Annotated in this window: 48 protein-coding genes; 11 read left to right on the top strand and 37 right to left on the bottom strand. The window is 70.3% G+C overall.

Going from position 1 to position 57,671, the window contains the following annotated elements; genetic code table 11:
- Positions 1-134: 134 nt before the first annotated feature.
- The 3 genes from AB0J02_RS34595 to AB0J02_RS34585 all read right to left on the bottom strand — a co-directional run bounded on the left by AB0J02_RS34595 (position 135) and on the right by AB0J02_RS34585 (position 4,941).
- Positions 135-896 (bottom strand): NUDIX hydrolase, encoded by a 762-nt coding sequence (locus AB0J02_RS34595; protein ID WP_363197800.1) that lies wholly within the window; start codon positions 894-896, stop codon positions 135-137.
- A 107-nt stretch (positions 897-1,003) separates the two neighbouring features.
- Positions 1,004-2,872 (bottom strand): glycogen debranching N-terminal domain-containing protein, encoded by a 1,869-nt coding sequence (locus AB0J02_RS34590; RefSeq protein ID WP_363197834.1) that lies wholly within the window; start codon positions 2,870-2,872, stop codon positions 1,004-1,006.
- 647 nt (positions 2,873-3,519) lie between these two features.
- On the bottom strand, positions 3,520-4,941 hold the full coding sequence (locus AB0J02_RS34585; protein ID WP_363197799.1) for a DUF4192 domain-containing protein: 1,422 nt from the start codon (positions 4,939-4,941) through the stop codon (positions 3,520-3,522).
- A gap of 133 nt (positions 4,942-5,074) precedes the next feature.
- Between AB0J02_RS34585 and AB0J02_RS34580 the strand changes: the two genes are divergently transcribed.
- Together AB0J02_RS34580 and AB0J02_RS34575 are read left to right on the top strand one after the other, a co-directional pair.
- On the top strand, positions 5,075-7,237 hold the full coding sequence (locus AB0J02_RS34580) for a RecQ family ATP-dependent DNA helicase (protein WP_363197798.1): 2,163 nt from the start codon (positions 5,075-5,077) through the stop codon (positions 7,235-7,237).
- A gap of 216 nt (positions 7,238-7,453) precedes the next feature.
- Entirely contained in the window at positions 7,454-8,065 is a 612-nt protein-coding gene (locus tag AB0J02_RS34575) for a hypothetical protein (protein ID WP_363197797.1), read from the top strand.
- An 81-nt stretch (positions 8,066-8,146) separates the two neighbouring features.
- On the opposite strand, the gene AB0J02_RS34570 is transcribed toward AB0J02_RS34575, so the two are convergent.
- The 3 genes from AB0J02_RS34570 to AB0J02_RS34560 form a co-directional block, all read right to left on the bottom strand.
- Entirely contained in the window at positions 8,147-8,761 is a 615-nt protein-coding gene (locus AB0J02_RS34570) for a hypothetical protein (protein ID WP_363197796.1), read from the bottom strand.
- A 68-nt stretch (positions 8,762-8,829) separates the two neighbouring features.
- On the bottom strand, positions 8,830-9,531 hold the full coding sequence (locus AB0J02_RS34565; protein WP_363197795.1) for a ribonuclease HII: 702 nt from the start codon (positions 9,529-9,531) through the stop codon (positions 8,830-8,832).
- Between the two features lie 51 nt (positions 9,532-9,582).
- Entirely contained in the window at positions 9,583-10,209 is a 627-nt protein-coding gene (locus tag AB0J02_RS34560; protein WP_363197833.1) for a TetR/AcrR family transcriptional regulator, read from the bottom strand.
- Between the two features lie 156 nt (positions 10,210-10,365).
- Between AB0J02_RS34560 and AB0J02_RS34555 the strand changes: the two genes are divergently transcribed.
- The gene (locus AB0J02_RS34555; RefSeq protein WP_363197794.1) at positions 10,366-11,922 is read left to right on the top strand and encodes an MFS transporter; all 1,557 of its coding nucleotides are present in this window, start codon (positions 10,366-10,368) and stop codon (positions 11,920-11,922) included.
- 107 nt (positions 11,923-12,029) lie between these two features.
- On the opposite strand, the gene AB0J02_RS34550 is transcribed toward AB0J02_RS34555, so the two are convergent.
- The 4 genes from AB0J02_RS34550 to AB0J02_RS34535 all read right to left on the bottom strand — a co-directional run bounded on the left by AB0J02_RS34550 (position 12,030) and on the right by AB0J02_RS34535 (position 15,194).
- Positions 12,030-12,938, bottom strand: a complete 909-nt coding sequence (locus AB0J02_RS34550) for an ADP-ribosylglycohydrolase family protein (RefSeq protein WP_363197793.1) — start codon at positions 12,936-12,938, stop codon at positions 12,030-12,032.
- 12 nt (positions 12,939-12,950) lie between these two features.
- Complete coding sequence (locus AB0J02_RS34545; protein ID WP_363197792.1) at positions 12,951-13,610, bottom strand: histidine phosphatase family protein; 660 nt, start codon at positions 13,608-13,610, stop codon at positions 12,951-12,953.
- A gap of 122 nt (positions 13,611-13,732) precedes the next feature.
- Positions 13,733-14,338 carry a YdbC family protein gene (locus tag AB0J02_RS34540; RefSeq protein ID WP_363197791.1) on the bottom strand — a complete coding sequence of 202 codons (606 nt, stop codon included), beginning with the start codon at positions 14,336-14,338 and terminating at the stop codon, positions 13,733-13,735.
- Positions 14,339-14,378: 40 nt separating this feature from the next.
- Positions 14,379-15,194: an arylamine N-acetyltransferase gene (locus AB0J02_RS34535; RefSeq protein ID WP_363197790.1), complete on the bottom strand. Its 816-nt coding sequence runs from the start codon at positions 15,192-15,194 to the stop codon at positions 14,379-14,381.
- A 15-nt stretch (positions 15,195-15,209) separates the two neighbouring features.
- Between AB0J02_RS34535 and AB0J02_RS34530 the strand changes: the two genes are divergently transcribed.
- Both AB0J02_RS34530 and AB0J02_RS34525 read left to right on the top strand, forming a co-directional pair.
- Positions 15,210-16,166: a DUF1152 domain-containing protein gene (locus tag AB0J02_RS34530; protein WP_363197789.1), complete on the top strand. Its 957-nt coding sequence runs from the start codon at positions 15,210-15,212 to the stop codon at positions 16,164-16,166.
- A gap of 79 nt (positions 16,167-16,245) precedes the next feature.
- Positions 16,246-16,782, top strand: a complete 537-nt coding sequence (locus tag AB0J02_RS34525) for a TerD family protein (protein ID WP_363197788.1) — start codon at positions 16,246-16,248, stop codon at positions 16,780-16,782.
- Positions 16,783-16,861: 79 nt separating this feature from the next.
- Here AB0J02_RS34525 and AB0J02_RS34520 read toward each other — a convergent pair whose 3' ends face one another.
- Positions 16,862-19,768 (bottom strand): vitamin B12-dependent ribonucleotide reductase, encoded by a 2,907-nt coding sequence (locus AB0J02_RS34520; RefSeq protein WP_363197787.1) that lies wholly within the window; start codon positions 19,766-19,768, stop codon positions 16,862-16,864.
- Positions 19,769-19,905: 137 nt separating this feature from the next.
- The gene (gene nrdR, locus AB0J02_RS34515; protein ID WP_363197786.1) at positions 19,906-20,448 is read right to left on the bottom strand and encodes a transcriptional regulator NrdR; all 543 of its coding nucleotides are present in this window, start codon (positions 20,446-20,448) and stop codon (positions 19,906-19,908) included.
- A 517-nt stretch (positions 20,449-20,965) separates the two neighbouring features.
- Here nrdR and lexA point away from each other — a divergent pair.
- Entirely contained in the window at positions 20,966-21,751 is a 786-nt protein-coding gene (gene lexA, locus AB0J02_RS34510; protein ID WP_363197785.1) for a transcriptional repressor LexA, read from the top strand.
- A 96-nt stretch (positions 21,752-21,847) separates the two neighbouring features.
- Here the strand turns inward: lexA and AB0J02_RS34505 are convergent, their stop codons facing one another.
- From AB0J02_RS34505 to AB0J02_RS34485, 5 genes are all read right to left on the bottom strand, one after another.
- A complete protein-coding gene (locus tag AB0J02_RS34505; RefSeq protein WP_363197784.1) occupies positions 21,848-23,845 on the bottom strand; it encodes an ATP-dependent DNA helicase in 1,998 nt (665 codons plus the stop codon).
- Between the two features lie 40 nt (positions 23,846-23,885).
- Entirely contained in the window at positions 23,886-25,778 is a 1,893-nt protein-coding gene (locus tag AB0J02_RS34500) for an IucA/IucC family siderophore biosynthesis protein (protein WP_363197783.1), read from the bottom strand.
- 57 nt (positions 25,779-25,835) lie between these two features.
- Positions 25,836-26,639, bottom strand: a complete 804-nt coding sequence (locus tag AB0J02_RS34495; protein ID WP_363197782.1) for a GNAT family N-acetyltransferase — start codon at positions 26,637-26,639, stop codon at positions 25,836-25,838.
- Positions 26,640-26,692: 53 nt separating this feature from the next.
- Complete coding sequence (locus AB0J02_RS34490) at positions 26,693-28,924, bottom strand: IucA/IucC family protein (protein WP_363197781.1); 2,232 nt, start codon at positions 28,922-28,924, stop codon at positions 26,693-26,695.
- Positions 28,925-29,228: 304 nt separating this feature from the next.
- Complete coding sequence (locus AB0J02_RS34485; RefSeq protein ID WP_363197832.1) at positions 29,229-30,644, bottom strand: diaminobutyrate--2-oxoglutarate transaminase family protein; 1,416 nt, start codon at positions 30,642-30,644, stop codon at positions 29,229-29,231.
- Between the two features lie 680 nt (positions 30,645-31,324).
- On the opposite strand from AB0J02_RS34485, the gene AB0J02_RS34480 reads away from it, so the two are divergent.
- Complete coding sequence (locus AB0J02_RS34480; protein WP_363197780.1) at positions 31,325-32,548, top strand: hypothetical protein; 1,224 nt, start codon at positions 31,325-31,327, stop codon at positions 32,546-32,548.
- A gap of 332 nt (positions 32,549-32,880) precedes the next feature.
- Positions 32,881-34,098, top strand: a complete 1,218-nt coding sequence (locus AB0J02_RS34475; protein WP_363197779.1) for a hypothetical protein — start codon at positions 32,881-32,883, stop codon at positions 34,096-34,098.
- 73 nt (positions 34,099-34,171) lie between these two features.
- Here the strand turns inward: AB0J02_RS34475 and hflX are convergent, their stop codons facing one another.
- From hflX to miaA, 6 genes are all read right to left on the bottom strand, one after another.
- Positions 34,172-35,680 carry a GTPase HflX gene (hflX, locus tag AB0J02_RS34470; RefSeq protein WP_363197778.1) on the bottom strand — a complete coding sequence of 503 codons (1,509 nt, stop codon included), beginning with the start codon at positions 35,678-35,680 and terminating at the stop codon, positions 34,172-34,174.
- Positions 35,681-35,928: 248 nt separating this feature from the next.
- On the bottom strand, positions 35,929-37,422 hold the full coding sequence (locus AB0J02_RS34465; RefSeq protein ID WP_363197777.1) for a M1 family metallopeptidase: 1,494 nt from the start codon (positions 37,420-37,422) through the stop codon (positions 35,929-35,931).
- 78 nt (positions 37,423-37,500) lie between these two features.
- Positions 37,501-39,624, bottom strand: coding sequence for an HD domain-containing protein (locus AB0J02_RS34460; protein ID WP_363197776.1), 2,124 nt, complete (start codon positions 39,622-39,624; stop codon positions 37,501-37,503).
- Between the two features lie 139 nt (positions 39,625-39,763).
- Positions 39,764-40,633: a diaminopimelate epimerase gene (gene dapF / locus AB0J02_RS34455; RefSeq protein WP_363197775.1), complete on the bottom strand. Its 870-nt coding sequence runs from the start codon at positions 40,631-40,633 to the stop codon at positions 39,764-39,766.
- Between the two features lie 80 nt (positions 40,634-40,713).
- Entirely contained in the window at positions 40,714-41,181 is a 468-nt protein-coding gene (locus tag AB0J02_RS34450) for a hypothetical protein (protein WP_363197831.1), read from the bottom strand.
- Positions 41,182-41,288: 107 nt separating this feature from the next.
- Positions 41,289-42,227, bottom strand: a complete 939-nt coding sequence (gene miaA / locus AB0J02_RS34445) for a tRNA (adenosine(37)-N6)-dimethylallyltransferase MiaA (protein WP_363197774.1) — start codon at positions 42,225-42,227, stop codon at positions 41,289-41,291.
- Between the two features lie 197 nt (positions 42,228-42,424).
- Here miaA and AB0J02_RS34440 point away from each other — a divergent pair, with 197 nt between their 5' ends.
- Positions 42,425-42,718 carry a hypothetical protein gene (locus AB0J02_RS34440; RefSeq protein WP_363197773.1) on the top strand — a complete coding sequence of 98 codons (294 nt, stop codon included), beginning with the start codon at positions 42,425-42,427 and terminating at the stop codon, positions 42,716-42,718.
- Positions 42,719-42,792: 74 nt separating this feature from the next.
- Complete coding sequence (locus AB0J02_RS34435; protein ID WP_363197772.1) at positions 42,793-43,047, top strand: antitoxin; 255 nt, start codon at positions 42,793-42,795, stop codon at positions 43,045-43,047.
- Between the two features lie 75 nt (positions 43,048-43,122).
- Here AB0J02_RS34435 and AB0J02_RS34430 read toward each other — a convergent pair whose 3' ends face one another.
- The 7 genes from AB0J02_RS34430 to AB0J02_RS34400 all read right to left on the bottom strand — a co-directional run bounded on the left by AB0J02_RS34430 (position 43,123) and on the right by AB0J02_RS34400 (position 52,046).
- Entirely contained in the window at positions 43,123-43,854 is a 732-nt protein-coding gene (locus AB0J02_RS34430) for a class III extradiol dioxygenase subunit B-like domain-containing protein (RefSeq protein ID WP_363197771.1), read from the bottom strand.
- 63 nt (positions 43,855-43,917) lie between these two features.
- The gene (gene miaB, locus AB0J02_RS34425; protein WP_363197770.1) at positions 43,918-45,450 is read right to left on the bottom strand and encodes a tRNA (N6-isopentenyl adenosine(37)-C2)-methylthiotransferase MiaB; all 1,533 of its coding nucleotides are present in this window, start codon (positions 45,448-45,450) and stop codon (positions 43,918-43,920) included.
- Positions 45,451-45,484: 34 nt separating this feature from the next.
- Entirely contained in the window at positions 45,485-46,552 is a 1,068-nt protein-coding gene (locus AB0J02_RS34420; RefSeq protein WP_363197769.1) for an Ldh family oxidoreductase, read from the bottom strand.
- 29 nt (positions 46,553-46,581) lie between these two features.
- Entirely contained in the window at positions 46,582-48,309 is a 1,728-nt protein-coding gene (locus AB0J02_RS34415; protein WP_363197768.1) for a thiamine pyrophosphate-dependent enzyme, read from the bottom strand.
- 13 nt (positions 48,310-48,322) lie between these two features.
- Complete coding sequence (locus tag AB0J02_RS34410) at positions 48,323-49,183, bottom strand: amidohydrolase family protein (protein ID WP_363197767.1); 861 nt, start codon at positions 49,181-49,183, stop codon at positions 48,323-48,325.
- 145 nt (positions 49,184-49,328) lie between these two features.
- A complete protein-coding gene (lhgO, locus tag AB0J02_RS34405) occupies positions 49,329-50,528 on the bottom strand; it encodes an L-2-hydroxyglutarate oxidase (protein ID WP_363197766.1) in 1,200 nt (399 codons plus the stop codon).
- 66 nt (positions 50,529-50,594) lie between these two features.
- Positions 50,595-52,046, bottom strand: coding sequence for an aldehyde dehydrogenase family protein (locus tag AB0J02_RS34400; RefSeq protein ID WP_363197765.1), 1,452 nt, complete (start codon positions 52,044-52,046; stop codon positions 50,595-50,597).
- Between the two features lie 178 nt (positions 52,047-52,224).
- Between AB0J02_RS34400 and AB0J02_RS34395 the strand changes: the two genes are divergently transcribed.
- A complete protein-coding gene (locus AB0J02_RS34395; protein ID WP_363197764.1) occupies positions 52,225-52,512 on the top strand; it encodes an antibiotic biosynthesis monooxygenase in 288 nt (95 codons plus the stop codon).
- 63 nt (positions 52,513-52,575) lie between these two features.
- Here the strand turns inward: AB0J02_RS34395 and AB0J02_RS34390 are convergent, their stop codons facing one another.
- The 7 genes from AB0J02_RS34390 to AB0J02_RS34360 all read right to left on the bottom strand — a co-directional run.
- Positions 52,576-53,571, bottom strand: a complete 996-nt coding sequence (locus tag AB0J02_RS34390) for a methionine synthase II (cobalamin-independent)-like protein (protein WP_363197763.1) — start codon at positions 53,569-53,571, stop codon at positions 52,576-52,578.
- Positions 53,572-53,573: 2 nt separating this feature from the next.
- The gene (locus tag AB0J02_RS34385; RefSeq protein ID WP_363197762.1) at positions 53,574-54,056 is read right to left on the bottom strand and encodes a heme-binding protein; all 483 of its coding nucleotides are present in this window, start codon (positions 54,054-54,056) and stop codon (positions 53,574-53,576) included.
- Positions 54,053-54,841 carry an alpha/beta hydrolase gene (locus AB0J02_RS34380; RefSeq protein WP_363197761.1) on the bottom strand — a complete coding sequence of 263 codons (789 nt, stop codon included), beginning with the start codon at positions 54,839-54,841 and terminating at the stop codon, positions 54,053-54,055. Before AB0J02_RS34380 ends, AB0J02_RS34385 begins: the two co-directional genes overlap by 4 nt.
- Before the next feature lie 25 nt (positions 54,842-54,866).
- Positions 54,867-55,238, bottom strand: coding sequence for a VOC family protein (locus tag AB0J02_RS34375; protein ID WP_363197760.1), 372 nt, complete (start codon positions 55,236-55,238; stop codon positions 54,867-54,869).
- Positions 55,235-56,017, bottom strand: a complete 783-nt coding sequence (locus AB0J02_RS34370; RefSeq protein WP_363197759.1) for a fumarylacetoacetate hydrolase family protein — start codon at positions 56,015-56,017, stop codon at positions 55,235-55,237. Before AB0J02_RS34370 ends, AB0J02_RS34375 begins: the two co-directional genes overlap by 4 nt.
- Positions 56,018-56,022: 5 nt before the next feature.
- Entirely contained in the window at positions 56,023-57,471 is a 1,449-nt protein-coding gene (locus AB0J02_RS34365; RefSeq protein WP_363197758.1) for an NAD-dependent succinate-semialdehyde dehydrogenase, read from the bottom strand.
- On the bottom strand, positions 57,468-57,671 hold a 204-nt coding region (locus AB0J02_RS34360), incomplete at its 5' end, for a hypothetical protein (RefSeq protein ID WP_363197757.1). The genes AB0J02_RS34360 and AB0J02_RS34365, both read right to left, overlap by 4 nt.

The following is a 57,671-nucleotide window of genomic DNA, read 5'->3' as shown; positions in this document are numbered from 1 at the left end:
AGATAACGCGATATTTCCGGCTTTTCGGGCAGGGGGCGGCCGTAAGTGTTGGCGAGTACGGAGTCGGAACGCGCAGATGACACACCCCGCCGCACGGGTTCTCGCGGAACAGCCTCGCCCTATCGGCGGGTCGGTCAGACTTCCGGTCGCAGCATCGGGGGATTGAGCAGCGTCGCGCCACCCGCGCGGAAGAGCTGAGCGGGCCGACCGCCCTGGCGCGTGGTGGTGCCCCCCGTCGGCACCAGGAAGCCGGGCGTCCCGGTCACCTTGCGGTGAAAGTTGCGTGGGTCCAGGGCGACGCCCCAGACCGCCTCGTACACCCGGCGCAGCTCACCGACGGTGAACTCCGGCGGGCAGAACGCCGTGGCGAGCGACGAGTACTCGATCTTCGACCGGGCTCGCTCGACGCCGTCCGCCAGGATCTGCGCGTGGTCGAAGGCGAGGGGTGCGGCCAGCTCGCCCTCCCGCTCGTACCCGCCCTCGTTGAGCAGTACCTCGATCGGGGCCCAGCGGGCGCTGTGCGCGTCGCCGCCCGCGCGCGGTGCGGGCAGGTCGGGCGCCAGCGCGAGGTGCGCGACGCTCACCACGCGCATCCGAGGGTCCCGCTTCGGATCACCGTAGGTACCCAGCTGCTCCAGGTGCGCGCCGTTGTCCTGAGCGGGCGAGGTTCCGTCATGGGCACACAGCCCCGTCTCCTCGACCAGCTCACGCGCGGCCGCCGCGGTCAGGTCCTCGTCATCCCGTACGAACCCACCCGGCAGAGCCCAACGCCCCTGGAACGGCGGTTCACCGCGGCGCACCGCCAGCGCGCACAACGCGTGGCGGCGCACGGTGAGCACGACCAGGTCGACGGTGACAGCGAAGGGCGGGAAGGCCGACGGGTCGTAGGGCGACATGGAACGATCATAGTCGTCTGCCTGACGATAAACAGTCCCTTCACTCGTTGCTTCCGCCGGTTCCTGGAGCCGTACGCACATGCTCCGGCCTGCCCCGGTCAAGCCGGTCACACCCCCAACTGCAAGTCGTCCGCGGCCTCCTCGACCATGGCGAGGCCGAGCCGGCTGACGCGCACGGAGAAGGCGTGCCCGGCCACGCGCAGCCCTGTCAGCCCGATCTCGCCCAGCGGGGCGCAGCGCACCGGGGACAGCGTCACCGTCCCGGCGGGCGCGTCCGGCCGGATGCCCGCCAGAGTCGCCAGCAGGTGCACGCCGGCGGCTGCGGCGACGGCGGCCGGTCTGCACGCGGCGGGATGCGGTAGCGGGGCGCCACCCTCGACACGCTGCTCCCCCGCGTACATCTCCGGCAGCCGGTACGCGAAGTGCTCCGCGGCGCTGAGGACACCCCCGAGCAGGGATGCCGCCTCCTTCTCGTATCCGGCGGCGGCCAGGCCAGCGACGGCGACCGCCGTCTCCTGCACACGCACCGCTCCCGCGCGATGGCCGAAGGGGTTGTACGCCACCCCCTTTACCTCCAAGGTCCGCAGCCCCCAGCCGGAATCCAGACTCGGCCCGCCGAACAGGCGCGCGAGCTGCTCGGTCTGCATCTTGTTCAGCAGGCCCGGCGCGTATGAGCCGGCTCCGAGCAACCCGGTATCCAGGAGATGGGCGGCGCTGCTGCCCAGGTGCGGCATCGGGCGCCCGTCCGCGGTGCGCGCCGCGGCCGGTCTGCCGCCACCCAGGTCCTCGATCCAGAAGTCCTGCCGGAACCGCAGCCGCAGCTCCTCCGCCCAGTGCCGCAGCTCCGCGCCCCCGGGTCTGCCATACGCGTCGAGCAGGTCGGCGCCGAGGACCGCTGCTCGGTGGGCGTGGGCCTGGGTCTCGCTGCGCGACGGGCCGCCAGGTGCGGGGTCCGGGAGATACGGACCCGCGCGAGTGGCGGCGCGCAACCACTGCAGGCACCGCTCCGCCGCAGGGAGCAGCTCCGTCACCTCCTGCTCGGCAAGGCCCCAGCGTGTCGCTTCAGCCAGCAGCACGGGGAACAGGAGCGTCGCCTCGATGCCGGTGCAGCTCGGAGGCATGCGTGTGCCCGCGTGCCGGAGTGGTCCCGGCAGTCGCCCGAACTCACCGCTCGGTTCGCCCAGTTGAGTGCGGGCAAGGGCTCGCAGCGTGCTGCCGGCCAGGCGGGTCCCCAGAGGCAGCACCATCCTGGCCGCGGTCAGAGCCTCGGCGGGTGCCGGACCGCAGCGCCAGGGCGCACCCGCCGCCAGGTAGACGTCTGTCGGCTGCGTGGGGTCGCGCACCACGAGTGCGTGCAGATCATCGATACTGGTCCGCAGCAGGGGACCCACGCGTGGGTCGTCCCCGTGCGCCTGAGCCGCGGCGAGGGGGCGGACAGCGCCGTGTCCCGCGGCTCTGCCGATGCCCGTACCGTCCGCCCGCACCCGCAGCTCGACGGTCCTCGTACCGCCGGGCGGCAGGTCGAACTCCCAGCGCAGCAGGCCTGCGGAGGCCAGGGCGTCGGTGGGCGGGGGTGACGCCGTGACCACTGTGTGGCCGATCGGGGACGTCCACCGCAGGCCCGAGTCATGGACTGTCGCAGGCAACTCGCGGCCCGGATTTCCGGCGGCCACCGCACCGAGTTCGGCCAGGTCCGTACCGAGTGCCACCTCCAGGGGCAGCCGAAGGGGCCGCGCCGCGGAGCTGTGCAGCGTGATGCGTTCCGTGCCGTCGGCGTGCCGGATCCGTTCAACAACCACATCCGGATCCGGCCCCCCGTGGGGCGCTGCCCGCACCGTCCCCACGAAGCGGGCGCGATCGGCCGAGACCATGCGCGCCTGAACAGCGAGCGGCTCTCGGCCCGCCACACGAATGAGACACCGCGCCAGAAGCCGTCGGCCACCGCGATAGAAGCCTTCGAGCCCCTGGGCCGTCATCTGCCCGTCGTCGGAGGAGATCGCGAGTCCCGGCAGAGCCACGCAGATCAAGGCCCCGTGCGTGGGCGGGAGTTCGGACGAACGCCGGGGCGCCGCGGCCGATGCTGTCGAAGCCGGCTGGAGGGCGGGGCGGCCGGAGAACGCATGGGGCCGCTGATGCGAGGGCTCCGGCGGCCCGACCTCCCGCCCCGCGGCAAGCCCACGGTCGGGCGACGACACCGCAGGGCGCCGTGCCGCGTTCGCCGTCACGACTGCCCCTTGCGTGAGGACGCCGTGAGCGTGCCGCCCGCACTGTCCGCCGACGCCACTACGCGATCCCCTACGGCTGGGGTTTCGTGGGGGGTCCACCCCGCACGGGCCCGATGCGTCCGGCGGCCGTGCCCGGGACGCTGCCCGTGCCCGCAGACCAGCTCGGGACCCGTGCTTCGGTCCACGCTCGGCCTCGATCTCAACGCCCGCATGGGGCGCCTCCTTTCGCGCACGGTCGCGCGAGGCGCCGGCATCCTGCCGGGCTGGTGGACGCGCCGACGGCACGGCCCGGCCGCCGCTACCGACACCCAAAGGAACGGAGCCGCCCCACCTCAAGTAACGCCACAGCGCGGTGAACCACCGACTCACTCGCCGGCGGGCCGGCGCCATGGCCTTGTTCATCCGTCGTCCCTGGTGCGCTGGCGTCCCGCCCGACGGTGTCCGGTAGGCCGCCGTGGCGCACGCCCGCCTGCCCGTGCAGGCCGGGTCCCCGCCCGATGGCGGCCCTCACCGCGACGCCGCAGCGCGGCCTCCAGACCGCGAGCCGCCCTGGACACTCCCGGGTCCACGGCTCCTGGGGGCACGACGGCCGCGAGCCCCGGGCCGCCGACGGAGACCCCGTCAGCCGAGGCCTCCTCGGCGTCCATGTTTTCGGCCGCCTCGGTGTCCTCCACGGCCGCCTCCTGACCCGCCCGACCGGCCCGCTTTCCGCGCAGGGAGCGGCGAACCGGCTCCGGGTCGATTCCATCGGCACGTGCCGCGTTGAGCAGTCGGGCGAACACGTAACGCGGGTCGACCGTGAGGGCCATCTCCAGTGCCTGATCCGCCTCGACCGTGTCACCGAGCGACCAGGCGATCCAGCCCGCGAGGCTCAGCGGCGCCGCGGCGTGCTCTCCGTAGGGTCCGACGCAGCGCCGCGCCAGCGCCCTCCACAGACGCAGTGCGCAGGAGGCTTCCGCTCCCTCCATCCACTCTGCCGCCCGGTCTCTGGTCGAACGGTCCTGGAGGCCGAGAATCAGGGTCGCGGCCTCGTCGTGTGCCAACAGTTCGTCGTCCCGGAGGTCCGCATCCAGGTCTGCGTCGTCGATCGGAGCGTCCGCGATGCGGCCCATGACGCGGAGCGCCAGGTCAAGGGTCTCCGCCTCCACCTCCTCGCGCGAGACGCCGGCGAAGATCCTCGGCACCAGGTCCATCGCCGCCGCGTCCAGCGCCCTGGTCTGCTCCACGACGAGTGCCGTCTCCAGCGGCGCCAGCCGCGCCCGCACCTCCTGTGCCGACCCGCGTACGTGAATACCGGCGTAGGCCGCCGTGGCCGCCATCACCGAGGTGCCGCCGGTGACGATGACATTCCCCTCCGGCGGGCAGCACTCGGGGCGCGGACAGCAGTAGGACCAGTACCTGCTGTCCGAGAGACAGAGCGCCTCCGTGACCGGCACATCCAGGCTGCCGCACGCCGTGCGCAGGAGCTGGGCGAGCGGGCGCAGCCGCTCCATCACCCGACGCGCGGGGCCCATGCCCGGGTCCGGCGCGTCCTGGCAGAGGAACGCGACGACGCTGTCCGGTCGCCCGTCCCTGCGCTCGCACTCGCCGATCAGGCAGCGGGCCATCTGTTGTGCCACGGACGGCCAGTCCTCGGGCCGCTCGGGGATGCCGAGCCGCACCCGGCCGCCGAATCGCCCTTTGTGCAGGGCGACCAGGACGACACTGTCGTCGGGGCGGAACCCGAGCAAATACGGGAGCGCTTCGGCGAGTTCACCGGCCGTGCGCAGGGTGATCTTTGCCTCGCCGGTCGCTCCGGCGGGCTCGCTGTGATTCGTCATGGGACGACCATGCCGCGGATCGACGGACTCCGTTTTGGGCTGTGGATAACCTCGATCAGGGACACGACACAAGTTGTCCACAGGTCCGAGGCCTCGTTCGCGCGATGTCGGTCCCATCGGGTTGCATGGGGGCATGAGCAACGAAGAGCTGCGGACGGCCGCCGATGCCGTACTCGCCCGCCTGGTCTCCGACCCGAGCGGGACGGCACGGCTGCGCGAAGACCAATGGCGCGCGATCGAGGCCCTGGTCGCCGAGCACAGACGTGCCCTCGTCGTGCAGCGCACCGGCTGGGGCAAGTCCGCGGTGTACTTCGTCGCGACCGCGCTGCTGCGGGAGCGCGGCAGCGGCCCGACCGTGATCGTCTCCCCGCTGCTCGCGCTGATGCGCAACCAGGTGGAGGCGGCCGCGCGCGCCGGCATCCGCGCCCGCACCATCAACTCGTCGAACACGGAGGAGTGGGACGCCGTCCGGGCCGAGGTCGCGGCGGGGGACGTCGACGTCCTCCTGGTCAGTCCCGAACGGCTGAACAACCCGGATTTCCGGGACAACGTCCTGCCTCAACTGGCCGCCGCCACCGGCCTGCTCGTCGTCGACGAGGCGCACTGCATCTCGGACTGGGGGCACGACTTCCGTCCCGACTACCGACGCCTGCGCACCATGCTGGCCGAGCTGCCCCAGGGCGTCCCCGTCCTGGCCACGACGGCGACGGCCAACGCCCGCGTGACGGCGGACGTCGCAGATCAGCTCGGCACCGGCGGCGGTTCGGACGCCCTCGTGCTGCGCGGCCCGCTCGACCGCGAGAGCCTGAGCCTCGGCGTGCTTCAACTGCCGGACGCGGCACACCGGTTGGCGTGGCTGGCCGATCACCTCGACGACCTGCCGGGCTCAGGGATCATCTATACGCTCACGGTCGCCGCCGCCGAAGAGGTCACGGCATATCTGCGCCAGTGCGGCCACACGGTGACCTCGTACACGGGAAAGACGGAGAACGCGGACCGTCAGCAGGCCGAGGAGGACCTCCTGGCGAACCGGGTGAAGGCCCTGGTCGCCACCTCCGCGCTCGGTATGGGCTTCGACAAACCGGACCTCGGGTTCGTCGTGCACCTCGGCTCGCCCTCCTCCCCGATCGCGTACTACCAGCAGGTGGGGCGCGCGGGACGCGGTGTCGAGCACGCGGAAGTGCTGTTGCTCCCGGGGAAGGAGGACGAGGCGATCTGGCGCTACTTCGCCTCGCTCGCCTTCCCTCCGGAGGAGCAGGTGCGGCGCACCTTGGATGTGCTCGCGCAGTCCGACAGGCCGCTTTCGCTCCCGGCTCTCGAGCCCCTGGTGGAGCTGCGTCGTTCGCGTCTGGAAACCATGCTGAAGGTCCTCGACGTGGACGGCGCGGTGCACCGGGTCAAGGGCGGCTGGGTTGCCACCGGTCAGCCCTGGACGTACGACACCGAGCGCTATGCGTGGGTCGCCAAACAGCGCGAGGCCGAGCAGCAGGCGATGCGCGACTACGTCACGACGACCGACTGCCGCATGGAGTTCCTGCGCCGCCAGCTGGACGACGAGGCGGCGGTCCCGTGCGGGCGCTGTGACAACTGCGCGGGAGGACGGATCGAAGCCGCCGTCTCAGCGGACGCGCTGAACTCGGCGCGGGGCGAACTCGGCCGCCCCGGAGTCGAGGTGGAGCCCAGGAAGATGTGGCCCACCGGGCTCGCGGCCGTGGGCATCGACCTCAAGGGACGCATTCCGGTCGGCGAACAGACGGGTGTGGGGCGGGCACTCGGCCGCCTCTCGGACATCGGCTGGGGCAACCGGTTGCGCCCCCTGCTCGCACCCCAGGCCCCCGATGGGCCGGTGCCGGACGATGTCGCGCGGGCCGTCGTGGAAGTACTGGCCGACTGGGCCAAGGGCCCGGGCGGATGGGCGGCGGGTGGCCCCGACGCGCAGCCGCGCCCGGTGGGCGTGGTCACCCTGACGTCCCACACACGCCCCCAGCTCATCGAGTCGCTGGGTGCGGGCATCGCTCAGGTCGGCCGCATGCCGCTCCTCGGGCGCATCGAGTATGCGCCGGGCAGCGACACCGCGCACCTTCCACGCAGCAATAGTGCGCAGCGCCTGCGTGCGCTGGAGGGCACGTTGACGTTGCCCCCCGAGCTGACCGAGGCACTCGCGCGCGCGAGTGGTCCGGTGCTGCTCGTCGACGACTACACGGAGACCGGATGGACGCTGGCGATGGCCGCCCGGCTGCTCCGTCGGGCAGGCGCGGAGGCGGTGTTGCCGCTGGTCCTGGCGGTACAGGGCTGATTCGTGCGTCGGAAACCCAGTCGTTGGGCAGGGATATAGGCGACGCATCGTCAAATACCGCATCCGGGCCGTGATTGCTCGTTGCCGTGCGCCGACGCGACGGGAAGAATTGGCAGCGTTCCCCGCGTGGCCCCCGTGGTCCGGTTGGGCTGTGCCGTGGTGCGCTCCCCCAGTCCGACCCTGCCCGCGTCCGGGCGTGTAGCCGAAGGGAGGACCGTGACCTTCGGATTCACTCCGTCCTCGCCCGCCTCAATGTCCGCCGATTCCGTCAACCGACCGACCAGGCTGCTCGAACCCGCAGAGTGGGCGGCGGCAGGGATCCCTCTGCTGCGCAATCCGCGTGAGGTCGTCAGCGGACTGCACACGCGTCACCGGCCCATACCCCGGACCGCGGTGGTGGCTGTCCTCGACCCGGAGGAACGGCTGAACGCCAGCGCGTCGTTCACCCGGCGCGACAGCGCGACCGACGGCTGGACGTTCCGCAACGCCCTGCTCTCCCAGCTGCGCCGCGTCATCCCTCACGACCTGCGGCGTCGCACTCCGGTCCGTACGGCGGTGCTGCTGTACTGCCGTGAGGGCGAGACCCGGTGGACCGAGGAGGACGGGGCCTGGATGTGGGGACTACGGGACGCCTGCACGTTGCACGGTCTGCGCTGCGGGGCGTACATCACGATGACGCGCGACGGCTGGCAGGTGCTCGGCGAGGGCCGTGGCGGCCGACGTCCGAGTGTGGGGTCCGTGGCCGAGGTACTCGGCGGCGACGAGGAGTCGACACCGCGGACCGGCGGCGCCGCGACGGAGATGCTCCGCCGCGCGGCGGCTCGCTGAACCGCCGCGCCGCGGTCACGCACCGGCCTGCCGGACTCCCCGGACACCGATGAACGGTGCGGGCAGCCGGCAAGCGGCGCGTCAGACCCCGGCGCCCAGCAGCGTGTTGACGCGCTGCGGGTCGCCGCACACGATCAGCAGGGTGCCGGCCCGGCCGAGAGCGAGCGGCAGCGATGTGCCGACCGCGTCGTCGGCGCCGCCGTTCACGGCCACGACAACAACCGGCCGTGGCGCGGCACGGTCCAGGGCGGAGGCGTCGGCGTAGAAGACGTCGTCGCCGGCGTCGTGCTGCGCCCAGTAGGCGGCCTCGCCGAACGACAGCTCGTGAGCGGCCCACGGGTGCGGTTCACCCGTGGTGACCACCAGGACGTCACCGGGCGAGCGCCCCGAGTCGAGCAGCAGGTCGAGGGCTTCTTCCGCGGCGTCCAGCGCGCCCTCGACCGAGGCCGGGATGAGCTGGACCTGCGGCTGGGAGGCCGAAGTCGACGGGACAGCAGGGGCGTTCGGCCCCGGCTTGGCGGCGGGAACCGGCTCGCGCGGGGTGCGCTGCGCGGGCGGCGTGGGCCTTGCGGGACCCGGACGGCCGGGTCGCGGCGGCACCGCGGGACGCGGGCCGGGTACGGGACGAGGGGTCGGCGCGGTGCGGGGACCCTGGGCACTCTCGTGAATCTGAGGCTCCTCGGGAATGAGAGGCATGAGCTGATATCTATCAACCGCAGGTGCGGCTCGCGTCAGCGGGTGGCACATCAGTGCGAACACAGTGGTCAGAAGTCGAAGCCGAGCTGGCCCTCGATTTCCGGAACGCTGGCGTCCGCCCAGCTGCGGGCCTTCTTGAGGTGCCGCCACTGGGGCAGCGCATCAAGATACGCCCACGTGAGCCGGTGGTGCGGGGTGGGCCCCCGCTCCTCCAACGCGGCACGGTGCACCGGCGACGGGTATCCGGCGTTGGCCGCAAACCCGAAGTCTGCATGGTCGACGCCCAGTTCGGCCATCATTTTGTCGCGGCGAACCTTGGCGATCACCGACGCCGCGGCGACGGCGATGCAGGAACGGTCCCCCTTGATCACCGTACGGACATGCCAGGGAGCACCGAGGTAGTCGTGCTTCCCGTCCAGGATCACCGCGTCCGGCCGCACCGGCAGCCCCTCAAGGGCGCGTACGGCGGCCAGCCGCAGGGCGGCGGTCATCCCCAGGAGGTCGATCTCCTCGTGCGAGGCGTGCCCGAGGGCGTGTGCGGTGACCCAGCTCTCCAGCTGCTCCGCGAGCACCTCGCGGCGCTTGGGGCTGATCAGCTTGGAGTCGGTGAGCCCTTCCGGCGGGCGCCGCAGTCCTGTGACGGCGGCGCAGACGGTGACAGGGCCCGCCCAGGCACCGCGGCCGACCTCGTCGACACCGGCGACGATCTTGGCACCGGTGACAGCGCGCAGTGAGCGCTCGACGGTGTGGGTGGGTGGTTCGTACGGCATGGCGGCAAACAGCGTACGCCGCCGAAATGCCGCCGCGACACCGGGCCGGGTTCAGTCCGCGTGCCGTCGCAGCAGGGGGACCATGACCTGGTCGATCAACGCCACCAGGTCCGCCTCTTCCCATTCGCTGCCGCACACCTTTGAGCGGTACATCATCATCGCCGGGATGACGTCGTACACGGCGGCGTTCGCGGCTTCGGACCGCACCTCGCCGCGCTCGATCCCGCGGTGTACGACTTCCTCGATCAGCCGAACGCTGGGCTCGACGACACCGTCGATGATCACGCCATGAAAGCGCTCCGCCGTAAATGAGTCGCACTCGTGAAGAACAGAGCGAATCGCAAATCCCGGCCTGGAGTACATGGCCTCACGCATCTGCCGACACAGCTCCAGCAGATCCTCGCGCACGCTCCCCAGATCCGGGGCCGAGTCCAGCTCGGGCAGTCCGGCCTGCAGGGCATCGACGACGAGGTCCTCCTTCGAGGGCCAGCGCCGGTACACCGCGGCTTTCCCCGTCTGCGCACCCGCGGCTACGCCTTCCATGGTGAGGCCGTTCCAGCCCACCGTACTGAGCTGGTCGAGCGCCGCTTCCAGGATGGCCCGTTCGAGTACGGGACCACGCCTGCGCACGGAAGCGGCCGACTGGGCGGAAGCGGCCGTCCAGCGCGAAGTAACCATCGTCATCTCTCCGTTGAGCAAATCGAGCGGCGTCGAGCAGCACAAAAAAGCACGGCAGTAAATTCAGTGAACGGTTGCGTTCACTGAAGGGGAGTCACTACCGTTGACGCGACAGTGAACGGGACCGTTCACTAACACGCTTGTGGGGGATCCATAGTGACAACCTCTCAGTTAACTCCGGATCAGAAGCCGGGAGTCGCCCACCGGGAGGGGCACCCCGGCATCGCACTCGCCGTCATCGCCGCCTGCCAACTCATGGTGGTCCTCGACTCGACGATTGTGAACATCGCGCTCCCGCACATTCAGAACGCTCTCAGCTTCTCCACGACCGACCTCACGTGGGTCGTCAGCGCCTACACCCTCACATTCGGCGGCCTGCTGCTTCTCGGTGGCCGTGCCGGTGACATCCTCGGTCGGCGCCGGGTCTTCATGACCGGCATCCTGCTGTTCACCTTCGCCTCCCTCCTGGGCGGACTCGCTCAGGAACCCTGGCAGCTGTTGGCCGCGCGCGCCCTTCAGGGCGTCGGCGGCGCGATCGCGTCGCCGACGGCTCTGGCGCTCATCACGACCACGTTCCCCGAAGGGCCCGCGCGGAACCGCGCCTTCGGAGTCTTCGCGGCGGTCTCGGCGGGCGGCGGCGCCGTGGGACTGCTGGCCGGCGGCATGCTCACGGAGTGGCTGGACTGGCGCTGGGTGCTGTTCGTGAACGTTCCCATCGGCATTCTGATAGCTGTCCTCGCGCCGAGGTACATCAAGGAGTCCCAGCGTCATCCGGGACGCTTCGACATATCCGGTGCGCTCACGTCCACGCTCGGCATGGCCTCCCTCGTCTACGGCTTCATCCGCGCCGCCGAAGAAGGCTGGCGGGACAGTCTGACCCTCGCGTCGTTCGGCGCGGCGGTCGTGCTGCTCCTGGCATTCGTAGCCATCGAGAGTCGGGCCAAGGAGCCGATCACCCCGTTGAAGATGTTCGCCGACCGCAACCGGTCGGGAACGTACGTGATCATGCTGAGTCTCGCCGCGGCCATGTTCGGCATGTTCTTCTTCATCGTGCTGTTCGTACAGAACGTACTGGGCTACTCGCCGATCAAGGCCGGTCTCGCCTTCCTGCCGGTGACGGTGGCGATCGCGCTCGGCGCGGGGCTGTCGCAGCGGTTCCTGCCGATACTGGGGCCGAAGCCGTTCCTGGCCGGCGGATCGGCCCTCGTGGTGGTCGGGCTCGTCTGGCAGTCGTTCATCAGCCCCGGCAGCTCCTACGTGAACGGGGTCCTCGGCCCCATGGTGATCTTCGGGTTCGGCATGGGCCTGAACTTCGTGACCGTGACCCTCACCGCGGTGTCGGGTGTGGCTCCTCACGAAGCGGGCGCGGCATCCGGCCTGCTCAACACGACGCAGCAGGTGGGCGGTTCGCTGGGCCTCTCCATCCTGACGACTGTCTTCGGCACGGCAAGTCGTAACGAAGCGAGGAGCCAGGCGGCGGACTTCATGGCCACCGCCTCTCCGGAGCAGAAAGCCGAGTTCGCCAAGACCCACGAGTTGCCTGCCCCCTGGGGCCATGAGGTGCTGGCACACGGCATCTCCACGGCTTTCATCCCGGCAGCGGCCATGGCAGTACTCGCCCTGCTCGTCGCACTGTTGGTGATCAAGGTCCGTAAGAGCGACCTGGAGGCGCTCTCCGGCACCGCGAGCGTGGCCGGGCCGACCGGGGGCTGAAGCCACCGCGGGCACATGAATGCCGGGCTGCGCTCGCGCCGAACGGCGAGCCGCAGCCCGGTCTCCACTGAGTCTTCGTCGCGTACGTCACCGAACAGCGCGGCGCTTCAGACCGACACGGTCGGCGCCCAGTCAGGCAGCGCCTCGGTGGGCTCCAGCCACTCGGTCGGCGGCGCCCCCTCCCTGCCGGAGGCCACGACGCCGCCCACGATGGCGCAGGTGGTGTCCATGTCGCCGCCCACCTGAGCGGTGGTCCAGAAGGCCCGCTCGAAGTCCCCGAGTCCACGCGCCGCCGACCACAGGGCGAACGGCACGGTGTCGTGCGCTGTCGTCCGCCGACCGCACCCGAGCACGGCGGCCACCGTGGCCGGATCCCCATAGTCGAGCATGTCCTTGGCCCGCCGCAGCCCCGCCCCCACCGCACTGCGCGGCACGAGCGCGATCACACCGTCCAGCAGCTCCTGCGGGCTCGGCGGCCCCGCAGGGTCGGCCGCGAGCGCCGAAGCGGCGGCCACGGCCATCGCGCCGACGACGGCCTCGCGGTGCTGATGCGTCGGATACGCCGAGATCTCGGCCTGATGCGTGGCCTGCTCCGGGTCGTCGGCGTAGTAGGCCCCGAGCGGCGCGATACGCATCGCCGCCCCGTTACCCCACGAGCCCTGCCCCTTGAACAGTGCGGAGGCCAGCTCCCGCCAGTCGCCGCCCTCCCGGACCTGCCGCAACAGGCGGTTCACCGCGGGGCCGTACCCGCGGTCGAAATCGTGGTGCTCGGCGAACGAACGCGCCAGAGCGTCCTGGTCGACCCGGCCATGTGCGGCCAGGACAGCAACCACGGAGCACGCCATCTCGGTGTCGTCGGTCCACTGCCAGGGGCCATCCGGAACTTCCCGGCGCTTGAGCAGCGGATAGTTCACCGGGACGAAGAACTGCGATCCCAGCGCATCGCCCACGCGGAGTCCGCGCAGGCTGGACAGGGCGCGGTCCAACCGCCTGACGGGAGAAGAATCAGCGATCATGGGCCTGCCACTCTATCCGGGGACCCCATAGGGCCGGGGGTCGCACCAGCGTTCGAATGGCCGGTTCATTTCGTACTTGCCGTTCTCCCCGAGAACGAGTGCCCGCGTCTCGGCGTTCCCAGGATTCGACAGCGACTCGAATTCCGCGACGGTCCAGTGGAACCAGCGCATGCAGAACAGCCGCATCGTCAGCCCGTGCGTCACGAGCAGCACGTTCGGCGGATGGTCCGGCTCCTTGAAGCTGCGGTACAGGCTTTCCAGGAACGCCCCCACGCGGTCGTACACATCCGCCCCGGACTCGCCCTGCGCAAAGCGGTAGAAGAAATGCCCGTAGGCATCCCGATAGGCCTTCTGCAGCCGTACGTCGTCGCGGTCCTGCCAGTTGCCCCAGTCCTGCTCCCTGAGGCGGGGTTCCTCCCGCACCCGCACGAGATCCGGGTCGAGACGGAACGCGCGAAACGTCTCATGCGTGCGCCGGTACGGCGAGACGTAGACGCTCACCCGCTCGCGCCCGAAGAGTTCCCGCAGTTCCTTGCCCGTCTCCTCGGCCTGACGCCACCCCGTCTCGGTGAGCGCCAGGGCATGGTCGGGCTCGCGCTCGTACACGGTGTCGTCGGCATTGCCTTCGGATTCGCCGTGCCGGACTAGAACGATGCGCCGCGGTCGTGCCATGCGCAAACACTAGATCGGTTCGGCCGGGTTCGAGCACTCGTACGGGCTCCATCCGGCGTACGCGGCACGTCACGCGCGCGTACTCCCCCGCTCGCACGGCCGGCCCGCACGCGCTCCGGCGCTCAAACAGTCCAGGTCGGCTCCAACTGCACGATGTCGCCGTCGATGGCCTCGATGTCGGCCTCGGTCTCGGCCCTCAGGGACAACCGCTCCACTCGGTCGACCTGATATTTCCCGCGCTCGGCCGCCGACTGCCACATCGACAGGACCAGGAACTCCTCGCCCGGCGCTTCCGCGAAGAAGCCCCGGACCATCCCTGGCGAGCCGGCCATCGCGGGGTTCCAGACCTTCTGCTGCATGAGCGTGAAGTGCTCGGCCCGCTCCGCACTCGCCTTGCAGTGCGCAATCCGCACGACGTCCGCATCCGTGAATCTCGGCTCGAAGCCCATCTTCACATCGAAGAGGTGGTCGAACAGCTTCGCCTGCATGTCCCTGTAGGTACCTGATTGACCCGCCGCGAGCCGGTCGTGCGCCCGGGCCATGAAGGAGTCGTAAAAGGCACGGCTCTCCCAGAAACCGAAGACATGGGCCACGTCAGGTCGTTTTCTGCTCCAGCCCCCGCCTTGCCCCCGGAACCCCGGCTCCCCAAGGAGCCCCGCCCATTTCCGCTGTCCCCGCTCGAACCCCCGACGGTCCACCACAGAGCAGCGAATCCACTTGACCAGCACTGCGCCATCGTACGGCGCGTTGCGCGACGCGGGGTCACTCTCAGGTGTAGTGCAGGCGCACCAACTCCGCGACGTCGCCGTCGCTCAACTCGATCCCGAACTCATGGTCGAGGACCGTACTCAACTCGGATGCCCACACCTCGCGTTCGGCTCGGCTGCCGTCCGCGTATTCGATGACAAGCTCTCGCCCCGTAAGAGTGTGCCGGGCGTCCGCGGTGGCGTACTGCACGACAGGACGCCGGATGAACGTGGACCTCGGATGGGTAGAGGTGTAGTGATTCAGCACTACATAGTCGACAGGTAGCCGCTCTTCCGAAGTGAAGGCATAAACGTCGCTCCAGCCGTCGGGCCGCCGGCCACGCAACACCCAGACGTCACCGCCTTCTTTCTCGATGCCGAACTCCCATGCGTCCTGCACTACTTGAGCACCCTCACACAGGGGGAAGGGCTCCCGTAGCCCGAATGCGCCGAAGCCGACATCACAGAGCCACTCCTCGCCGTCGACCCGAACGCGCGTCAGCATGTGTGTCACCGGTCGCAGTGAAGCCGTTCCCAACCGGACGCGCGCACCAAGTCCGACTACAGGAAAGCCGATTTGCTCCAGTACGGCGGCGAACAACAAGTTGTGCTCATAGCAGTAGCCGCCGCGACGCTTGTGCACCATTTTGTCCTGCAACGAAGGCAAGTCGAGCAGCACCGGCCTTCCCAGCATTATTTCCAGATTCTCGAACGGAATCGCCTTCACGTGTGCACGGTGCAAGCTGCGCAACGTCTCTGCGTCCTGCTTCGGCTCTTCCTTGAAGCCGATCCGCGCCAAGTAGGCGTCGATATTCAGTTCTTCCGCGTTCCAGGTCATTCCACAATGATCGGTATGACGGCGCTCTTCACCAACCCTGTTTCGGCTCGACTGGCCGGCGCGCAGCGTGTACTTGTCGCGGGCGCGGGCGGCGGTTTCGACATCTACGCAGGCCTGCCCGTGGCCCTCTCCCTCCTCCACGAAGGCAAAGAGGTCCATCTGGCCAATCTGTCGTTCAGCGCCATCGAGGGGCTGCCGCTGGACGCCTGGGCAGCCCCTGACGTGGCACGGGTGACCCCGGACTCGGCGCCGCACCAGAGCTACTTCCCCGAGCGCACGCTCGCCCAATGGCTGCGTCTGCACGGCTATCCCGACACGGTGCACGCCCTCGCGCGCGTGGGCGTACAGCCGCTGCGTGCCGCCTACGAGTCGCTGATCGAGCAGTACGCCATCGACGCGGTCGTCCTGGTGGACGGCGGCACGGACATCCTGATGCGCGGTGACGAATCCGGTCTCGGCACACCGGAGGAGGACCTCACGAGTGTCGCGGCGCTGGCCCGCGTCGAGGGGCCCGAACGGCTCGTCCTTTCCCTCGGGTTCGGTGTCGACACCTATCACGGGGTGAGTCACGGACTCGTCCTGGAGAACATCGCCGCCCTGGAGCGGGCGGGCCACTACTTGGGGGCCTTCTCGTTGTCCCGAGCCTCCAAGGAAGGTGAGCTGTTCGTGGACGCGGTCGCCCACGCGCAGGAACACACCCCGGACCATCCGAGCATCGTCAACGGGTCGATCTCGGCCGCGGTTCAAGGCGCCTTTGGAGACGTGCGGTTCACGGAACGCACACGGGGCAGTGAGCTGTTCATCAACCCTCTGATGGCGCTCTACTTCGCCTTCGAACTTGAAGGAGTGGCGCGGCACTGTCACTACCTCGACCGGATCGAGGGAACCCACCTCATTCGCCAGGTGAGCCGTGCGATCGAGGCGTTCCGTGAGGAGATCACCACACGGCCGCCCCGGCGCATCCCCCACTGACCGGGGTGGCCGAGGCGTGTCAGTGGGACCACGTAGCGTGTCGGTAGCAATCAATGTCGTGCCGAGAAGGGGGAGTTCGGTGAGCAGTCTGCGCAAGGGGATCGAGAAGGTCGAGGTCGGCCTGAAGTGGGATCCGAGCCAATTGGGCTCGCCTCCCCACGACCTGGACCTCGTCGCCGCGACGTACACGAGCGACGATCCGCATGGCAGCCCCGCCTATCTTGTCCACTTCGACAGCCGTTCTCCCGACGGGACCATCACTCTCAACCGGGACAGCAGGACCGGTATCGGCTTCGGCTTCGATGAGGTGATGACGCTCGAGCTGGACCGGCTCGCGGCACGGTACGCGCGCGTGCTCGTCGGCGTGGTCGTGCAGCAGAGCGAGGAGCAGGCTGGGCGGGACACGGTGTTCGCAGATGTGGCGAACACTGCCGTGCGCGTTCGGGAGAGCTACACCGACCTGTCGCAGCACGACCTGTCGGCGGTGGACGGCAGTTCGGCGGCCACGATCGCCGAGTTCACGCGGGACGCCGACGGCGAGTGGTCGTTCCGCGAGTGGCTACGCGGCTTCGACGGCGATCTCACCGCGTTCGCCGCCGTCATGGGCGCCCTGTAGCGATGTAGCTGTTGTAAGCGCGCATACGCCGAAAGGGCGGCGGGCCGTCATGGCCCCGCCGCCCCTTCGGTTCAGGCGATCAGCTGCAACCGCTGGTCGAGCCGCAGCCCTCGCAGATGTAGCAGGAGCCGGCGCGCTGCATCTTCGTACCGCAGGAGAAGCAGAGCGGGGCGTCGGCCTGGATGCCCAGCTGCATCTCGACGAGTTCGGCGCTGGTGTGCGCCTGCTGCGGCGCGGGCTGCACGGCGGCGGCCTCGGCCTTCGGCGTCTCGACGGCCTTCAGGGACTCGGCCGGCACCGTCTGGACCGGCGCGGACTGCGCCAGTCCCTCGACGTCGACCTCGTCCTCGGAGGGCTCGTAGGAGCCCGTCTCCAGGTGGCGCTGACGCTCCTCGGCGGAGTGGATGCCGAGTGCGGAGCGCGTCTCGAAGGGCAGGAAGTCGAGCGCCAGGCGACGGAAGATGTAGTCGACGATCGACTGCGCCATCCGCACGTCCGGGTCGTCCGTCATGCCGGCCGGCTCGAAGCGCATGTTCGTGAACTTCGAGACGTACGTCTCCAGCGGCACGCCGTACTGCAGACCCACGGAGACCGCGATGGAGAAGGCGTCCATCATGCCCGCGAGGGTGGAGCCCTGCTTGGACATCTTCAGGAAGACCTCACCGAGACCGTCGTCCGGGTAGGAGTTGGCGGTCATGTAACCCTCGGCGCCGCCCACCGTGAAGGAGGTGGTGATGCCGGGACGGCCCTTGGGCAGACGCTTGCGGACCGGGCGGTACTCGACGACCTTCTCGACCGTCTTGCGGATCTCCGCCTCGGCCTTCGCCGTGACCTCGGTCTTCTCCTTCTCCTTGGTCTTGGCGGAGAGGGGCTGGCCGACCTTGCAGTTGTCGCGGTAGATGGCGAGCGCCTTGACGCCCATCTTCCAGGCCTCGAAGTAGACCTCTTCGACGTCCTCGACCGTCGCCGTCTCCGGCAGGTTGACGGTTTTGGAGAGGGCGCCGGAGATCCACGGCTGGATGGCGGCCATCATGCGGACGTGGCCCATCGCGGAGATGGAACGCTCGCCCATGGCGCAGTCGAAGACCTCGTAGTGCTCGGTCTTGAGGCTCGGGGCGTCGATCACGTTGCCGTTGTCGGCGATGTGGGCGACGATCGCCTCGATCTGCTCCTCCTGGTAACCCAGGCGGCGCAGGGCCTGCGGGACGGTGCCGTTGACGATCTGCATCGAGCCGCCGCCGACCAGCTTCTTGAACTTGACCAGGGCGAGGTCGGGCTCGAGGCCGGTGGTGTCGCAGGACATCGCGAGACCGATGGTGCCGGTCGGGGCGATGACGGACGCCTGCGAGTTACGGAAACCGTTCTTCTCGCCGAGGCGGACCACGTCCTGCCAGGCCTCCGTGGCGGCGGCCCAGATCGGGGTGTCCAGGTCGTCCACGCGGACGGCGACGGTGTTGGCGTCCGCGTGCTGCTTCATGACCCGCTGGTGCGGCTGCGCGTTCTTGGCGTAGCCGTCGTACGGGCCGACGACCGCGGCGAGCTCGGCGGAGCGCTTGTAGGACGTACCCGTCATCAGCGACGTGATGGAGCCGGCGAGAGCGCGGCCGCCGTCCGAGTCGTAGGCGTGGCCGGTCGCCATGAGCAGGGCGCCCAGGTTCGCGTAACCGATGCCGAGCTGGCGGAAGGCGCGGGTGTTCTCGCCGATCTTCTCCGTCGGGAAGTCCGCGAAGCAGATCGAGATGTCCATCGCGGTGATGACCAGCTCGACGACCTTCGAGAAACGGTCGACGTCGAAGGACTGGTGGCCGAGGCCGTCGTCCTTCAGGAACTTCATCAGGTTCAGCGAGGCGAGGTTGCAGGACGTGTTGTCCAGGTGCATGTACTCGCTGCACGGGTTCGAGCCGTTGATGCGGCCGGACTCCGGGCATGTGTGCCACTGATTGATGGTGTCGTCGTACTGGATGCCGGGGTCGGCACAGGCCCAGGCGGCCTCGGCCATCTTGCGGAAGAGCGACTTGGCGTCGACCTCCTCGATGACGTCTCCGGTCATACGGGACGTCAGGCCGAACTTGCCGCCCTGCTCGACCGCCTTCATGAACGTGTCGTTCACACGCACCGAGTTGTTGGCGTTCTGGTACTGGACGGAGGCGATGTCGTCGCCGCCCAGGTCCATGTCGAAGCCCGCGTCACGCAGGGCGCGGATCTTCTCCTCTTCCTTCACCTTGGTCTCGATGAAGTCCTCGATGTCGGGGTGGTCGACGTCGAGGATGACCATCTTGGCCGCGCGGCGCGTGGCGCCACCCGACTTGATCGTTCCTGCGGAGGCGTCGGCACCGCGCATGAAGGAGACGGGACCCGAGGCGTTGCCGCCCGAGGAGAGCAGTTCCTTGGAGGAGCGGATACGGGAGAGGTTCAGGCCGGCGCCGGAGCCGCCCTTGAAGATCATGCCCTCTTCCTTGTACCAGTCGAGGATCGACTCCATGGAGTCGTCGACGGCCAGGATGAAGCAGGCGGAGACCTGCTGGGGCTGCGGGGTGCCGACGTTGAACCACACCGGCGAGTTGAAGCTGAAGATCTGGTGCAGGAGGGCGTACGCCAGCTCGTGCTCGAAGATTTCGGCGTCAGCGGGGGAAGCGAAGTACTTGTAGTCCTCGCCGGCCTTCCGATAGGTCTTCACGATGCGGTCGATGAGCTGCTTGAGGCTCACCTCTCGCTGCGGGGTGCCGACGGCACCCCTGAAGTACTTGCTGGTGACGATGTTGACCGCGTTCACCGACCAGAACTCGGGGAACTCGACGCCACGCTGCTCAAAGTTGATCGAGCCGTCGCGCCAATTGGTCATGACGACGTCACGACGCGCCCACTCCACCTCGTCGTACGGATGCACGCCGGGGCTGGTGTGGATGCGCTCGATACGCAGACCCTTGGTGGCCTTGGATCCCTTGGTACGGGAACCTCGTGCCGGGCCGCTCGCCGTCTCTGTCATGCCGCCTCCCATATCGGGCTAAAACGCCCTGAAGTGCCTCGTAATTCCCGTGGCACGGTGTGTGTCTTGTGCTGCGGACGGCGCTCTTGCCGCCCGCAACAGGTCTGTGGTTCGCCGTCCCTCCGGCCCGTGGCCGGTCAGTCGGCGGCGTGGGCGGGCACGGGGACTTCGACAGTCCCTCCGGGCCCGCTGTCGCTCTCTACGCGCTCTCCGCCCGCGCAGTCCGCCGCGCCGGGCGTTTGTTCCCTCAGTTCCGCGATCGCCGACTCGAAGTCCTCCAGCGAATCGAACGCCCGGTACACGGACGCGAACCGCAAGAAGGCGACGAGGTCCAGCTCCTGAAGCGGGCCGAGTATGGCCAGACCCACGTCATGAGTGGTCAGCTCGGCGCTTCCGGTGGCGCGCACCGCTTCCTCGACGCGCTGGCCGAGCAGAGCGAGCGCGTCCTCGGTCACCGGCCGCCCCTGGCACGCCTTGCGTACGCCGTTGATGACCTTGGTGCGACTGAAGGGTTCGGTCACCCCGCTCCGCTTGACCACCATCAGCGAACACGTCTCCACCGTCGTGAAACGGCGGGAGCAGTCCGGGCACTGACGGCGGCGACGGATCGACGTGCCGTCGTCGGTGGTGCGGCTGTCGACGACACGGCTGTCGGGATGCCTGCAGAAGGGACAGTGCATGAACTCCCAACCCTCCTTCACCGCACGACTCGATAGCCCCGAGAGGCTGATCCCGCCCCTCGAAGCAGCCCCCAGCATAGGCGATGGCGACGGACGCGAAGGACCGGGGACCACAACTTCTGGGCTGCTGATGCAATCCAACCACTACATCTGGGGTCTGGCCGCTTTTTGGGCCCTAGCGCGTGTCGTCGCGCCCGAGTTGGCCGCGCACCGCCCGGAAGCCTCACGCGCCACAGCCGTCGCCCGGCACGACGCTCACGGAGAGGGGGCGGTGCCCGGCAGGCGACGGGGCGGATGGCAGACTGAGAGAGCCCTCAGAGCGGGTCTCGGTCACGGCGGTGAAGCGTACCGGATTCAACCGAATCGTCACTCCGCAAGGGCGCTAGCCATACACCTAGGCGCATGATCACGACAAGCAAACTACGGTTTTTCACTCGAACGTGTGTTTGGCGCAACCTTTCGAAAGGAACTACCGTTGGCTAGCTAGGGAGACATTCTCGAGAGGGGCCGACCCGACGTGACCACCACCGCAGACAGTGCCACCATCGCTGCCCAGGGCCACGCCCAGGGCCGACTCGAGCCGGTGCATGCCATGAATGACGCATCCATGAGCCACGAGGGGCCGAAGCCCGGCCGCTCCCTGCCCGGCCGACCTCCAGGGATCCGCGCGGACAGCTCGGGTCTCACCGACCGCCAGCGTCGGGTGATCGAGGTCATCCGGGACTCGGTGCAGCGTCGCGGGTACCCCCCGTCCATGCGGGAGATCGGCCAGGCGGTGGGCCTGTCCAGCACGTCGTCGGTCGCACACCAGCTGATGGCTCTCGAGCGCAAGGGTTTCCTGCGCCGCGATCCGCACCGTCCGCGCGCCTACGAGGTCCGGGGTTCGGACCAGCCGAGCGCGCAACCCACGGACACGGCGGGCAAGCCGGCCGCTTCGTATGTGCCGCTCGTCGGTCGGATCGCCGCGGGTGGCCCGATCCTCGCCGAGGAGTCGGTCGAGGATGTCTTCCCGCTTCCACGGCAGCTGGTCGGCGACGGCGAGCTGTTCGTCCTGAAGGTCGTAGGTGACTCGATGATCGAGGCCGCGATCTGCGACGGCGACTGGGTCACGGTCCGCCGTCAGCCCGTCGCGGAGAACGGGGACATCGTCGCGGCGATGCTCGACGGCGAGGCCACGGTAAAGCGCTTCAAGCGGGAGGACGGCCATGTATGGCTCCTCCCCCACAACTCGGCGTACCAGCCGATCCCTGGGGACGAGGCGACGATCCTCGGCAAAGTCGTGGCCGTTCTGCGCCGCGTGTGACCCCTCCCTGACCGGGCCCCGGAACCAACTGCGCCGGTTCCGGGGCCCAGCGCTGTCCGCAGCGGGCCTCGTAGCCGACCGGATCGTACCGAGGAGCTACTTCCCGTCTGCCTTCGCTGTCGCGTCGATCGCCGCGAGTGAGCGCCGCACCTGGTTCCGGTCCGTCGTGTACCAGAAGTCCGGCATCGAGGCCCGCAGGTAGCTGCCATAGCGGGCCGTCGCCAGGCGGGGGTCCAGGACGGCCACGACGCCGCGGTCTCCCGTCGCACGTACGAGGCGGCCCGCGCCCTGCGCCATCAGCAGCGCCGCATGCGTCGCCGCCACCGCCATGAAACCGTTGCCGCCGGCGTCCTCCACCGCCTTCTGGCGCGCACTCATCAACGGGTCGTCGGGCCGGGGGAACGGGATCTTGTCCATGACGACCAGCTGGCAGCCGGTACCCGGTACGTCCACGCCCTGCCACAGCGACAAGGTCCCGAACAGGCAGGTCGCCGGGTCCGCGGCGAAGCCCTTGATCAGCTCACCGAGGGTGTCCTCGCCCTGCAACAGGATCGGGAACTCGGGGATCCGCGTGCGCAGCTCCTCGGCCGCCGCCTGAGCGGCACGCATGGAGGAGAAGAGGCCCAGCGTTCTCCCACCGGCGGCCTGCATCAGCTCGGTGAGCTCGTCCATCATGTCGCTCCGCGTGCCTTCGCGAGCGGGACGGGCCAGGTGCTTGGCGACGTAGAGGATGCCCTGCTTGGGGTAGTCGAACGGCGAGCCGACATCGAGACCCTGCCATACCGGCTGGTCGTCGCCCTGCGTGCCCTCGGGAGCAAGGCCTAGGGACGCGCCGACACCGTTGAAATCCCCGCCGAGCTTCAACGTCGCAGACGTCAGAGTCACCGAGCGGTCCGAGAAGAGCTTCTCTCGAAGCAGGCCCGACACGGACATGGGCGCCACGCGCACGGACGCCCCGCTCTGCCGGTAAGCGGAGCCGCCGCGGGGCTCGTGCCGCTCGTACCAGACGACGTCCCACTCCGACCCGTTCGTGATCCGCTCCGAGACGTCGTGAATCGTCTCCACGGAAGCGAGAGCCTGCTTGCGTACGGCGTCCTCGTCCTGGACGGACTTGTCCCGCGTGGAACCGAGGGCGGTGATGACCGTCCGCGCGGCGTCACGCAACGCCATCAGCGCATAGCCGAGGTCCTCGGGGATCTCTTCGAGGCGGCCGGGCAGAGCCAGCTCCATCAGTCGCTCGAAGCCCTCGGCGGCGGTCTGGAGCTGGTCCGCGGCCTTCTCGTTCACGAGCTTCGCGGCACGCCGCACCGCACGGTTGACCTGGCCTGGAGTGAGCTCACCCGTCGCCACCCCGGTCACCCTGGAGACCAGCTCGTGGGCCTCATCCACAATCAGGACCTCGTGCTGCGGCAGGACCGGCGCGCCCTCGATGGCGTCGATCGCGAGCAGCGCGTGATTGGTGACGATGACATCGGAGAGCTTCGCGCGCTCACGGGACATCTCGGCGAAGCACTCCTGCCCGTACGCGCATTTCGACGCGCCCAGACATTCCCTCGACGAAACGGACACCTGGGACCAGGCTCGGTCCGAGACCCCGGGAGTGAGGTCGTCCCGGTCGCCCGTCTCCGTCTCGTCCGCCCAGTCCCGCATGCGCAGCAGGTCCTGTCCGAGCTTGCTGGTCGGCGCGGCCGCCTCGAACTGGTCGAAGAGCCCCTCTTCCTCGTCCTGCGGCATGCCCTCGTGGAGGCGGTGCAGACACAAGTAGTTGGACCGGCCCTTGAGCATGGCGAAAGTGGGGCGCCGTCGGAGCAACGGATGCAGGGCGTCGACCGTGCGCGGCAGATCCCGCTCGACGAGCTGGCGCTGGAGGGCGAGCGTGGCTGTCGCCACCACGACGCGCTCCCCGTGGGCCAGGGCCGGCACCAGGTATCCGAGGGACTTTCCGGTGCCGGTGCCCGCCTGGACGAGCAGATGGGAACCGTCGTCGATCGCCGCGGCGACGGTCTCGGCCATGGTCACCTGGCCAGGGCGCTCCGTGCCGCCGACGGCGGTGACGGCGGCGTGCAGGAGCTCGGGGAGTGAGGGCTTCGTCATAGCTCGACCACCCTAAAGGGCGCCACTGACAATCCCGCGATCAAGGCTGGTGGAGGGGGTTGGCGATGGTGCCGTGCACGGCGGCGTGCGGGCGGTGGGAACGGTCGCGGTAGCCGTCGAGATGGAGGCGGTTGCGGTTGAGGCACAGGCGCTCGATCCGGGGGGTGAGCAGGTCGAACATCTCGTACCGCTCCTTCAGCTCCGGGAACCGGGCGTGGTGGCGCAGGATCTCAGCGCGCACCAAGGACCAGAACTCCGCCTCCGAGACACCGAGTTGTTCTTCGCACAAGGGCGCCAGGTAGCGGAAGACACCGACGAAGAGCCCTGAGTGGATGAACTGGGTCAGGAAGTCAGGACTCTCCGTAAGGAGGACGTCGCGTACGTCGCACGGCATGGAGTCGTGCTCCGGGAGCGGTTCGGCGCTGACATTGACGTCGTCCACGAAGTCCTTGACCGCCAGGCGCACGGGGACGTCCTGGTCGTCGAAGACGACAATGGCGTTCTCCCCGTGGGGCGAGAAGACAGTTCCGTAGAGGTACAGAAAGCGCAGCAGGGGCGGGAGCAGGGAAGCGAACAACCTGCGCAGCCAGGTCTTCGCTTCGAGTCCCGAGCGCGCGACCAGTTCTGCCGTGAACGCGCGTCCGTGCGGGTCGACGTGCAACAAGGAGGCGAGGGTGCGGGCGCGTTCTCCGGGTGCGAGGTGTCTCGCGACGGGCTCTCGCCAGATCGCTCCGAGCAATTCCTTGTACTGGTACGGGACTTCGTCGAGTCCGTCGTACAGGGGGTGCCGGACCGCAACGGAGGCGACTTCGCCCAGCAGGATGACTCCGCACTCGTCTCTGAGGAAGGGGTCGGCGTCGCGCAGTCCCAGCATCCATGTGGTCACGGCGGGAGCGGCCAGGGTGCGCTCCGTCGGGAGTCCGCGCCATACGAGGGTGTTGAGAACCGACAGGGGCAGTTTGACGGTGTGCCGTTCCGGGTGGGTGGTGTTCAGGAACGTACGAATCGATTGTTGCGGCAGTCGCAGGTCACCGTCGGTGGGGAGCGGGACGATCATGTCCGTGGCGACGGACTGCGCGAAGAGCGGGAGCACGATGTCGTCCCACTGCCAGGGGTGCACGGGGAGATAGAGGTACGTGGCCGGGTCCAGGCCCCGTGCGCGGAGATGCTCGGCGAACAACTGGCGGGTCGGAGCGTCGAGTTCGCGGGAGTAGAGGAAGTCGGCGGTCTCCAGGCCTGCGGCGCCTCGGTAGGTGGCGAGGCCAATGTGCACGGCGAGCCAGGGGAGGCTGGTGTGGTGGCGGGCCTCCGGGGCCCAGCGGGCTGTGTCGGTCGCCGAGAAACCGATGCGGCCCTTGTTGAGGACGATCCAGGGGTGGCCGGTCTGGTGGCCTTCGAGCTCCGCGTAGCCGAGGTCGGCGAGCTGGGGCGCGGTCAGCGCGGAGTGGTCCAGCCGTGCGTCGGCGGCGAGCGTCACGGAGAGTTCGCGGAGGAGGTGGCCGAGGGTGGTTCCGTCGAGTTCGAGGAGGTGCTTGACGCGGAGGAGGAAGGCGAGCGGGTCGGTGAACGGCTCGCGGGCAGCTGAACCGGCGGTTTCGTCGCCCGTTGCGCTCGGGGCGCTCTCCCATTCGATGCTGTCCGGTTCCACCTGCCAACTGCCGTACACGCCACGGCGGGCGTGGAACCGGACCAGTCCGCCATGGGACTCCTCGTTGCCCGGGACGGCGAGGGTATAGGGGTGGCGGTGGCCCGGGGCCGGTGCCGCATCACGGCCGGCGGGCAGCGGCCGGAGGATTTCCTCGTACGCGAATTCGCCGATCAGCTTGGCCAGCAGGCGCGCCCCTGCCCGGTCCCAGTTCTCACGCGTGAGCTCGGGCGGGTCGTACAGCACGAGCGGCTCTGCGGAAATCGGGGCGACGGGCGGCTTCGGCACGGGGACTCCTCGCGAGGGAACCGGATCGGGTCGAGCGGTGTACTAAGAGTGACGAGCTCACAGCACGGTGCGCAGGGCTCGGTCACGGACCATGAGCGCGGCCCGCTTGTCGGGGAGGTCCACCTCGGCGGAGAAGCGGAAGCCTGCGCTCAGGAAGGCGGAGACGGAGGGGGTGTTGCGAATATCTGGTTCTGCGATGACGCGCGCGCACGGCGGGCGATGGTCGAGTACGAGGTCGGCGACGGTTTTGAGCAGTGTGGTCCCGAGCCCTCGTCCGCGGTTGGCGACGCCACCGATGAGGAGGTGGATTCCGGTGTCGTGCGGACGGGCGGGGTAGTGGCGGGCCAGCGGGTCGAGGTCGGCGCGGTAGATCTCCCAGTAGCTCATGGGCCTGCCGTCGAGTACGCCGAGGCAGGGCACGCTGCGTCCGTCGCCGTCGAGTTGGGGGCGCAGGTGCTCCGCGGTGACGGTCTCGGGACCCGCGAGTTCCCAGAAGGCTGCCACGGCGGGGTCGTTCATCCAGCGGCTGATGAGCTTGAGGTCGCGCTCGATGCGGGCGGGCACGAGCTGGAACACGCCTGAGGGAGTGGTGACCGGTCCCCACTCCCCCACGTCGTCCAGCAGGTCGTGCTGGGTCGCACCCGTGAACGCTGGGGTGCTGCGGTGCCCGCTGTCCGTGCCGTCGGCGGACCCCGACCCGTCCTGTTCGACGATGAGCGCGAGCAGTTCGTCGGGGAGGCGCAGGTCCAGGGTGTCCTGGCAGTCGGGGTTCTCCGGAGGGGCGGCCGGTTCGCCCTGATCGGCGACGGGGGTGGTGTCGGCGTCGGTGCTCGCGTCGGTGCTCGCATCTGTGGGTGGCACGGCGCTCCTCTCGGGCAGTTGCGCGGGGCGCGGTCCTCGGGTTGTCGGGGTCCTCAGATATGGAAGGGGTTGGTGATGGTGACGTAGACGGATTGGGTGTCGACGGGGCCGACGAGTTCGTCGAGGCCGTGCAGCCGCGTGAGCAGATTCGCCTTGCAGCGCAGCGTGGGCGATTGCAGCAGGCGGTCCGGCAGTGGGCTGCGCAGTCGCTGCGGGCCGGTCGCGGCCCCGCTGAGGAAGCGACGGCACGCCGCGAGCAACAGCCTTTCGTCGGCGAGCTGTTGGGAGCCGAAGGCGCCGATGAGGCCGAGGATGTTGTTGATGGCGAGGTAGTAGGCGAACCTCTCGTCGGTGACCTCGTCGGATACGAAGGTGTCGCTGAGCGCGCCGATGCCGGGCAGCCTCTTGTCGAGTTCGGCGCGGCGGGATTCTCGGAAGTAGTAGCCCTGGTTGTCGCGGTAGCGGCCGCCGGTCGGCCATCCGTCGGCGTCCAGAAGCAGGAGGGTGTTCTGCTGGTGCGCTTCAAGGGCGATGCCGGCTTCGCTGTCGAGCCAGAGCACGGGGCGCACCACGTGCTCGAGGTAGCGCAGGAACCACTCGGTGGCCACGGCTCCGCTGGGGCGTCCGGTGCGGGCCGCGAGGCGGGTCACGGTGTCCGCCAGCCGTGAGCCCATCGGGGCGTGGTCCAAGCGGCCCGCCGGGTCGTGCGAGGGCCGGGGCGAGACGAAGCCGGCGAGGCAGGAGGCGTCGTCGCCGGTACGGAAGGGGTTGTTGCGGATCATGACGTCGAGGCCGGGGACGGGCTCGCCGGCCAGGTCGTCGACCGCGAGCCAGGCCGGGTCGCGGACGATGTCGAAGCCCGGGTGGGCGGCGTGCCACTGCCCGGCGAGGCCGTTGCGCAGCAGCCGGTGGACCTCGACGCCCCGGTGGAGTTCTTTGCGGAGGTTCTCGCGGCGGGAGTTGGTGATCCGCAGGCCCAGGGAGAGCTTCAGCATCGCGGGCGCGCCGGGTCGGTACAGGGTGCGGACGGAGGAGGTGGGGAACCAGGGTTCGCCCTGCGGGCCGAGGTCGCGGAGGAGGCCCGCGTCGAGGAGGGCCGCGGCGCTCGGGCGGTGCTGGAGTTCGCGGATCTGCCAGGGGTGCAGCGGCAGGGCGGCGAAGCCATCGGGCAACGGGAGTTCGGAACCGGCGAGTTGAGAAGTGAGGTGAGAGGCGGAGACAGTGCGGCCGCGCTCGGTCCAGGCCGAGTCATGGGCGAGGACCTCGGGGGCGACGCCGATCCAGTGCAGCGGGAAGGAACCGCGCAATTCCGGTGAATAGAGGCGGGATTCGGCCTCGGAGAGTCCCTCGCGGCTCTTGGGCGTCGGGTGCAGCGGGTGGCCGAGGAGCAGGGACTGTTCCCCGGCAAGGAAGCGGTCGGAATCGTCGGTGCGACGGCGGCGTCGGTCGGCGATGAACTCGGCGGTGCGTCGTACGGAGTCGGCGACGCGGACGACCAGGTCGCCGCTGTCACCGGAGGGGACGACGGCGCCGGTGGTGACCGACACAGTGACGGAGACCGACGGGCGGTGCTCGTCGGTGGCGGCACCCGTATCGGTGCTCGTGCCCGTTCCGGTGCTCGTGCTTGTACCGATGACCGTGCCTGAGCTGGTGACCGTGGCCGTGTGGGTGGCGGCCACTGTCCCCGTGGCTGTGGCGACGCCGGTGGCTGCCACCGTCCCCGGTGCTGTGGCGGTGTCGGTGTGTCGGTCGGTCGGCAGTGAGGGGACGGTGTCCGCGTTCGGCGTCGGCTGACCTCCGCCGGCGTCGGCACCGGTGTGGGGGCCGTCGGGGCCGGGCGACGTCGTGTCGGCCGGGGTCGATTCGCGGCTGAGGAGGGCGGCGAGGGTGACCGCGTCGACGCAGGGGGCGCCCTGGGGGCCGTCCTCCACGTAAGGCAGGCCGAAGCGGTGCCAGCCGGCGAGTGACCAGTAGTGGACGGGGACGAGAAGGGCGGTGCCGCTCGCAGGCAGGGTGATGCGGAGGGCGCCGACGGAGGGAGGAGCGATGTTGTTCTCGCGTACCCAGCAGCGCAGCAAGTTCTCGGCTGCCGCGATCTGGGCGGCGGTTGCGGGATCGGGGTGTTCGAGGAGGTCGACCGTGGAGGTGTGCGGATGCCCGGCCTCTTGGACGCCGTTTTTCTGCCGGGGGACCGTGTCGTGCTCCGGCTCGGGCGGGGACTGCGTGTCGCAGGCTCCACCGGCAGGGGGGCGGGGACGGCCGTCGGATGCGGGAGTGGCGTTCAAGAGTGCTTCCTTGCGTGGGGTGGTGGGCTCCGTGAGGCGGTGGTCCGGCTGGTCCGGTTTCCGCGGCTGTCGCTGGGGCAAGGCGTGCCGTCGTCTGGTGGTGCGGCTGGGGGGTGTCGTCCGGATCACGCCGGGCTCGCGGGATCCGGCACCGCATCTCGCGGCGCTGTCGTCGGTCGCCGAGGCCCCCAGGCTCTCGGCTTTGCTCGAGCACGGGGGCCCATCGCGTCGACCCCCACCTCCGCTCTGCCATACACAGTGCCAGGCCCCGCTCCTTGATCAGGCCTCATCCGAACGACACCCCCTAGCCGCGGTGAGTTCGGGCCACGGCCGCGAGGGCGTCCGCGAGCCGGTCGATGACGGCCGCGGCCTGTTCGTCGGTGATGGTGAGGGGAGGCAGGAGGCGTACGACGCTGGAGTGGCGGCCGCCGAGCTCGACAATCAGCCCTCGGTCCAGGCAGGCGTCGCGGACGGCTGCGGCCAGCTCGGGGGCGGCGGGCAGCGGCGCGGCCGTCGGTCCGCCGAGCAGAGGATCGGCCGAGAAGTCGGTGGCGCCGCCGGTGGGGTCCGGACCGCTGGACGCCTGGGTGGAGCCTTCCGGGTCGACGAGCTCCACTCCGATCATCAGGCCCCGGCCCCGTACGTCGCCGATGCACGGGTGTTCCTTGGCCAGCGACTGGAGTTGGCCGATCATGCGGGCTCCGAGTTCACCCGCGCGTTGGGCGAGGCCGTTCTCGCGCACGTGGGCCAGGGTCGCCGTGCCCGCCGCCATCGCGAGCTGGTTGCCTCGGAAGGTGCCCGCGTGCGCGCCGGGGCCCCAGACGTCGAGGTCGTCGCGGTAGACGATCACAGCGAGCGGGAGGCTGCCGCCGATCGCCTTGGACAGCACCATCACGTCCGGGACCACACCACTGTGCTCCACGGCCCAGAAGGCGCCGGTCCTGCCGACGCCGGTCTGGACCTCGTCGGCGATCAGCGGGATCGAGCGGGACTCGGTGATCGCCCGCATGCGGCGCAGCCAGGTGTCGGGGGCGGGGATGACGCCGCCCTCGCCCTGTACCGGTTCGAGGATCATGCCCGCCGGGCGGGGCACTCCAGATTTGGTGTCGTCGAGGAGCGACTCGGTCCAGCGGGCGCCGAGTTCGGCTCCGCGCGGGCCGCCGATTCCGAAGGGGCAGCGGTAGTCCTGTGGGTAGGGCAGGCGTGCGACCCGGACGTCCTGCGCCCCGCTCGACGCTTCGAGGGCGCCGGCGGTCATCCCGTGATATGCGCCGGTGAAGGCGAGGAGGCCCGGGCGGCCGGTGGCGGTGCGGACCAGTTTCAGGGCGGCCTCGACCGCGTCGGTCCCGGCCGGCCCGCAGAACTGGATGCGGGCCCGGTCGGCGAGGGCCCGTGGCAGCGTGCGGAACAGCTCTGTGGTGAAGGCGTCCTTGACGGGTGTGGCCAGGTCGAGGACGTGCAACGGGGCTCCGGAGTCGAGCACCTTGCGGATGGCCTCGAGCACCACGGGATGGTTGTGACCGAGGGCGAGCGTGCCCGCACCGGAGAGGCAGTCGAGATAGCGGCGGCCGTCGGCGCCCTCGATGGTGAGGCCGCGGGCCCTCACCGGCACGATCGGCAGGGCGCGCGCGTAGGTGCGCGCCGCCGACTCCCGCGCGGACTGGCGGCGCAGGATCCCTTCGTGCACGGCACTTTCGCGTGCTGCTGTCCCGCGCGCCATCCCGTCGTACGGGGCGGGCACCGTCACGGGCTCAGGGTCGGTCACGGCTGCTGGTCCTCCCGCTGGAGATTCGGTCGACTGGTCGGGTCGACTCACCGGTGGGCGGGGCGAGTTGGCACGCACCTCACCGAAGCACCGCCCTGGCAGCACGCCAGGACGGTTCGAGGACTGAGCGCCGACTGCGGATCCCCCGTATGCCCTAACGACGAGCGGGCGGGAGGAACACGGGTGGCTCGGAGACTCGTGACGAGACCTGCGCCACAGATCATCTCGGGCCAACCACTCGCGCCGCTCGTGCTGCGCAAGCCACTCGCGCTGCTCACGCCACTCAGGCCGCGCCTGCCGCTCGGATCGCGGAGTGAACGCCGGTTGCGGATCCCGCGTACGTACCGACGACGAACCCATGACGACGTACCGATGACATACCGACGACGAGGGCCGGAGGGGCGCGGTTCGCCGTGCGTCAGACCGTCGTGGCCGGGAGATCGGGGTGGTGGCCTTCGCGCGGAGGGCCGGGCGGCAGCGTCATGATCCCTCCGTGACGGAACCGTTGCTGTTCCGTCGGTCGTCCCCGACGGCACCGGCATAGTGTGGGGTGCCGTTCGGGGAGGGCGCCGCACAGCCCGTCCACAGCCCTGTTCGGCAGTGCAATGATCTCGAAGCCCAGGGGGATTCACACCATGCGACCCATACGCCCGCTGTTCTCCGCTCGCCGCGCCAGGAGCGTGCGCGGCAGAACGTCCCCCGTGGCGGCGGCCGTTGCGCTAGGCGCGGTGCTCGCTCTGACCGCCACCGCGTGCGGTCCGGGTGACGACGACGCGAGTGACAAGGCGTCGTCCACCGCGACCGCGGGCGGCAACGGCACCCTTCAGATCCCGGACAACATCAAGGAGAAGCTGAAGGAACACGGGATCGATCCGGACAAGTGGAAGAACGGCGAGTGGAAGAACTGGGACCGGGACAAGTGGCTGCGTGAGGCGAAGGACTTCGTCAACCCGATCATCGACGGTCTGTGGGACTCGGACCGGATGCGCGACGCCGACAAGCACCCCGGGGGCGAGGTCGACGACAACGACATCTCCGGTGACCAGGGTGTGACGGACCCGACGCCGCAGCCGGTGCAGGCCGCTGCCGTCGCTTCTCCGTACCACGGCAGCGCACCGTACGCGGGCAAGCTGTTCTTCGACGGCCCCGAGGGGTCGATGGTGTGCTCGGCCACCGTGGTCTCCGACCCCGCCCACCCCGGCAAGTCCGACATGATCTGGACGGCCGGCCACTGCGTGCACGCGGGCAAGAAGGGCGGCTGGTACCGCAACATCGCGTTCGTGCCCTCGTACAACAATGACGGCAAGAGCGCCGAGGAGTTGCAGGGGGCGCCCAAGGAGGAAGTCGCTCCGTTCGGTGTGTGGTGGGGCGACTGGGCGCAGACGTCCGACCAGTGGATCGAGCAGGGCGGTCCGACCGGCGGTGCGGGTGCGCCGTACGACTTCGCCGTCATCCATGTGACGCCGGAGAAGGGCAGCGGGGCCAAGTCCCTTGAGGAGACGGTCGGTTCGTCGCTGCCGGTGAACTTCAACGCGCCCGCGGTACCGCAGATCTCTCAGCTGACGGCGAAGGGGTACCCGGCGGCGCCGCCGTTCGACGGGCAGAAGCTGTTCCAGTGTGCGGACAAGCCGGGGCGCCTGTCGCTGAACTCGACGGACCCGACGATGTACCGGATCGGCTGCACGATGACCGGGGGTTCGTCCGGCGGTGGCTGGGTCGGGCAGGGTTCCGACGGTCGGCCCGCGCTGGTGTCGAACACCTCGATCGGCCCGGTGACGGCGGGTTGGCTCGCCGGTCCGCGGCTGGGCAAGGAAGCCAAGGGGATCTACAACGCCGTGAGCGAGAAGTTCGCCCAGTAGTCACAGCGAGCAGCCCTTTCCCTCAGGCGATGGCCCGGTCCATGCGGGGCGCCGGACACGCGGGACAGACGTGGGGACAGCGGTCCCGTCCACCCGGACGGGCGTTGTCGACCAGGACCGCGGCGGTGGGGTGACCGAACCTTCACCACCCCACCCCTGTTCGTCCGCAACTCCACAGGCATAGTGGGGTGCTGCGTCGAAGCGGGGGCGTGCGGACGCCCGTCCCGCGAATGACACGCTCATGACAGACGCTCCAGACCGACAGCGCCGACGCCGTGGCCACCACGCCACAGGCGTGCCGCGCACCGTTTTTCTCCGGGGGTAACAGCACCATGCGTTCCATACGACCATCCGCCGTCGTCCGCGGCCGGGGCCGCGGCCAGGGGCGGCGCTCCGTCCTCGCCGCGACCGGGCTCGCCGCCGCCCTGGCGCTCACCGCCACCGCTTGCGATGACGGCAAGGACAGCGAGTCCGCGGCGGGGGGCAAGCCGGCCGCCGCCTCGTCGCAGGGGTCCGACGGCGCCGAGCTGCCGGGCGACGTCGCCGACCGGCTGAAGAAGCACGGCATCGACCCCGACAAGTGGAAGAACGGGGCCTGGAAGAACTGGGACAAGGACGACTGGCTGCGCGAGTCCAAGGACTTCGTCAACCCGGTCATCGACGGCCTGTGGAAGCCCGAGCGGATGAAGTCCGCCAAGGACCCGGACAAGACGATCGCGGCGAAGGACTACGCGGACGACCAGGGCGTCTCCGACCCGGAGCCCGAGCCCGTCCGGGCGCAGGCCGAGAAGACGCCGTACCACGAGAACGCGGCGCCGGTCGGCAAGGTCTTCTTCGACTCCCCCGAGGGTTCGATGGTCTGCTCCGGCACCGTCGTGAAGGACCCGCGCAACCCGGGCCGGTCGAACCTGGTGTGGACCGCGGGCCACTGTGTGCACGCGGGTGGGGCGGGCGGCTGGTACCGCAACATCGCGTTCGTGCCGTCGTACAACGACCAGGGCAAGTCGGCGGACGCGCTGCGCAATGCGACGCAGACGGAGATCGCTCCGTACGGCACCTACTGGGCCGACTGGGCTTCCACCTCGAACGAATGGATGAGCCAGGGCGCCGAGTCGGGCGGTGCGGGCGCGCCGTACGACTTCGCGGTGCTGCACGTGAAGCCGGAGCAGGGCACCAAGTCCCTTGAGGAGACGGTCGGGAACGCCCTGGACGTGGACTTCTCGGTGCCGTCCGTTCAGTCGGTCGGCTCGATGGGTGCGTGGGGCTACCCGGCCGCTCCGCCGTTCGACGGTCTGCTCATGAACAAGTGTCTCGACCGGCCGGGGCGGCTCTCGCTCAGCCCTGAGCAGCCGACGATGTACCGCATCGGCTGCACGATGACGGGCGGTTCGTCGGGCGGTGGCTGGTTCCGCGTCCGTGACGGCAAGACCGTCCTGGTGTCGAACACGTCGATCGGCCCGGCCGGCAACACCTGGCTCGCCGGACCGCAGTTGGGCCGGGAGGCCCAGCAGGTCTTCGACACGATGAGCGAGAAGTACGGCAGCCGATAAGGCAGTTGTCGGCAGGCGTTACGTGAAGACCCGGCCGGGTGGACCCGGCCGGGGCTCGTTCATGCAGGGCGGATCAACTCGCGGCCGCCGTGGGAACGTACGGCGCGAGGTTCGCGGCGAGTTCCTCGTGGACGCGCGCCTTGAGGAGCGTGCCCTCCGCGGTGTGCTCCTCGGAGATCACCTCGCCCTCGGTGTGCGCCCGCGCGACCAGCTGGCCGTGCGTGTACGGCACGAGGGCCTCGATCTCGACCTCGGGCCGCGGCAGTTCGGCGTCGATGAGCGCGAGCAGCTCCTCGATGCCCGCACCCGTACGGGCCGAGACGGCGATCGAATGCTTCTCCTGGCGCATCAGCCGCTGGAGCACCAGCGGGTCTGCCGCGTCCGCCTTGTTGATCACCACGATCTCGCGGACCTTGGTGGCCCCGACATCACGGATGACCTCGCGTACGGCAGCGAGCTGCTCCTCGGGCACCGGGTGCGAACCGTCGACCACGTGCAGGATCAGGTCGGAGTCGCCGACCTCCTCCATCGTGGAGCGGAACGCCTCGACGAGGTGGTGCGGCAGGTGCCGGACGAAACCGACCGTGTCGGCCAGCGTGTACAGCCGACCGCTCGGGGTCTCGGCCCGGCGCACGGTCGGGTCCAGGGTGGCGAACAGCGCGTTCTCCACCAGGACGCCCGCGCCCGTGAGGCGATTGAGCAGGGACGACTTGCCCGCGTTCGTGTAGCCGGCGATGGCGACCGAGGGCACCTTGTTGCGTCGGCGCTCCTGACGCTTGATCTCGCGGCCCGTCTTCATCTCCGCGATCTCACGGCGCATCTTCGCCATCTTCTCGCGGATCCGTCGCCGGTCCGTCTCGATCTTGGTCTCACCGGGACCACGGGTGGCCATGCCACCGCCGGAGCCGGAGGAGCCGCCGCCACCCATCTGCCGGGAGAGCGACTGACCCCAGCCGCGCAGCCGCGGCAGCATGTACTGCATCTGCGCGAGCGCGACCTGCGCCTTGCCCTCTCGGGACTTGGCGTGCTGGGCGAAGATGTCGAGGATCAGGGCGGTCCGGTCGACCACCTTGACCTTCACGACGTCTTCGAGGTGGATGAGCTGGCCGGGGCTCAGCTCACCGTCGCACACGACCGTGTCGGCTCCGGTCTCCAGGACGATGTCCCGCAGCTCCTGGGCCTTGCCCGAGCCGATGTACGTCGCCGCGTCGGGCTTGTCCCGGCGCTGGATGACGCCGTCGAGCACCAGGGCGCCCGCGGTCTCGGCGAGGGCGGCCAGCTCCGCGAGGGAGTTGTCCGCGTCGTCGCTCGTGCCCGACGTCCAGACGCCGACGAGGACCACGCGCTCCAGGCGGAGCTGTCGGTACTCGACCTCGGTGACGTCTTCCAGTTCGGTGGAGAGGCCTGCCACGCGGCGCAGGGCCGCGCGCTCCGAGCGGTCGAACTGTTCGCCGTCCCGCGCTGTGTCGATCTCGTGGCTCCAGGCGACGTCCTCCTCCATCAGGGCATCGGCCCGAAGACCTTCGGTGGGGTTCTGCGCGAGGCTCTGCGCATCCTGGGAAGGGGAAGAGGAGGAGGTCATTGGATCCTTACGTCGCTGGGATTCGGTAAATGTGACGGACGCCTCGCCCGTCCTCTCTGACAACGCACGACCCGGCCCGGGGATTCCCGGAAGGGCCGATCAGAGCCGGTCGGAGTCGTTCGGACCCGATCAGTGTTCGATCGTGATGGCCGCCCGCGCCGTCGACCTGAAGAGGATCGCACGGTACGGGCCGTCTCGTCACTCGGGTTATTTCCCGAGGTGACGGGGCCGAAGCCTCGCCGCGCACCCTACTTCTGCGCCGACTGGGACTTCCGCACGGGCTGGGACTTCTGGACCGGCTCGACCTTCCAGTCCGGGTGTCCGGGCATGGGCGGCGTCTTCTCCCCGTACAGCCAGGCCTGGAAGAAGCCGGTCAGGTCACGTCCGCTGATCTGCGAGGCGAGGGTGACGAAGTCGTCGGTCGTGGCGGTGGAGTCACGGTGCGTGCTCACCCACGCCCGTTCCAGCTGCCCGAAGGCGTCCTTGCCGATCTCCTGGCGCAGCGCGTACAGGACGAGGGCGCTGCCGTCGTAGACGACCGGCCGGAAGATGCTGATCTTCTCGCCGTGTGTCGGCCCCTTGGGCGCGGCGGGCGGGCCGCCGGCCGCGCGCCAGCGATCCGAGGCGCTGTAGGCGTTGCGCATCCGCTTCTCGATGGGCGCGTGGGCCTTCTCCTCGGTGTAGAGGGCCTCGTACCAGGTGGCATGGCCCTCGTTGAGCCAGAGGTCGGACCAGGTGCGGGGGCTGACGCTGTCGCCGAACCACTGGTGCGCGAGTTCATGGACCATGATCGATTCGACGTACCACTTCGGGTACTCGGGCCGCGTGAAGACCTCCCGCTCGAAGAGGGAGAGCGTCTGCGTCTCGAGCTCGAAGCCGGTGCTCGCCTCGGCGATGAGCAGGCCGTAGTTCTCGAAGGGGTAGCGGCCGACCTTGCTCTCCATCCAGGCGATCTGGCCGGGCGTCTTGGCGAGCCAGGGCCGTAGGACCTTGGTGTCCTTGGCGGGAACGACATCGCGCATCGGGAGCCCGTGGGGCCCCTTCTGGTGCAGGACGGCCGAGCGGCCGATGGAGACCTGGGCCAGTTCGGTGGCCATGGGGTGGGCGGTGCGGTAGACCCAGCTGGTGGTGGCCCCGGCGCGCTTCGTCGTCACGGGGAGTCCGTTGGCGACCGCCTGCAGACCCTTGGGGGCGGTGACGCGGAACGTGAAGTAGGCCTTGTCCGCGGGGTGGTCGTTGCACGGGAACACCCGGTGCGCGGCGTCCGCCTGGTTCGCCATGGCGAGCCCGTCCTTGGTGCGGACCCAGCCGGTCTCCTCCTTGCCGGGGGCGGGGTCGCTGGTGTGGCGCACGGTGATGCGCAGCGGCTGCCCCGGCTCCACGGCGCGGTCGGGCGTGACGATCAGGTCCTCGTCGCTGGTCGCGAAGTGGGCGGGGCTCCCGTTGACCTCCACCGAGCGCACCGTTCCGTGCGAGAAGTCGAGGTTGATCCGGTCGAGCGGGGCGGTCGCCCGGGCGTCGATGCTGGTGACCGCGGAGAGCGGCTTGCTGTTGTCACCGCCGTAGGTGAAGGCGATGTCGTACGACCGTACGTCGTACCCGGGGTTGCCGAGGTGCGGGAAGAGGCGGTCGCCGATGCCGAGCGGTGTGGCCGACTGCGGCGCGGCCGCCGCGAGGAGGACGACGGAGGCACCTGCGGCGAGCAGCGCGGCGGTGCGGGGCGTTCGGGAGCTGAGCAGCATGAACTACCGCTATCAGCGCGCCGCCCCACGGTGGGGGCGGTACACGCCGCACCCACCCGAACGAGGCCCTCTTGCGCGTCAGAGGGCTCCGGTCGCCGCGTGCTGGGCACGCCCGACGTCGTACACCCCCGGCACGTTCCGCATCGCCCGCATGAGCCCGGGGAGGTGGGCGGCGTCCGGGAGTTGCAGTGTGTACGTGTGCCGGACGCCGCCCTGGGCGGGCGGTTCGACGGTCGCCGAGATGATGGCGACGCCCTCAAGCGCTATGGCTTCCGTGAGGTCGGCCAGCAGATGCGGGCGGCTGAACGACTCGGCGACAAGTGTCACCCGGTACTCGGCGGTCTCCGCGTCGGCCCAGCGCACACCGACCTCCGTGCGCCCGGCGCTCCTCATGTGTGCCACGCCGGAACACGCGGCGCGGTGCACGGTGACCGCGCCGCCGCGTACGGCGAAGGCGGTGATCTCGTCGGGCGGTACGGGCGTGCAGCAGCCGGCCAGGCGTACGGTCGCGCCCGGCTGGTCGACCACGGCGTTCGCCGCGGCGGGCCGGGCGGAGGGCCCGCTGTAGGGCGCGCGGGGCGCTGCCTCGGTGGCCCGCGGGCCTTCGGGGTGGGCGGTCAGCCAGCGCCGGATGGCGATGCGCGCGGCGGGTGTACGGGCGTGGTCGAGCCAGTCGCGGGACGGCTCGGAGGCGGCGGCTCCCTCCATCCGGTCCATCAGGAGCTGCACCGTGTCGCCGTCGCTGAGGACGGTGCCGAGCGTCGCCAGGCGGCCGTTCACGCGCGCGCCGATGCAGGCGTGGGCGTCCTCGCCGTACTGGGCGTACGCGGCGTCGACACAGCTGGCGCCCGCGGGCAGGCCGATGGTGCCTCCGTCCGGCCTGAAGACGGTGATCTCGCGGTCCTGTGCGAGGTCCTCGCGCAGGGTCGACCAGAAGATGTCGGCGTCGGGCGCGGACTGCTGCCAGTCGAGGAGGCGGGAGAGCCAGCCGGGGCGGGTGGGGTCGGCGCGCTCGCCGACGGTGTCCAGCTGATCTTCGCCGGACGGCGTGTAGGGATTGCCGAGGGCGACGACGCCCGCCTCCGCCACCTTGTGCATCTGGTGGGTCCGGATGAGGACTTCGGCGACCTCGCCGTCGCCGCGGGCGACGGCGGTGTGGAGCGACTGGTACAGGTTGAACTTCGGTACGGCGATGAAGTCCTTGAACTCCGAGACCACCGGGGTGAAACAGGTGTGCAGCTCGCCGAGGACGCCGTAACAGTCCGCGTCCTCGGAGACGAGGACGAGGAGGCGCCCGAAGTCGGCGCCGCGCAGCTCACCGCGCTTGCGGCGGACCCGGTGCACCGAAACGAAGTGCCGGGGCCGGATGAGGACCTCGGCGCTCAGGCCGGCCTCGCGCAGTACTCCGCGCACCTCTTCGGCGATCGCGGCGAGCGGGTCGTCCTCACGCGCCGCGTTGACCGCCATCAGGGCGTGCGTCTCCGCGTACTCCTCGGGGTGGAGGATCGCGAAGACGAGGTCTTCCAGTTCGGTCTTCAGGGCCTGGACGCCGAGGCGCTCTGCGAGCGGGATGAGGACGTCGCGGGTGACCTTCGCGATCCGTTCCTGTTTCTCCTGGCGCATGACGCCGAGGGTGCGCATGTTGTGCAGGCGGTCGGCGAGCTTGATCGACATGACGCGCACGTCGTTGCCCGTGGCGACGAGCATTTTGCGGAAGGTCTCGGGCTCGGCTGCCGCGCCGTAGTCGACCTTCTCCAGCTTGGTGACGCCGTCGACGAGGTAGGCGACCTCCTCGCCGAACTCCGTGCGCACCTGGTCGAGCGTCACGTCCGTGTCCTCGACGGTGTCGTGCAGCAGGGAGGCGGTCAGCGTCGTGGTCTCCGCGCCCAGTTCGGCCAGGATCAGCGTCACCGCGAGCGGGTGCGTGATGTAGGGCTCGCCGCTCTTGCGCATCTGACCGCGGTGCGAGGACTCGGCCAGCACATAGGCGCGGCGCAGCGGGTCGAGCTCGGCGTCCTGATAGTGCGCCCGGTGCGCCTCGGCCACGTGGCCGATGGCGTCGGGGAGCCGGCCGCGGGGGGTGGGGCCCAGGAGCGCGGCGCGGCCCAATCGTCGCAGGTCGATCCGGGGGCGGCCACGCCTGCGGTGTACTCCGGGCATGATCGGCCCTGGACTGGCGGGGTTGGTCGCCTCCGCACTCATGAGCACCTCCGGCTGTCTCGACCGGTGGCGGGCTGGCGGGGGCACCCGTCCGGACCGGTGCTTGATGCTACCGAGCCCATCACGTGGCGCAGTCCAGCTCTCGCCCAGCGTGAAACGGATCACCCATTCGAGCGACAGTTCACGAGTTTACTGTTTCGATTGCCGCGAACCAGTCCGCGTCGATCACACCCTCGGCCACGATCTCGGCGGGCCCGGTCATCTCGATCTCGCCGTCGGGTCGCTCGGTGATCGTCAGTCTGCCACCGGGCAGGTCGATCTCGTACGTCACGGGGGCCCCGGTCAGGGCCGGGTCGAGGCCGTCTCTGCGGGCCGCGGCGACGGCCACCGCGCAGGCGCCGGTGCCGCAGGAGCGGGTCTCGCCGGAGCCGCGCTCGTGCACGCGCATGGCGACGTGCCGGGGTCCGCGGTCGACGACGAACTCGACGTTCACGCCCTGCGGGTACGCGTTCACCGGCGCGAAGGGGGGCGGGTCGTAGAGGGTGCCCGCGTGGGCCAGGTCGTCCACGAAGGCGACGGCGTGCGGATTGCCCATGTTCACGTTCGTCGCCGGCCAGGTGCGGTCGTCGACGGACACGGTGACGTCGCCCGCGGGGAGCGCCGCCTTGCCCATACCGACCGTGATCAGGCCTTCCTTGTCGATGTGGACCTGCTTGACGCCGCCTCGCGTGGCCACGGCGACGTCTCCCCCGCCCACGTGTCCGGCGTGCTGGAGATAGCGGGCGAAGACCCGCACTCCGTTGCCGCACATCTCGGCGATCGAGCCGTCCCCGTTGCGGTAGTCCATGAACCACTCGGCCTCGGCCGCCATGGAACGCGCCTCGGGGTGGGCGGCGGAGCGCACGACGTGCAGGACGCCGTCGCCGCCGATCCCGGCGCGACGGTCGCACAGCGCGGCCACCGCGGCCGGAGACAGCACGACGGCGTTCTCCGGGTCCGGGATGATCACAAAGTCGTTCTGCGTCCCGTGGCCCTTGAGGAAGGTGGTCATTCACCGATCGTACGAGATGAGCCCGACGCCGGTACGAGATGGGTCCGGCGCCTCTGTGCGAGACGGGTTCAGCACGGGAGTCAGCGGAGTCGCGCCACGCGCCAGACGGCCAGGATCGCGACCGCCGCCACCACGACCACATACGCGCCCACGACACGCCAGTCCGGCCATCTGCCCGAACCGCGCGGCGGGAAGCCCGGCAGCGTGTAGCCCACCCGGCGGGCCGCCATCATGCCCCAGCCTGCCGCGCACGAGCTGATCAGCAGCCCCAGCATCGCCACGACCGCGCCGCCGTCGCCGAACTCGAAGAACAGCGGGAACGCGAACATCAGCGAGCCGATGGCCGCCAGCATCACGATGGGGGCGAGCTGCCAGATGCGGAGCCTGCGCTGCGGGCGCAGCTCGATCTCGACCTCCGCCGCCTCGTCCTGCGCGGTGATCTCGTCGACGGTCGGCCCGTCGGCGGTCACGCCGTCCGGGATCGCGTCTGGTCCGTCGGGGCTCAACTGTTCCCCGCCCGGTGCGGTGTCACGAGGGCCGGCCTCCATCGCCACGCGCCCTCCCATTTCGGACTCCACTGGTCGATCGATGGTCGATGATGGCACGGCCGAAGAGGCCGGGATGACGGCCGGAGCTTCCCGATGCCATCACGTGATCAGGCTGTGACCGGTCGTTCGACCAACGCCATTGCCCGGCCCTGGAGTTCCCCTCGTTCGGCGACGGCCCCACTGAGCCAGTGCACCCGTGGGTCGCGCCGGAACCACGAGTCCTGACGGCGCGCGAAGCGCTTGGTGGCGCGGGTCGTCTCCGCGCGCGCCTCCTCCTCGGTGCACTCCCCCGCCAGGGCCGCGAGGACCTGCTGGTAGCCGAGCGCGCGCGACGCCGTCCGCCCCTCGCTCAGTCCACGGGACTCCAGGGCGCGCACCTCGTCGACCAGACCCGCCTCCCACATACGGTCCACGCGCGTGGCGATGCGCTGATCGAGTTCGGGGCGCTCGACGTCGACACCGATCTGGACGGTGTCGTAGAAGGAATCGTGTCCGGGGAGGTTGGCCGTGAACGGTTTTCCGGTGATCTCGATGACTTCGAGCGCGCGCACGATGCGCCGGCCGTTGCTCGGCAGGATCGCGGCGGCGGCCTCCGGGTCCGACGCGGCGAGGCGGGCGTGCAGGGCGCCGGAGCCGCGCAGCGTCAGCTCCTCCTCCAGGCGGGCCCGGACCTCGGGGTCGGTGCCGGGGAACTCCATCTTGTCGACGGCGCCGCGTACGTAGAGCCCGGATCCGCCGACGAGGACGGGCCAGCGGCCCTCGGCGAGGAGGCGGTCGATCTCCGCGCGGGCGAGCCTCTGGTACTCGGCGACGCTCGCGGTCACCGTGACGTCCCAGATGTCGAGCAGGTGGTGCGGAATTCCCGCGCGCTCCTCCGGCGTCAGCTTGGCGGTGCCGATGTCCATCCCTCGGTAGAGCTGCATGGAGTCGGCGTTGACGACTTCGCCGCCGAGTTCCTTGGCGAGGAAGACACCGAGATCTGACTTTCCGGCCGCGGTCGGACCGACGACGGCGATGACCCGCGGGGCGGGAGCTGCGCTACTCACCGCCCCAGTCTCGCAAACCCGGGGGCCGCTTCTCGAACGAGCTACGTGACGCCACCGCCCTGGAGTCGTTGCCTGTTGCGAGGTTCCAGCCGCTGGTTTTGAGGACCGGTGACCCGGGCGACGCAATGGGACGCACCGGGAAGGGCGGGATTTCGCCCACACGAGTACCGTATGGAGTTGAAATGGGCGTTTTTTCCATGTTTCGCCGTAAGGCCAAGGACAGCGACGCGGCGTCGACCGCCGAGGCGCAGGCCGTCACGCTCACGGCTGATCCGGCGTCGGAGGACGTAGCGGGCACGGACGGGGCCGAGTCCCCGGCCGAGGCCGCAGAGGCCTCCACGACGGACGAGAAGGCCGTGGACCAGGCCGAGGAGACGGAGGCCGTCGCGACGGCCGAGGCCGCCGCGACGGAGAACGTGGAGATTCCGAAGCAGCAGTCCGCGAAGGAGGCCGCCGACAACGAGGCGGCCGACGAGGGCGCCCGTAAGTAGTCAGCGGTTCTTTAGCAATCCGCAGCAATCCGCCGCTTCAGTAGGCGGCAGTTTTCGCGAGGGAAGGTGGATCCATGGGCTTCCTGGACAACTTGAAAGCCAAGCTCAGCCCTGCCAAGGACAAGGTCTCCGGGCTCGCGCAGCAACACGGGGACAAGATCGACCAAGGTCTGGACAAGGCCGCGAAGGCGGTCGACGACAAGACCAAGGGCAAGTACAGCGACAAGATCCAGCAGGGCACGAGCAAGGCGAAGGACACTCTGGACCGCCTCTCCGGGCCGGGCGGCAAGGATGGCGGCACGCCGCCGACGCCGCCCCCGGCGTCCTGACGCCGATCCCTCCGCACCTGGCGGACGGCCGCGAAGCCCGAGGGCTTCGCGGCCGTCGCCGTGTTCCGGGCCGGGCTACGTCCAGGAGGCCACGAAGTAGCCCACTCCGTAGGGCGCGTCCTCGTACAGGAGACGGCCCGTGCCGTGGTCGCCGTGGTCCTGGCTCCAGGCTCCGGAGAGGAGCTGCCAGGGGGCGCGGCCGGAGATCTTCAGTTCGCCGGCGAGACCGGCGTCCAGCTGGGCCAGGTAGCCGTCCCGGTCGAGGGTGCGCAGCGCCTCGGCGATCCGCGCGTCCACCGCCTCGGCGCGCTCGTCCAGGTAGCCGGGGGCCTTCACCGTGCGGCAGGCGGTGCCGTCGCCCATGACCAGGAAGCCCACGCGCTCCGCGCCCGTGCGCCCCTCCGCGAGGCGCCACGCGCCGTCCAGGCCGGCGAAGGCGGAGGCGCCGCCCGTCACCTCGTAGCCGCGGGTTTCGCCCGTCCATCCCGCGCGCGCGAGCAGCCACGCGCCTACGGAGAGGGACGGCGGGAGCGTGATCCCGGCCGCCTCCGCGGACTCGTCCGGCACTCCGAGGCGCACGTCGAGGTCGACGCCGAAGGAGCGGAACGAGCCCCGGGCGCCCGAGGTGTGGACGCCCTGGTCCGGGCCCTCTCCGATCACCCACAGCAGATCCGGTGCGGCGGCGAGGACCGCGCCGATCGCCTCGTCGCAGGCCGCGCGCGCGGCGTCCAGCTCGGGGGCCGCGCCGGCGGCGACCTCGGGCACGAGCAGCGGCGGGCAGGGGCAGACGGCGGCGGCGACAAGCATGATCGTCAGCCTACTTGTCGCCTGCCCCCGTGCGGCAGTCGGCTTCTCGGCCGCCCGGGTGCGTCAGTCGACCGCGCAGCCGCTCGTGACCGCCGGCAGCGGCTCCGGCACGCCCACCTTGGGCAGGCCGAGCAGGACGCCCTGCTTCTTGTCCTGCTGTTCCTTGGTGCGCCGTTCCCAGGCGTCGCCCGCGCGCGTGGGGCGCACGTTCAGGACCGGGCCCTCGGCGAGCAGGTGGTGCGGGGCGGCGTAGGTGATCTCGACCGTGACGACGTCGCCGGGGCGGACCTCGCCGTCCGGCTTCGTGAAGTGGACCAGGCGGCTGTCGGGGGCGCGGCCGGAGAGGCGGTGCGTCGCGCCGTCCTTGCGGCCCTCGCCCTCGGCGACCATCAGCTCCAGGGTGCGGCCGACCTGCTTCTTGTTCTCCTCCCAGGAGATCTCCTCCTGGAGGGCGACGAGGCGCTCGTAGCGCGACTGCACGACCTCCTTGGGGATCTGCCCCTCCATGGTCGCGGCCGGGGTCCCGGGGCGCTTGGAGTACTGGAAGGTGAAGGCGTTGGCGAAGCGGGCCTCGCGCACGGCGTGCATCGTCTGCTCGAAGTCCTCCTCGGTCTCGCCGGGGAAGCCCACGATGATGTCGGTGGAGATCGCCGCGTCCGGCATGGCGGCGCGGACCTTGTCGATGATGCCGAGGAAACGCTCCTGGCGGTACGAGCGGCGCATCGCCTTGAGGACCGTGTCCGAGCCGGACTGCATCGGCATGTGGAGCTGCGGCATCACGTTCGGCGTCTCGGCCATGGCGGCGATCACGTCGTCGGTGAAGTCGCGCGGGTGCGGGGACGTGAAGCGCACGCGCTCCAGGCCCTCGATCTGCCCACAGGCGCGCAGCAGCTTGCTGAAGGCCTCGCGGTCGCCGATGTCGCTGCCGTACGCGTTCACGTTCTGGCCGAGCAGCGTGATCTCGGAGACGCCTTCGGCGACCAGGGCCTCGATCTCCGCGAGGATGTCGCCGGTCCTGCGGTCCTTCTCCTTGCCGCGCAGCGCGGGGACGATGCAGAAGGTGCAGGTGTTGTTGCAGCCGACCGAGATCGACACCCAGGCCGCGTACGCGCTCTCGCGGCGGGTCGGCAGCGTGGACGGGAAGGCTTCCAGGGATTCGGCGATCTCGACCTGCGCCTCCTCCTGGACGCGGGCGCGCTCCAGGAGGACGGGCAGTTTGCCGATGTTGTGCGTGCCGAAGACGACGTCCACCCAGGGCGCCTTCTTCACGATGGTGTCGCGGTCCTTCTGAGCGAGGCAGCCACCCACGGCGATCTGCATCCCCGGGCGCTGGGTCTTGCGCGGAGCGAGCCGGCCGAGGTTGCCGTACAGCTTGTTGTCCGCGTTCTCCCGCACCGCGCACGTGTTGAAGACCACGACGTCGGCGTCGCCGTCGGAGCCCTCGGGGGCGCGGACATAGCCCGCGCCTTCGAGGAGGCCCGACAGGCGCTCGGAGTCGTGGACGTTCATCTGGCACCCGTAGGTGAGTACTTCGTACGTCTTGGGGGGTTTGGGTGAACGGTCGTCCACGGCCGGACGCGGGTCGCTGCTGCTCATGACAACAAGGGTATGGGGTACACGGAGTCGCCCCTCACAGGGTCGCGGGCAGCGCCACGCCCTTCTCCGCCGCGGCCTGTGTCAGCTGCTGCCACACCTTGGGCGCGACCGGGATCCCGTTGGCGCCGCGCTCGTCCGCCGTGGCCGCGCTGCGCTCGCCCGGGTAGTGGACGCCCGCCGCGTCGTCCGCCGCGGGCAGCGCCTTGAGCGTGCCCAGGGTCGCTTCGACGTCCGCGAGGAAGCGGTCCGAGCCGCCGAACGCGGCAGGGTCGACGGCGATGAGCAGCGCGTTCTGGCGGTGCTTGCGGCCCGCCGGGTCGTCCGAGTGGAAGGCCGCGAAGATCGGGGCGCCGACCAGGACGCTGGTGAGCAGTTCGAAGGCGAGGGACATGCCCGAGCCCTTGGCGCCGCCCAGCGGGAGCGGCATGACCGCTTCCTCGGGGTCCGTGGTGGGGGTGCCGTCGGCGGTGGCGGCGGCACCCTCGGGCAGCGGGGTGCCGCTCGCCTTCGCCTGACGGATCTTGCCCAGGGCGATGGTGGCCGTCGCCATGTCGAGCAGCAGCGGCGCCCGGCCCTGCTCCGCGGAAGCGGGGACGGCTATGGCGAGCGGGCTGGTGGCGACGGCCGGGCCCTTGACTCCGGTGTAGCCCATGTTCGGCATGCCGGCGACGAAGCCGATGCCGACCAGACCGGCCTCGGCGATCTTCGCGACGTAGTAGCCGATGGCGCCCGTGTGCACGGTCTCCCGTACGCCGACGGACGCGATGCCGTTGGTCCGCGCGCGGGTCACCGCTTCCGCGGCCGCGGCGGTCAGGGCGACGGGTCCCGGGGCCCGGTCGGCGTCGAGGACGGCGGCCGCCGGCGCGGTGGAGGTGAGGGCGAGGTCGGGCGAGGCGTTGGCGACGCCTTTGGCGAGCAGGTCGAGGTAGGCGGGGACGCGGGCGATGCCGTGGGATTCGACGCCGCGCTGCGCGGCCCAGACGAACACGTCGGCCGTGGTGGCGGCGTGCTCGGCGCTCAGCCCGCCCTTTTCGAGCAGGGCGGCCGCGAAGGTGCGCAGTTCGGCCGCGGGGACGCGTACTTTCCCGGATGCAGCGGTCATGATGGCGGGTCCTTAGGAGTCCTTGGAGATCAGCGGGAGACGAGGACGTCGACGACGGCGGTGGTGCCCGCGGCCACGGCCTTGAGCGCCCGCTCCAGGGCGGCGGCGAGGGCATCGGGCGTGTCGACGGTCTCGGTGTGCATGCCGAACGGCTCGCCGAACGCGGCGAGGCGGGGCAGCCGGTGCAGGTCGGTGCCGAGCCACTCGCCTGTCTCGGCGGCGGCGCCGTCGGGGTAGAAGCGACGGTGGTTGAGGTTCATCGACTTGTAGACCCGGTTGTTGAACACCACGATGAGCAGCGGGAGTTCGTACGCCTTCGAAGCGTCGTACGACGGGATCACCGGGTTGTACGTGAAGGCGCCGTCGCCGACGGTGAGGACCACCGGCCGGTCCCGCTCGGCGAGTTTGACGCCGAGTGCGACCGCGATGCCCTGACCGAGTCCGCCCTGCACGTAGAAGTACGAGTCGGGGGCGGCGGTCTTCAGGTGACGCTTGACGACGCGGCTGTGCGTGATGGTCTCGTCGACGACGATGCCGTTCTGGCCGTCGAGCAGGCGGCGCAGGGTCGCGGCGACGAGGACCGGGTCGACGCCGTCGGTCTGTTCAGCGGCCCTGGTCTCGGCGCCGGCGATCGCGGCCTGTTCGGCCGCGAACCGTTCTTCCTGCGCCGTGCGCCGGACAGCGACGGCGGCGGGGTCGAGGTCCTTCGCCCGCTTGGCGAGCTGGCGCAGGGTGTTGGCCGTGTTGCCCTCCAAGTACCGGTCCGCGTACAGGACTTGGTAGGCGACGTGCGGTCGCTGCGGAACCTCGTCGAGCACGACGACCGTCGCCTTCGAGGGGCGGCGCGACGGCGGGTAGAACGGGGCGCGGCAGTTGACCAGGAGGATCAGGTCCGCCTCGTCCATCCAGGGCCCGATGTCGGCGCCCGCGTGGAGCGGGTGGGTGCGGGGGAAGTTGGCGCACACCGCCGAGTCCGGTTCGACGACCGGGAGCTGCCAGGCCTCGGCGAACGCGACGAGCGCCTCGTGTCCGCCCGTCTCGCGTCCGGCGGTCTCCGTGACGACCACCGGGTTCTTCGCCGTGCGCAGCAACGCGGCGACGGCGTCGGCCTCATCGGGCGAGCTGTGCGTGGAGCCGGGCGGGACGATCGGCTTGGCCTCCCGTCCGTCCCACTCCTCCAGGAGGACCTCAAGGGGGATGTTGAGGTACGCCGGACCGGCCGGTGCCCGCCGGGACAGCTCCGCCGCCCGCGTGATCATGGTCGGCAGGGTGTGCACGCTGGCCGCCTCGTTGGCCCACTTGGTGAACGGCTGCGCGACCGCGTGCGGCCCGCCGACGATCGACAGGTTGCGGTACCACTGGCCGCCCGGGTCCTGGCCGGGCCCGTCGCCGTACGTCGTGGACTCGGAGGACGAGACCACCATCGGGACCCCGGCGAGCAGCGCCCCGTGGACCGCCATCGCGCCCTGCAGCAGGCCCGGGGCCGCGTGCAGGAGGACGCCCTGGGGGCGGCGCGTGAGCAGGCCGTAGCCGGTGGCCATGCCCGCGGCGACGGTCTCGTGCGTGAGGTCGAGGTAGCGCGGGGCCGGGAGTCCGTCGCGGTGGTGGCGGGCGAGGGACTCCCAGACCGGGGCCCATTCGGAGCCCGAGGAGCAGAAGAGGTAGTCGGCGCCGACGGCGTTGAAGGCGGACACCAGAGCGTCCCCGCCGTCGGCGCCCGGAGTGGAGTGCGTGGTCTTCATCTCTGGTGCGTCCATCGCAGGTGGTTCCTCAGCCCTCGATCGGCCAGTTCAGGACCTCGGCGATCCCGCGGCCCATGATCCATTCGAGCTCGTCGGGGGTGAAGTCCCAGTGCTTGGTGAACTGTTCGATGGTGTCGGTGTACGTGATGCCGTGGCCGGTCAGGCGCGTGATGTCGGTGCCGTAGAAGCAGCGCCGCGGGCCCATCTTGTCGACCATCTCGCGCACGTACTTCTCGATGTTCGTGTTCGGGAAGGGCTGCGTGGAGTAGCCGGGCAGCGCCGAGAGCTTGACGTAGATGTTGGGGTGCTCGTGCAGGTCGGCGGTCTCCTGCACCCAGTAGCCGATCGCGTCGTCGACGCAGCGGGCCATGATGCCCATGTGGTCGATGATGATCTTCAGGCCGGGGTGGCGGCCCGCTATCTCGCCCAGCTCCCGCTTCCAGATGGGCGCGTGGACCATCGTCGGGACGTTCAGTTCCTCGGCGACCGGCCAGTACCAGTCGTTGGTGCCGTCGATCATCCAGTTGCGGTCGATGGGCCGGTGGAAGGTGAGGCGGGTCCCCTTGACGTGCGGGTTCTGGGCGAAGTCGGCGAGCATCGCCTTGCCCTCTTCGGGCTTGTTCTGCGGGATGCGGGCCATGATGCCGAAGCGGTCCGGGTGGGCTTCGCAGGCTTCGAGCGCGTAGTCGATGCGGTCGCCCTCCCAGGACGGCGGCAGGATCAGGGCCCGGTTGACGCCGGCCTCGTCCATCAGCTCCAGCGCCTCCTCGTACGAGAAGGGGTCCTCGCGGTGGCCGTTGAGGCGGATGCGCTCGCGGGCGCCGGGGACCCAGGGGCGGTCCGGGGTCTCTTCCTTCCAGATGTGGATCTGGGTGTCGACGACGAACATTGCGTGGCTTCTCTCTGCCGAAGGAGGTTCTGCTGAAGGGGGCCGGGCGGTGCTGCGAGATCGACGTTAGGCGGGCTCGGCGGCCTTGCGGAGAGCTGGACGCGCAAGCAGTTCTTGCGCGAAAAGCCGCAGTACGCAGGGGAGTTCAGGGCCGCTGGAACACCGCGTCCGTGATGTGTTCGGCGATCGCCATGGACGCCGTCGCGGCGGGCGAGGGCGCGTTGCGCACGGCCGTGATCCGGCCGACCCGGTGGATGCGGAAGTCGTCGACGAGGGTGCCGTCGCGGTCCAGCGCCTGGGCGCGCACGCCGGCGCCGCCGCGCACGACGTCGTGGACGCCGACGCCGGGGACGTACAGCTTCGCGTCCTTCATGAACGCGGCGGCGCTGAACGAGCCGCGGTACTCCTTGACGCCGGTGCGCCAGTGCTGTGCGGCCATCCGCCAGGTGCCGGGGTAGGCGGCGATGCCGAGCAGGTCGCGGGGCGAGATCCGGCTGCGCCGGTAGCCCTCTCTGGCGAGGGCGAGGACCGCGTTCGGGCCGACCTCGACCGAGCCGTCGACGCGCGGGGTGAAGTGCACGCCGAGGAACGGGTAGCGGGGGTCGGGCACCGGGTAGAGCAGCCCGCGCACCAGCTCTCGTTTCTCCGGCTTGAGCAGCATGTACTCGCCCCGGAACGGGATGATCCGCGGCTCCTGCCCGTCCTCGGCGAGCCGGGCGACGGCGTCCGACTGGAGGCCCGCGCACAGGATCAGCCGGTCGACCCGTACGCGATCCCGGCCGGACGCCACCTCGATGCCGCCGGGCACGGTGGTCAGGCCGGTCACGGGGAAGCCCAGGCGCAGCTCTCCCCCGGCCGCGGCGATGTCCTTGGCGAACTCCCGGGCGATCGCCGGGTAGTCGGTGATCGCGGTGCGCGGGGAGTGCAGGGCCGCGAGTCCGCCGGCGTGCGGCTCCAGCTCCTTGATCTCGTCCCGGGAGACCTTGCGCAGGTCGGGCACGTGATTGCTCTTGGCCCGCTCGTAGAGGGCGTCCATGCGGCCGAGTTCGTCCTCGCGCACCGCCATGACGAGCTTGCCGATCTCGCGGTAGGGCAGCTCCCGGTCCTGGCAGTACTCGCGCAGCAGAGCGACGCCGCGTACGGTCAGGTCCGCCTTGAGGCTGCCGGGCGCGTAGTAGATGCCCGCGTGCACGACGCCGGAGTTGTGGCCGGTCTGGTGGCGCGCGACCTCGTCCTCCTTGTCGAGGACGAGCACACGGGTGCCGGGGCGGCGCGAGGCGATCTCTCGGGCGGTGGCGAGGCCCAGGATGCCCGCGCCCACGACGCCGATCGTTTCGTCGGCCAACGTCCGCCTCCTTTCTGGGAGTTGCTGGGAGTTGCCGAGGCTGCTGCTGATTGCCTGCCAGACGGCTTACCCGCCGAAGTGGATGGCGACCGTCTTGACCCTGGTGTAGAAGTGCAGCGCCTCCGTGCCCTGCTCCTTGAACGGGGAGCCGGAGTCGTGGAAGCCGCCGAAGGGGTGGTGCACGTCCCAGCCCGGGGTGGTGAGGTTCACGGCGATCTGGCCGCACTCGGCCTCGTCGGCGAAGCGGTGGGCGGCATGGAGGTCGCGGGTGAACACCGCCGCCGCGAGACCGAAGTCCGAGTCGTTGACGGCGGCGATCGCCTCGTCGAGGGAGTCGACGACCCGCAGCGCGAGCACCGGGCCGAACACCTCCTCGCGCCAGATGGCGTGCTCGGCGGTGACGTCGCCGAGGACCGTCGGGTTGACGTAGCAGCCGTGGGCCAGCTCGCCCGCGGTCGGCACGTCACCGCCGGCCAGCACCTTCGCGCCCTGCTTGACGGCGCCCTCGATGTGCCCGACGACGCTGTCCCGCTGCCGCGCGCTGGACAGGGGCCCCACGCCCGTCCCCTCCTCGAGCGGGGGCCCCGGCCGGATTCCCGCCACTTCGTCGAGCAGCAGCCGGGTGAACTCCTCGGCCACGGCCCGCTCGACCACGACCCGGCTGGTCGCGGTGCAGCGCTGCCCGGCCTGCCCGAAGGAGGCGGCGGCGACGGTGCGCGCGGCCTTGGCGAGGTCGGCGTCGGCGAGTACGACCGAGGCGTTCTTGCCGCCGAGTTCGCCCTGGAAGCGGATGTTGCGGGTGGCGAAGGCGGTGCGCAGCGCGTCGCCGACGGTGTTGCTGCCGGTGAACGTGACGGCGGCGATCCGCTCGTCGCCGAGCAGTGCCTCGCTGATCTGCGCCGTACGGCCCGTGACGACGTTCAGGACCCCGGCCGGCAGGCCCGCGTCGTGCAGCGCCCGCGCCAGGTGCAGCCCGGAGAGCGGGGTCTCGGTGGCGGGCTTGAGAACAGCCGCGTTGCCGGCGGCGAGGGCCGGGGCGAGCTTGCGGGCCGGGGTGATCAGCGGGTCGTTCCACGGTGTGATCGCCAGGACGACACCGAGCGGCTCCTGCTGGGCGCTGGTGCGGGTGTCGGGGCGGGCGTCGTTCAGCAGCGTGCCGTAGCCGCCCCGGCCCACGAGAAGCCCGTAGTACTCGAGGAAGTCGGCGGCCTTGAGGGCCTCGCCGTGCGCCTCGGCCCAGGTCTTGCCGTTCTCGGTGACGATGTCCACGGCGATGTCGGCGGCGCGCTCGCGCAGCAGGGCGGCCGCCCGGGTCAGGACGGTGGCGCGGCCCAGCGGGCCGGTGCGCTTCCAGCGGGCGAAGCCGCGCTCGGCGTGGTCGTAGGCGCGGGTCACGTCGGCGGGGGCGAGCGCGGGGACGCGGAAGGCGGGGGTGCGCAGATCGGCCGGGTTCTGTACGTCGATCCACTCGCCGGGGGCCACCCACTCCCCGCCCACCAGGGTTTCCACGGAACGCATCTGGATCACTTCTTTCGGCTGTGTCGGAACCGGAACGTACGACACACCACGTGGCGCTGCGCCGGGCAGATCCGGGGAGGCAGTCATTGGTTGCGCGGCGTGCGGGCCGTCGGCATCGTGATCCGTGCTGGAATCGACGCTCCGCTGAACTGGAACTGTTTGCTGAGGGAGCTGTGCCGTGGCGTACGCCGTCTTTGCCCACTACCGCTGTGATGCCGCTGATGCGGAAGCGGTGCGGGATGCCTTGTTGAAGATGCGGGAGTACACGCGGGAGGAACCCGCGAATGTGACGTATGAGGTGCACGCGGAGGCGGAGCGGCCCGGCGGGTTCGTGTTGTACGAGGTGTACGAGGACCGGGCGGGCTTCGACGCGCATGGCGCTGCCGCGCATTTCGAGGAGTTGATCCTGGGCGTGGTCCGGCCCAAGCTGACTGAGCGGACGGTGACGTTCGCCGAGGTGTTGTGACCCGAGCGGCACATGAGGCCGGGAAACCCCCGCGGGGTTTCCCGGCCTCCCCCGGGTTCGGGGTCAGAACTCGTTGCCCCAGACGTAGCGCGCCAGCGTCTCCACCAGGACCAGCTTGCGGCGCTGGTTCTCGGCCGTGGTGAGCGGGCGCGTCGGCACGTCCGCGAAGCCGCGGGACGGGGAGAGGGCGGCGTCCTCCAGGTCCTTCAACTCCCCCGCGGTGTCGAGTCGTTCGAGGACCGTGTCGATGTCCTCCAGTTCGGCCCCGGCGGCGTCCACCACGCCGAAGCACACGTCGCGGTCCTCCGGCAGGGCGCGTACGAGGTCGAGTTCCGCGGCGGAGCCATGCAGCAGCGGGAGTACCCAGCGGTCGGCGGGGACTTGCGTGTACAGGCGTTCCGCCTTGGCGCGGTCGACCGCGGCCGGCGGCGTCGCGCCGGGGAAGAGACCGATGCGGACGCCCTCGGGGCGGGTGTCGAGGAGGACGGCCGGCGCGTCGACCGCCAGCGCGTCGGCGAACGAGAGCGCGCCGACCGGTGTCTCGTCCGGACCCGTCGCCGCGAGCAGCAGGGGGTTGTCGAGCTGGATCAGCCGGGCTCCGGCGTCGACGAGACGGCCGATCTCCGCCTGAACGATCTCGGCGAAGGCTTCCCCCAAGTCCCGGGCGGAGAAGGGCGATTCGGCGCTGTGCAGGGTCGCCGCGAGGTAGGACGGCGCGGGCAGCGTGACCTTGGGCGCGATGACCGTCAGTTCCGTGAGGCGATTCACGCGGTCAACGGCCGGCGATCCTTCGGCTTTCGGCAGGGACTCGGCGATCCGGACCGGCAGGCCGTCGGGGGCGTGGGTACGACGAATGCCGCTGACGGCGTCGAGGACGACATCACGGGCGTCCTCGTACGGGAAACCGCCGTCGGTGACGACCGTGGAGCGCAGTCTGCGCTGGTAGGTGACCCCCTCGACGAGCGCCGCGTCCAGGGACTCGGCGTCGGCGCGGTCCAGGCCCACCGGGCGGACCAGGCTGCCGAGGTGGTCGATGCGGTAGTTGAACGTGTCCGCCACGGTCAGGCCTCCTTCGAGGCAGGGGAGGCAGGAGTGCCGGCTACGCCCCACGCCGCGAACTCCAGCTCGTAGCCGAGGGACTTGAGCACCTCCTCGGCGATCACCTGGTCCTCGTCGGCGGTGCCGCCCGCGATGCCGAGCCCGCCGATGATCTCGCCGTCCTTCTTGATCGTCAGGCTGCCCTCGGTGGCCATGATCGGCATGGCGGCGCCCGGCAGTTGGGACAGCTGGGAGAAGAAGACCGGCTGGCTCTCCTGCCACTTCTTCAGCATCTTTCCCGGGCGTTGCATGACGGCGGCCGTGTACGCCTTGGCGCGGGCGATGTCCGGGGTGAGCGGGCGCGCGCCGTCGGGCCGGCGCACGGCGACGACGAAGCCGCCCGCGTCCACGACGGCGACGCTGACCGCCTTGCCGATCTCCTGGGCGCGCCGGTGGGCGGCGACGATGATCTCTTCTGCGGCGTCGAGCGTGAGGGCGGCGGTCATACGGCTTCCTTAGGGGCGGTGAGGGTGCGGCGCAGGCGGGCTATGGCCGCGTTGTACTTCTGCGGTGTCTCCCAGTACATGGAGTGCGGGGCGCCTTCGACGATCTCCAGGTGGGAGCCGTCGAGGAGTTCGTGGGCGCGCGTCACGGTCTTGACGCTCAGCACCGCGTCCTTCTGGCCCGCGAGGAACGCGACGCGGACGCCGGAGGCGGTGATGTCGGCGAGGGTCGGGCCGTCGGTGTCGAGGTTGCGCAGGTCGGCCATCTTGGCGACGTTGAAGGTGCCCATCTGCTGGAAAAGGAAGGTGAGATCGGGCCGCGTGGCCTGGAACTCCTTTGTCAACAGGCGGTCGATGACGGGGAGTTCGACGGCCTCGGCGCGGTCGGCGGCGGCGAGTTCGGTCAGCTCGGGGTGGGCGATGCCGCCGAGCGAGTGGCCGAGGACGACGGAGGCGACGCGGTCGGGGCGGGCGAGGCCCGCGCGCAGGGCGGCGACGGAGCCGATGGACTGGCCCACCAGCATCGCGTCGCGGATGTCCTCCTTGTCGAGGACGGCGACGACGTCACCGGGGAAGTCCTGCCCGTCGAACTCGGGCATGGAGGAGTCGGACTTCCCGAAGCCGCGCAGGTCGAGGGTGAGGACCGTGAACTCGGCGCGCAGCGCGGCTACTTGCTGCCACCAGGCGGCGTGGTGTCCGCCGGACCCGTGCACGAAGAGGATCGCCGGGCCGCTGCCGTGGCGTTCGTAGTAGAGGGAGGTGCCGTCGTCGGAGTCGGCGTAGGGCATGGAGGTAACTCCTCGTGGCAGCGGCTCAGTTGGGGCGCTTGGCGTGGTGGACGAGCTCGATCATGGTGTGGTCGGGGTCGTGGATGTAGCAGAACTTCGACTGGTTCTCGGGGCGCTGGATCGGGCGCGTGTGCCGGATGCCGAGCTCCTTGAGGTGGGCGAGGAAGTCGTCCCAGTCGTCGACCTCGACGGCGAAGTGATAGGGCGCCATGCGCTCCATCTCCTCGACCGGGGTGAAGTGCAGATCGAAGTTGCCGCGGGTCAGCAGCACCACGCGGGTGTTGGACTTCGGCATGATCCGCTTCATCCCGAAGACCTTCGTGTACCACTCGGCGGTCCGGTCGGGGTCGGTGGTGGGGAAGTTGACGTGGTGGATGTAGCGGGGTTCTTTGCTCACGACGGGGGACCTTCCTGGATGACGGGGTTGGAGAGCACGCCGATGCCGTCGATCTCGATGTCGACGGTGTCCCCGGGTGCGAGCGCGCAGACGGACTCGGCGCCCATCCACAGCACGTCGCCGGGGTGCAGCGTCAGGTGCCGGCTCATCTCGACGAGGTAGTCGTACGGGTCGAAGACCATGTCGCCGGTGGGGAACTCGGCGCGGACCTCGCCGTTGACGCGCAGCGTCGTGGTCGTGGTCCGGGCGAGCGGGTCGGCGTCGGTCTCGATCCAGGGGCCCATCGGCTTGAACGTGTCGCTGTTCTTGGCGCGCCAGAACGTGCGGTCCTCGTGCTGCCAGGTGCGGGCGCTGACGTCGTTGCCGACGGTCCAGCCGAAGATGCCCGCGCGCGCTTCGTCGTACGAGGCGTGGCGCAGCGTCGTCCCGATGACGGCGACGAGTTCGGGCTCGGCCTCGAAGCGGCCGGTGACGCCGTGCGGCCTGATGATGGGTGAACCGTGGCCGGTGAGCGCGTTGTTGGCGCGGTAGCCGACCTCCGGGCGCTTCGGCGTCCCGGCTTTCGCGTGGGCGATGTGGCGCGGGTAGTTGAAGCCGACGGCGTAGAAGACGGGCGGGACCACCGGGGGCAGCCAGGTCGCCCGGGCGGCCGGGATCGAGCCGATGACGGTCGGCGAGCCGGCGATGGGCGAGCTGGACAGCAGCGCGATCGTGCCGCCGTCCGCCTCCGCCCTTCCCCACAGGGGCACCCCCTGTACCCGCACGCGTGCGTATCTCATGGCGTTCAGCCCGCCAGCAGGTGGGAGACGCGCTTGGTGACGAGGTAGGAGTCGAGCGCCTCGGGGCCGCCTTCCCTGCCGTAGCCGCTGTCCTTCACGCCGCCGGACGGTGCTTCGTGCACGGAGCCGCCGCAGTGGTTGATCGAGAGGATCCCGGCCTCCAGCTCCGCGGAGAGCTTCTCGGCGGTGGCCGCGGAGTCGGTGAAGCCGTACGCGGCGAGCCCGAACGGCAGGGAGTTCGCGACGGCCAGCGCGGAGTCCAGGTCGCTGAAGGGCACGATCGGCGCGAGCGGCGCGAACGGCTCCTCGGACATGACCTGCGCGTCTGCCGCTACGTCGGTCAGCACGGTCGGCGCGAAGAAGTATCCGGCCCGGTCGGCGCGCAGGCCGCCGGTGCGCACGGTGGCGCCGCGGCGCACGGCGTCGGCGGTCAGGCGCTCGGCGGCGGCGAGGCGGCGCTCGTTGGCGAGCGGGCCCATGGTGGTGGCCGCGTCGAGGCCGTCGCCGACCACCAGCGCCTCGGTCGCCTTCACGAACGCGGCGGTGAAGTCCTCGTAGCGGCTCTCATGGACGAGGAAGCGGCTGGGCGAGGTGCACACCTGCCCGGCGTTGAAGAACTTGGCGCGGGCCGCACTGCGCGCGGCCCGCGCCGGGTCGGCGTCCGCGCAGACGATGACCGGGGCGTGTCCGCCCAGCTCCATCAGGGACGGCTTCATGACCTCGCCCGCCTTGGCCGCGAGCAGCTTGCCGACGGGGACGGAGCCGGTGAACGCGACGAGACGGGTGACCGGGGAGGCGATCAACCGGGCCGATACGTCGGCCGGTTCGCCGAACACGAGGTTGAGGACGCCTGCGGGCAGGCCCGCGTCGGTGTAGCAGGCCACCAGGGCGGCGGCCGTCGCGGGTGTCTCCTCCGATCCCTTGATGATCATCGAGCAGCCGGCGGCCAGGGCGGAGGAGATCTTCCGGTTGGGGCCGCCCACGGGGAAGTTCCACGGCACGAACGCGGCCACGGGTCCGATCGGTTCGCGGCGCACGGACAGCAGCGTGCCGGGGGCGGCGGGGATGGTCCGGCCATAGGCGCGCCGGGCGTCCTCGATGTGCCAGCGCAGCGTGTCCGCGGTCCGCGTGGCCTCGCCGACCGCCTCCTTGAGGGGCTTGCCCTGCTCCAGGGTCATGCCGCGGCCGATGTCGGCGGCGCGCTCCGCGATCAGGTCGGCGGCGCGATGAAGGATCTCGCTGCGGCGGGTGACGGGGGTGCTCCGCCAGGTGCGGAAACCTTGTTCGGCGGCGTCGAGTGCGTCGTCCAGGTCGGCGGTGGTGGCGAGGGGGACGGTGCCGATGACTTCTTCGGTGGCCGGGTTCATGACGGGGGCGGTCTTGTGACCGGCCGCGTCGCGCCATTCGCCGGCTATGTGGAGGCGGGCGGAGGGATAGTCGGGGGCGGTACTCATAGAGGCCTCTCTTCGTGGCGGAATCCGGGGCGGCCCCGGCCCCGTGGCAGATCACCGGTGCCGGATGCCAACAAACCCAGCCCCTCCAGCGCCTGAGGAGCGAGGACCGGGGCGAAACCCGAGGACAGATCACCGGTGCCGGATGCCAACAAACCCAGCCCCTCCAGCGCCTGAGGAGCGAGGACCGGGGCGAAACCCGA

The sequence above is a fragment of the Streptomyces sp. NPDC050264 genome (genome assembly GCF_040655895.1).
Lineage (GTDB): Bacteria > Actinomycetota > Actinomycetes > Streptomycetales > Streptomycetaceae > Streptomyces.
This window is presented reverse-complemented; position numbering and strand designations above follow the sequence as displayed.

Excerpts from the sequence above, each read along its gene's own strand:
- AB0J02_RS34570 (WP_363197796.1), bottom strand. The coding sequence starts at position 8,761 with ATGCCTCTCATTCCCGAGGAGCCTCAGATTCACGAGAGTGCCCAGGGT.
- AB0J02_RS34595 (WP_363197800.1), bottom strand. The coding sequence starts at position 896 with ATGTCGCCCTACGACCCGTCGGCCTTCCCGCCCTTCGCTGTCACCGTC.
- AB0J02_RS34415 (WP_363197768.1), bottom strand. The coding sequence starts at position 48,309 with ATGGACGCACCAGAGATGAAGACCACGCACTCCACTCCGGGCGCCGAC.
- AB0J02_RS34485 (WP_363197832.1), bottom strand. The coding sequence starts at position 30,644 with ATGGCGCGCGGGACAGCAGCACGCGAAAGTGCCGTGCACGAAGGGATC.
- AB0J02_RS34450 (WP_363197831.1), bottom strand. The coding sequence starts at position 41,181 with ATGGAGGCCGGCCCTCGTGACACCGCACCGGGCGGGGAACAGTTGAGC.
- AB0J02_RS34580 (WP_363197798.1), top strand. The coding sequence starts at position 5,075 with ATGAGCAACGAAGAGCTGCGGACGGCCGCCGATGCCGTACTCGCCCGC.
- AB0J02_RS34410 (WP_363197767.1), bottom strand. The coding sequence starts at position 49,183 with ATGTTCGTCGTCGACACCCAGATCCACATCTGGAAGGAAGAGACCCCG.
- AB0J02_RS34460 (WP_363197776.1), bottom strand. The coding sequence starts at position 39,624 with ATGAGTGCGGAGGCGACCAACCCCGCCAGTCCAGGGCCGATCATGCCC.
- AB0J02_RS34565 (WP_363197795.1), bottom strand. The coding sequence starts at position 9,531 with ATGCCGTACGAACCACCCACCCACACCGTCGAGCGCTCACTGCGCGCT.
- miaB (WP_363197770.1), bottom strand. The coding sequence starts at position 45,450 with ATGAGCAGCAGCGACCCGCGTCCGGCCGTGGACGACCGTTCACCCAAA.
- AB0J02_RS34400 (WP_363197765.1), bottom strand. The coding sequence starts at position 52,046 with ATGCGTTCCGTGGAAACCCTGGTGGGCGGGGAGTGGGTGGCCCCCGGC.
- AB0J02_RS34430 (WP_363197771.1), bottom strand. The coding sequence starts at position 43,854 with ATGCTTGTCGCCGCCGCCGTCTGCCCCTGCCCGCCGCTGCTCGTGCCC.
- AB0J02_RS34585 (WP_363197799.1), bottom strand. The coding sequence starts at position 4,941 with ATGACGAATCACAGCGAGCCCGCCGGAGCGACCGGCGAGGCAAAGATC.
- AB0J02_RS34420 (WP_363197769.1), bottom strand. The coding sequence starts at position 46,552 with ATGACCGCTGCATCCGGGAAAGTACGCGTCCCCGCGGCCGAACTGCGC.
- AB0J02_RS34545 (WP_363197792.1), bottom strand. The coding sequence starts at position 13,610 with ATGGCACGACCGCGGCGCATCGTTCTAGTCCGGCACGGCGAATCCGAA.
- AB0J02_RS34365 (WP_363197758.1), bottom strand. The coding sequence starts at position 57,471 with ATGAGTACCGCCCCCGACTATCCCTCCGCCCGCCTCCACATAGCCGGC.
- AB0J02_RS34440 (WP_363197773.1), top strand. The coding sequence starts at position 42,425 with ATGTTTCGCCGTAAGGCCAAGGACAGCGACGCGGCGTCGACCGCCGAG.
- AB0J02_RS34370 (WP_363197759.1), bottom strand. The coding sequence starts at position 56,017 with ATGAGATACGCACGCGTGCGGGTACAGGGGGTGCCCCTGTGGGGAAGG.
- nrdR (WP_363197786.1), bottom strand. The coding sequence starts at position 20,448 with ATGCACTGTCCCTTCTGCAGGCATCCCGACAGCCGTGTCGTCGACAGC.
- AB0J02_RS34385 (WP_363197762.1), bottom strand. The coding sequence starts at position 54,056 with ATGACCGCCGCCCTCACGCTCGACGCCGCAGAAGAGATCATCGTCGCC.
- AB0J02_RS34505 (WP_363197784.1), bottom strand. The coding sequence starts at position 23,845 with ATGACGAAGCCCTCACTCCCCGAGCTCCTGCACGCCGCCGTCACCGCC.
- hflX (WP_363197778.1), bottom strand. The coding sequence starts at position 35,680 with ATGACCTCCTCCTCTTCCCCTTCCCAGGATGCGCAGAGCCTCGCGCAG.
- AB0J02_RS34480 (WP_363197780.1), top strand. The coding sequence starts at position 31,325 with ATGCGACCCATACGCCCGCTGTTCTCCGCTCGCCGCGCCAGGAGCGTG.
- AB0J02_RS34380 (WP_363197761.1), bottom strand. The coding sequence starts at position 54,841 with ATGCCCTACGCCGACTCCGACGACGGCACCTCCCTCTACTACGAACGC.
- AB0J02_RS34475 (WP_363197779.1), top strand. The coding sequence starts at position 32,881 with ATGCGTTCCATACGACCATCCGCCGTCGTCCGCGGCCGGGGCCGCGGC.
- AB0J02_RS34535 (WP_363197790.1), bottom strand. The coding sequence starts at position 15,194 with ATGACCTGGAACGCGGAAGAACTGAATATCGACGCCTACTTGGCGCGG.
- AB0J02_RS34435 (WP_363197772.1), top strand. The coding sequence starts at position 42,793 with ATGGGCTTCCTGGACAACTTGAAAGCCAAGCTCAGCCCTGCCAAGGAC.
- AB0J02_RS34560 (WP_363197833.1), bottom strand. The coding sequence starts at position 10,209 with ATGGTTACTTCGCGCTGGACGGCCGCTTCCGCCCAGTCGGCCGCTTCC.
- dapF (WP_363197775.1), bottom strand. The coding sequence starts at position 40,633 with ATGACCACCTTCCTCAAGGGCCACGGGACGCAGAACGACTTTGTGATC.
- AB0J02_RS34590 (WP_363197834.1), bottom strand. The coding sequence starts at position 2,872 with ATGACGGCCCAGGGGCTCGAAGGCTTCTATCGCGGTGGCCGACGGCTT.
- AB0J02_RS34530 (WP_363197789.1), top strand. The coding sequence starts at position 15,210 with ATGACGGCGCTCTTCACCAACCCTGTTTCGGCTCGACTGGCCGGCGCG.
- AB0J02_RS34465 (WP_363197777.1), bottom strand. The coding sequence starts at position 37,422 with ATGCTGCTCAGCTCCCGAACGCCCCGCACCGCCGCGCTGCTCGCCGCA.
- AB0J02_RS34520 (WP_363197787.1), bottom strand. The coding sequence starts at position 19,768 with ATGACAGAGACGGCGAGCGGCCCGGCACGAGGTTCCCGTACCAAGGGA.
- AB0J02_RS34550 (WP_363197793.1), bottom strand. The coding sequence starts at position 12,938 with ATGATCGCTGATTCTTCTCCCGTCAGGCGGTTGGACCGCGCCCTGTCC.